Here is a 57,671-nt window from a genome sequence, read left to right on the forward strand (position 1 = left end):
ACTGAAAACATAGGTTAAAAAGGTGTCTGATAAGGGCACACTTAACCCTATTGTTATACGAGGAGATTTAAAATGGATATTCGCGTCGGCTACGAATTAATTTATGACTGTCCGCAGCCAACTCCCATGCTGCTGACATTAAACCTGCACTACACGCGCGCCGCTGACATAATTATTCCTGATCACATCATCACTAACCCTGCTGTTCCCATCACCGCCTACCGCGATGATTTTGGCAACTGGTGCAGCCGCATTGTGGCACCTCCTGGAACCTTCACGATTTCAACAGAAGCGCGAGTGAGGGATTCGGGACTACCCGATCCTGTATATCCAAACGCATATCAACATGCGGTAGAAAATTTACCGTCTGACACGCTCGTCTATTTACTGGGTAGCCGTTACTGCGAGACAGATCGGCTCTCCGATCTCGCGTGGAACTTATTTGGCAATACCCCGATGGGTTGGCCGCGGGTACAAGCCATTTGCGATTTTGTGCACAACCATATTAAATTCGGCTATCAACACGCGCGCGCAACCAAAACCGCACTCGAAGCTTATAATGAACGATTGGGTGTATGCCGCGACTACACACACCTTGCCATTACTTTTTGCCGCTGCATGAATATTCCCGCACGTTATTGCACTGGTTATTTAGGCGATATAGGCGTACCCATTTCACCTAACCCGATGGATTTTTCGGCTTGGTTTGAAGCCTATCTTGATGGGCAATGGCATACCTTTGACCCGCGCAATAATATTCCGCGCATCGGCCATCTTCTTATTGCGCGCGGACGCGATGCAACCGATGTCCCTCTCACCAATGTATTCGGCACCAACACGTTAAAACGTTTTACCGTGTGGACCGATGAAGTAAAAAATTAACTGCTATGAATGACAATCAAGCACTGTCGACACTGTTATTGCCAACCGAACCCGCTGCAGTTGAACTATTCAATCAACAAGGCAAAAGTAATCTGGTATTGGTATGTGATCACGCCTCTAATCGAGTACCTGTATGCCTGGATAAATTGGGTTTGAGTGATGACCAGCTCGCAGAGCATATTGGTTGGGATCCGGGCGCCGCTACAGTCGCACGCCTGCTCGCAAAAGCACTTGATGCGCCGTTATTATTGAGTGGTTACTCAAGATTGGTCATTGATTGCAATCGCCCAATCGAGAGCAATGAATTAATTCCCGAGCAGAGCGCAGGAATAGTCATTCCTGGAAACCAGAATTTATCCGCATATGAGCGCGCAGATCGCATCCAGAATCTATTTATTCCCTATCACGATGCCATAGATGCATTACTAGATGCGCGCCTGCTCAGCAACCCCAAGCATCCCACTCTCTTTTTGAGTATTCACAGTTTCACACCTTTCCTGTTTAATCAGCAGCGTCCATGGCATATTGGTGTCTCACATAAAAGTGATGCCCGCTTTGCCAAAGATTTATATCGCGCATTGGTCCAACAAGGCGATATTATAGTCGGCCTTAACGAGCCCTATCCGATTGAGGATGCATTCGACTACAGCATTCCAACACATGGAGAAGCACGAGGTCTGCCCTGTGCAATGATTGAAATTCGTCAGGACGGATTAACAACCGAGACAGGGATCGAACGCTGGGCGGCACGTATTGCACGCGCCTATCGCGCTATTGATTTAGCATATTGAGATTTATTCATGCAGAAAAATCCTACTGGAATCTTTATTCACTACCTGCACCAACTCAAAGTGATAGTAGAGAAAATTGCGCTTCACCAGCAACAAAATCCCACCCTACTGCATAGCAGTTTGCACAGCGATATGCTGCCACTGCTCGCGCAGATACGCACAGCAGCTAATTTTTCCCTACGCACCTGTTGTCCGCTAGCAAAGCGCGAGCGGATTAGCTTTGATAACCAACAGGAAAACTATGCAGGTTTACAACAACAGCTTGATGAAACAATTACATACTTGCAAGCGATACCTGCTGCTGAACTTCATCAGCCACCCGCACACATTCAGGATAAGGCAGGCTTTACTGAATTGGATTTAGCCGCAGATGAATATGTGAATTTTTATGCTTTACCCAATTTCTTCTTTCACCTTTGCATGGTTTATAGCATTGCCCGCCATGCCGGTGTGCCGCTCAGCAAAGGCGACTTTGACGGCTACCATCAGTATCCGACCGGTTTTTCGTTCGTTTAATTGTTCAACCGCAATCTATACCACTCACTTCATAAACCGGTAAAATCCCTTGCTTTATAAGAAAAGCAAAAATAAAACCACAATGGAAAAAACACAGCAATCAAGTACCCACAACAAGGAGATAAAAGTATCTATGCGATCTATAAAAACCAACCCCTGCATCATTATCAGCCTGATTACATTGTTATCCGCCTGCGTACCATCTACACCGCAAAAGAGTGTAAAACGGCTTGATCTTACCGATGGCAGCGCTGACTCTTTATATTTACAAGCAAACTATAACCACGCTGGTGGCCGAATTACCCAAGTAGAAATTGAACAGCGCGATGCACAGATGGATATTATTTTGTCAGGTGCAGAGGATGCATCAGGCAGGGGTGAGCATCGTTTACGTTATCTGGATCAACCCAACCCTGACAGTAACCAACTGGTCGGATCAGTGAACGTTGATTCACAACACCGCTTACAACAAGTTTCTGTTCGCTCTGTTTTTCATGTTGACGACCAAGGGCGATTCCAGTTTGATGTGTCCCCCGAGCTCAGCATGATGCGCATCGAAAGTAGCTATAGCACGGCAATGCGAGCCATTAATATTGATCTGGATAAATTTGGCGCAGGTATAGTGCTGAATATGAAGGTGCCCGTGTACAAAGTCATTAGCCTGAATCTATCGGAAAATTGGTTGCGCTACTCGGGCGACACCAATCAATCGACACTGTCCCTTTATTTGCGAGTGCAGCCAAGCAAAAACCTTCATGTCGATATCGGGCAGTATCGCAGCTATCTTGATTTTGGCACCGACAGTCAACTTTCATACGAACAACGTGTACCCGGCTCCCAACCTTGTGGCGAAAACTGCACTTACATTTACGACGATACGAAAAACTCGGACGTTGAAATTGAGACTGCAGGCTATCGTGTAGGTTTAGGCTGGTATTTCTAACTTTAAAAATAATCCAGTCTACATTCGGTTTGCCAACACCAGTATCTCTGCTGGAGCCAGATCGCGAATTTCCACACAGTGAATACCCGACGCCAATCGCCTAACAGGTTTGCTACTGCCTACCACATCAATCAAATGATTAGCATCGGCGGCTTGTGCAGTATTCACCACCACCGTCAATACGCTGCCCAGCGGATTTAACGCGCTATCTATTAAAATATCCGCACCGCGCCATTGTGTGCCGTGCGGGTTGAGCACAATTAAAAATTCTTCGTCATCGAGAATGCGCGACCAGGCAATGATTTCACCGTTACCATAAACCGCGAATGGATTACCGAGAAAAGTGATCGGACGCAAATATTGGCGGCCAACACGCAGCGCCGGAAATTGCGCGCGCGCCTGCGCCATCGCTTGAATGCGTATGTAGGCACTGCTAGCAGGATCAAAGCAGTGATGCCCCACCGTTCCGAAGGGACCAAACCCCGGTAAACTTTCATCGCAGGGATTCGCTGCCGAATCCAAACCGGAAAGTCCATCTTTGCGCGGATGCTCCGCACCAAATAATGTTTCGCGCAGGTAGCGGTCATTAGATCCGAATCCTTCCAGCCAAATTCGCTCGGCGAGCTCCGGACCACCCAAGCTCTGTTCGGTGCCGTAATAAATGCAGGGAATACCCAAGGTGAATAATTGTATGCCAACTGCTGCAGCCACTTGATTGGGCGACGCGGCCTCCGCCGAGAAACGAATTTTTTTGCCAAACACGTGATCGTGATCGTCCAAAATAGATACGTGCTTTTCGCCCACTACACGATGCGATCCCATCACTGCATTGCCCGGATTAAAACCGGCAAAATAATCAGAGGGATGCTGCAAACCTTTAGCAACCTGATTAAGCGTAATGCGCATGCCGCCAATATCCAACGCTGCATTTAAATTGCGACTAAGTACATTTAAATAACGATCTTGTTCAAAATCGCCGCCCGCAATTTCACCCACCAGAAAAAAATTACTTTTCCCCAAATTCGCGGCGAACTCTTTAATAGTGCCGCAAAAATTGCGCGCCTGTTCAAAGGAGACATGTTTGAGTGTATCTATACGGAAACCATCGCAATCGCACAGTGCAATCCAATATTTAAAACAACTGGCAAGCTCACTCATTAATTGCGGATGATCAAGATTAAAATCTTTGAGCGTAAAAAAATCTGTGCGCTTATGTTCGGCTTGTGGATCGTCAATACTACCTGCCCCTAAATTACCGGCACCGGCGCGTGTATATTTTTCGGGATCTTGCAGTTCGCTTGGCCACACACCCTGCTCATCGCTTGCGATCACGCCCACATCTTCACCTTGCTCACCGCGCCAGGCGCCAAACGCATGCCGGCCGCTAGTGTAATGAGGCTGGAATTTCCCACCGGGTAAATTCGCAGGATAAGTCCAATTGTCGCCCGAGTGATTGAAAATGATATCGAGAATAATGCGCATGCCTTTGCTGTGCGCGAGCGCAACTAAATCCACCAGTGTTTTGCGATCGCCAAAATGCGGATCTATATCCAGAAAATCCTGAATGCCGTAACCGTGAAATGAATTGAGATGGCCGCGCTGCTTAAACACCGGACTGAGCCAAATAGTGGTGATGCCCAGATTTTTTAAATAATCCAATTTGGAGGCAACACCACCAAGATTGCCACCCTGCCAGCGCTCGCCGCCGGATTGCGACCACAAATCCCAACGCCAATTTACCGGACGGGCTGCGGCAAGGTTGGTGCGGTCGAGCAATGGCCGCTGGGCTTCAAGGCCATCGCTAAAACGATCAACCAACAGGAAATACAGGGTTTCGTTGCGCCAATCCGCCGGGGAGGGAAAATAATTCATGCGGCGCGGCAGCTTTACTGTGCGGATAGCCGCAGGGCGCGGCGCATTGAGAATAGTTTGAGTGAATGACATAGCGGGAAATCTCCTTCGGCAGCGGCCGTATTCCGATGACTACTCTATGCTGGATTGGCTGTTCAAAAAACGAACCAGCCAGATTCGACTCTAACACCGGGTTTTGACCACCAGCTAGCAGAAGCGCGGGTCTTGCTATGCTGTTTTGGCTCAAACGCCCCCCTTTTGATAACCCAATAATCCATTTGCCAAAAAAATATTCCGCTACTATGGCGGAATATTCATCCTGCATCGTCATGGACTATGAGGAAATCACCTTGGTGGCTGAAGCCCATGACCTATAACAACAAATCGAATAACGATTCACTTACTACCAAACCAATGACGGACAACACAAAGCAGGACAATATCGCCAACCTGTTTGTGGCCCTGCGCAGCACGCTTGCACGTGCGGTATCGCGTTTGGTACCGCCCAAGGAAGTGGAAGACATAGTGCAGGAAACCTATGTGCGCGTTTGCCAGGTAGAGACGCCGGAGCAGATCCAGTTCCCGCGCTCGTTTATGTTGCGCACCGCGCAAAACCTGGCGCTGGATCACCTCAAACGCGCTGAAACGCGTTTAAGTGTTAGCTTGGATGATGATTTGGATCTGGAGCTGGTGGGATTTACCACCCGCGCCGATGAAACCTTTGATCGCGTTGCGGCCAATCAGGAATTTGGTTTTTTTTGCGAAGCGGTGCGGCAATTACCGCTGCAGTGTCGCAAGGCGTTTGTATTAAAGAAAGTCTACGGTTATTCGCAAAAAGAAATTGCCCTTAACCTTGATATCAGTGAGAACACTGTGGAAAAGCATATCGCCACCGGCATTAAACGCTGCGCGCAATTTATGGCTGAGTTAAAGCAAGGCACTGGCCCGCGCCAGACAACCTCATCGCTCGCCAAAAATATGGGCGCCCAAGAGCGGAGTAAATCATGAATAATATTATTGATTTCCCCAACCGCGAACAAATTTACGATCAGGCAAGCCTGTGGATCGCGCGCATGGATCGCGAACTATCTGCGCAAGAGCAGCAGGAATTAAGCCACTGGCTCAACGCGAGCGAACAGCATCGCGCGGTATTATTTGAGATGGCGGAATTGTGGGACAAGATGGACAGCCTCGCGCGCCTCGCCGATTTATTTCAAGCGCCGCAGCAAACATCAGTATCACCACACGCGCGCAAACCACGTTTTTACGGCGCGATTGCCGCATCGCTGGTGTTGGTTGCGCTGGTATTTGGCTGGAGCTTTTCCACACCGCAATCAGCCTCACTAATAGCGTGGCTGCACAGCGACCAAGCAGTTGTTGATGGTGTTTATGAAACTGCTGTGGGTGAACACTCCAATGTGAACTTACCGGATGGTTCACTGCTGGTGTTAAATACTAATAGCCGTGTGATCGTTAAATACAGCGAAGATCATCGCTTATTTTTATTGGAGCGCGGTGAATTAAATATTGAAGTGGCACACGATAAATCTCGCCCACTGAGCGTGGTCGCGGGCAATAAAGTCGTACAAGCAGTAGGCACTGCATTTAATGTGCGCATCCGCAATGACAACGAAGTTGCACTGTTAGTAACAGATGGAAAAGTATTGGTTGCCAAAAAAGAAGTGCAACAGACGATTGAAAAAATCGTCGCCGAGCGTTTGCCCGCCACCTCCATGGCGGTAGCAAAAGGTGAAAAAGTGGTGCTAGGCGCAAAGCAGGAAACTATCGCCAAAGCGGACGATAATGAAATCACTGCGCAGCTCAGCTGGCGGCAAGGCAATCTGGTATTTCGCGGCGAAACATTGGAAGACGCCTTGGTGGAAATTAATCGCTACACCTCAGTGCAATTTGAAGTGATTGATGAAAGCATTAAACAAGAGCGCATTGCCGGACTATTTAAGGCAGGTGATGTGGATGGTTTGCTCGCTGCATTGGAACAAAATTTTAATATTCACAACCAGCGTATTGGCAACAATAAAATTCGGTTAAGTGCCAAATAAGCGCAATAACGATTCGTATTCAGGGCACCGCTGACGCTTAATACATCATGGTGCGAATAACTACTCACTGCAAGATTTTTGCAGTGAGTGTTTGGCGGTTGAGCAATTTCCTGTTTTATCGCGAAAATTTTTTCCCTCGCCCACCTAAAAAGTCTGCCAGACTATATCCAAGTTTATTGCGCCCACGCTTGTTCCTTGGCGCACAAGTCTTTAAGCTCTAGCATCAAGTATTACCACTACGAAAAAAGAATCCGGCTATATTGTGCGGCGCGGGGTTCCAATAACAACTATAAAGCGACAACAAAATCACAATAATGTGTTCACAGTGCAAATGTCCTCATTGAGATGGCGGAAAAAAAATTGCCCATCGTCTATTAAGCACGCGAGCAAGATGCTCGCGGCTGAGGTAAACGAGCAGGCAATTTTTCGGTTACTGGTTTTTGCCCTCGCGGTAGGCACACCTATGCCTGCGTGGGCGGAAAACAATTCTCTCGCTAAAATTATCCAGTTCGACATTCCTCAGCAACGGGCAGATCTTTCGCTCACTGAGTTTGCCGAGCAGGCCGATATTACGCTGATATTTCCGTTTGATGATGCAGCGAAAATAATCACCAATAAATTGGCCGGTCGCTATTCCATCGAAGATGCTGTAAAGCTCTTGGTGGCAAACACCAAACTCAGTGTGAAGATTGACGAGAAGGGTCTGCTGACCATTACGACCAATCAGTCTCACGAGGAGTTGGATTCAATGCACAATAAAAATAAACTCAGCGCTATTATTGGCTTATTAACCTCCGTTGCCGGCACCCAGGCAATCGCCCAAGACACACCCCTTCCATCAGGTGCAACAGAACAAGTCGAAGAATTAATGGTGACCGGTATTCGCGGTAGCTTGCAGCGGTCAATGGATGTTAAACGCGCGTCAGGTGGTGTGGTCGATGCCATCTCCTCCGAAGACATCGGTAAGTTTCCCGATACCAACCTCGCCGAATCATTGCAGCGTATTACCGGTGTGTCTATCGACCGCTCAGGTGGTGAAGGCCAATTAATTACCGTGCGCGGTTTCGGCCCCGAATTTAACACCGTATTAATTAATGGCCGTCAAATGGCGACCGAAAATTTATCGCGCGCATTTAGTTTCGATACAGTTGCTTCTGAACTAGTGAGCGGTTTGGAAGTGTATAAAACCTCATCCGCAACTATGCAATCCGGCGGAGTTGGTTCAACTGTCAACGTAAAAACCGCGCGCCCATTTGCTATTGGTGATTTCAAAGTCGCTGGCAGTGTGAAAGCCGCCATGGAAGAAAACAGCGAAGAAACCACACCGCAAATTTCCGGCTTGATCAGCAATGTCTTTAATGATGGAAAATTCGGCGCACTGCTTGCGGTATCACATCAGGAGCGCGACACCCGTTTAAATCAAGCACAAATGGACGGATGGCTGGAAAATGTCGGCATCCCCACCTCTGAATTAAATGGCGGTGCGGGCGTGCCTGCAGGCACTACGATTTTTTCGCCACGTAATTACGATCACAAAGTCACCTTTGAAGAGCGCACCCGTACTAACGCGTCGCTTGTGCTGCAATTCGCCGCAACCGATGATTTAACCATTACCACCGACGCTATTTATTCCGATTTTGATGTAGAAACCAATGCGCTTTCATATGGCCACTGGTTCACTGCACCGAATATCACCGATGCAGTGACCGACGAAAACGGCACCGTCATTGATCTGCGTCAGGAAGTCGGCTTGGCAACGGACATGCACGCGAAAAAATTTGATCGCCTCACTTCTAATTCATTGTTCGGGGTTAATGCCGATTGGCAAGTGAATGACAAATTGAATTTGAATTTTGATGTCACCACCTCAAACGCCAAACGCGATGCCAATAATGGCGGCGGCGATCAACTTTCTTTGATTGGTTATGCCAACCGCGTGCGCTTCCAGGTGGACGACAATATCCTGCCTTATGCGAGTGAATTTGCCACTGCCGACGCAAGTATTTTCTCCGGTCAACAAGAATTGGATGGCACTGCTTATCGCGATCCAAGCGCACCCAATTATGTTGCACCGGCAGGTGTAGGTGATTTGCTTGATAAAGACAATAGCCGTGCACACGTAATGTTGCGTCGCGGTTGGGCGGTGGATGACGAAGTCAACCAATTCAAAATGGACGGCACTTGGGATGAAGGCGGCGATTCCGGTTTAGTAAAAATTAAATTCGGCACTATGTTCTCCAGTGAAGACAAAGCACTGGAGCGCTGGGATAACGAAGGTGTCGGCATTCACTGTACCTATTGTGGCTATCCTGATTCGCCCGTGATTCCTGCAGATATGCAATATATTTTTGATGCGGGCGATGATTTCCTCAGCGATGTCAGCGGCAGTGGCCGCATGCCAACGCAATGGCTCGCGCACGATGGCGAAGCGCAATTTGCTTATCTCGAAAGTACCAGCGGCAAAAATTTTGATGCAGTGAAGCGTGATAATTCCTTCGTCGTTGAAGAGGATACCTTATCGTTTTATTTAGAATCTGAATTCGCTGGCGATTTGAGCGGCATGCCTGTTTCTGCCATTGGTGGTGTGCGTGTTGAATCCACCGATGTCACTGTCACAGGCACTGAAGCTCCCGTCACTGGCTTGCGTATTTTGGATGAAACCGAAATGCTCGCGCAATTTGGTGCAGCACAATCGATTAACGTCGATAATAGTTACGATGCAATCCTACCCAACATGAGCATCAAACTGGATATAACCGATGACATGGTTGTGCGCATGGCGGCATCCAAAAGTTTAACGCGCCCCACTCTCACCAGCATGGCACCCGTGACAGTAATTACCACAACCCGCCAGGGTGGCAACCTCACCTCCACCAGTGGTAACGCTGCACTCAAACCCTTTGAATCCGACAACTTTGATTTAAGTTGGGAGTGGTATTACGGCGATGCCAGTTATGTATCTGCCGGTTATTTCAAAAAAGACGTAGCGAATTTTATTGTCAACACGATTGCCGATAAAACCTTCACATTACCCAGCGGCAGTTTGTTACTCGACCCATCAACCGGTAGCGACACCGGCGCCGCCGATGCCAACGATTCAGTGGCGGTATTTAAAAATACCCTGCCCAACAATGGCGAAGATGCCACGGTAGACGGTGTTGAACTCGGCGTGCAACACACCTTCGGCGAAAGTGGTTTTGGCATGATGTTTAACGCCACACTGGTGGATAGCGATGCAGAACTCGACCCGGCCGATGTTACACAAGTATTTGCGCTCACCGGTTTAAGTGATTCCATGAACCTGGTCGGCTTTTACGAACAAGGACCAATACAACTACGTTTAGCTTACAACCAACGCGGTGAATTTGTGCAATCGCTTACTCAGAGCAATGGCAACGGTCCTACCATCGTAGAAGATTACGAGCAATGGGATTTAAGTGCGAGTTACGATGTTACCGATGAAATTACCGTCTTCGTTGAAGGCATTAATCTCACCGAGGAATACACCCACAAACGCGGCCGTTACGACAACCACTTATTGTTAATTGAAGACAGTGGTCGCCGTTGGGCACTGGGTGTACGTGCGAGTTTTTAATCACGTTAGATGTCAGGTGAACAACTCATAGCCTATGTCCGCTATGATTTTTAGGCCGCTGTTTTTTACAGCGGCCCTTTTTATTTCACAACCTGTTTCATTTTTTTGTTTGTCATTAATGTCCCTACACGGGATTGCAATGTGAGTTACCGACGGGTGCGCTATGAATAATAAGATATCCAATATCGTGATAGTCGGTGGGGGCACTGCTGGCTGGCTTACTGCGGGGCGTATCGCAGCACACCATCGTGCGCAAGATGGCAAACATATTCGCGTCACTCTGATTGAATCCCCCAATATTCCCATTATCGGCGTAGGTGAAGGTACCTGGCCGACTATGCGCTCCACCCTGATGAAATTAGGCATTTCCGAAACCGATTTTATTCGCGAGTGCGATGCCTCATTTAAACAGGGCGCAAAATTTGCGCGTTGGGTAACAGGTACTGCCGATGATTTTTATTATCATCCCTTAATGTTGCCGCAAGGGTTTGGAAAAACCAATTTGGCAGCGCACTGGCAGGCGGCACGCACCAAAAAGCAATTACAAAAATCCTTTTCAGACGCAACCTGTTTTCAAGAAGCCGTGTGTGAACAGGGCTTGGCGCCCAAGCTAATCACCACACCGGAATTTAATTCCGTCGCCAACTATGCTTACCATTTAAACGCAGGAAAATTTTCCACCTTCTTGCAAAAACACTGCTGCACAAAACTCGGCGTGCAGCATGTGCTAGCCGATGTTATCAGCATCAATTCAGCCGACAATGGCGATATAGCCTCGGTCAACACAGCGCAGGCGGGCACTATCGAAGGCGATTTATTTATCGATTGCAGCGGCTTCCAATCGCTATTGCTTGGCCAACATTTGCAAGTGCCTTTTATCGATTGTAGCGATGTATTATTTATCGATACTGCACTCGCTGTGCAAGTTCCCTATGAAAGCGAGGATGCGCCTATTGCATCCCACACCATTTCTACCGCACAGGACGCCGGCTGGATTTGGGATATAGGTTTGATTCATCGCCGCGGTGTCGGCCACGTTTATTCCAGCCACCATATCAGCGAAGAACAGGCGACCGAGCGCTTGCAAGATTATGTGGGTGCCGCGTTTAAAAATTTAACGGTGCGCAAGATTCCTATCCACTCCGGTCATCGCCAGATTTTTTGGAAAAATAATTGTGTCGCGGTGGGATTATCGGCAGGATTTTTAGAGCCGCTGGAAGCATCCGCAATCGTATTAGTGGAATTGTCGGCGAGCATGATTGCCGAACAATTGCCGGCCTGCCGGGAGGTGATGGGCATTACCGCCAAGCGGTTTAACGATACCTTCCGCTATCGCTGGGAACGCATTATTGATTTTTTAAAATTGCATTACATTTTAAGCAAACGCACTGACAATAGTTTCTGGAGCGACAACCGCGACCCGGCAACGATTCCGCACAGTTTGCTAGAACTGATGCAACTCTGGCGCTATCATCCACCCGGCGACCACGACTTCACCAGCAACAACGAAGTTTTCCCTGCCGCCAGCTACCAGTATGTCCTCTACGGCATGGGTTTTGAAACTGACTATAGTTACAGCCAACATTTGCTTCAGGATGTGGCTGTAGCACAGGAACAGTTTAGTAAAAACCAAAAAAATATTGAACAGGTCGTCCGCAGTTTACCCAGCAACCGCGAACTGCTAACAAAAATCCATTTGCATGGTTTGCAAACTATTTAATAGATCCTATAGCGCGCGGGAGATCTTATGACCAATTTTGTTGCCCTCCACAATCAACACCATCAACAGCTGCGTATCGATACCCAACTGATCGAATCCCTCGGCGCCACCAATAATATGGTGCCGGTAGTGATCAGCGAATTTTTGCGTTTGGTAGTGCACTACCCGATTGTGTTTACCAAAAGTAGTGAGACGGGCAATTTTTTGTGCGTTGCCCTGCTGGGGTTCGAAAGCGGTGAAAATTTATTCTGGAACAACAATCAATGGCAGAGCATTTACACTCCGCTCAATATCATGCGCCAGCCATTTTTTATCGGGCATGAAAATAACCAGACGCTGATTTGTATCGACACTGATAGCCACACCTTAACAACCGGGCAAGGTGAAGCGATTTTTGATTCAACCGGAAAAGAGACTGACTATCTGCACAAAATAAAATCCCGCCTCGCCGAATTACTTGAGGGTGAAACCCATACGCAGGAATTTATTAAAACATTGCTCGCACTGAATTTAATTATGCCCATGGCCCTGCATATCAGTTTTGCCAACGCTCAGCAGCAAAGAGTACAAGGTTTGTATACGATTAACGAAGAGCGTTTGGCGCAATTGGATGCAACCCAACTGATCACCTTGCAACAGCAGGGTTATTTACAACCCATCTACACCATGGTCGCCTCGCTGGGGCAGATCTACGCGCTGATCCAAAAAAAGAATGAGCGCTTGGGTAATGCATGAGTTAACCAGCCAACAAAAAATTCGCGTAGAATTTATCGGGCAGGAACAAAATCCGCTGCTGATTATCGATAATTTTTTTGCAACGCCGGAACAGTTAGTGGAGCAAGCGTGTACTGAGCCCGGTTTTATCGCACAGGCGAGCGATTTTTATCCCGGCTTGCGCAAACACATTACGGGGGATTATCCAGCGCAGAGCTTGCGCGCCCTAACCCCCTTGATGCGCGAGACATTTGCCATAGCCGCAGAGCGCACGGCCGAACTGAGCCTATGTGCATTTTCCCTCACCACTACACCGCCAGAAAATTTGCGCCCGATCCAATCGGTGCCTCATATCGACACCCACGACCCACAACAGTTTGCGATGGTGCATTACCTGTGTGCCGAATCTTTTGGCGGCACTTCTTTTTATCGCCATCGCAGTACCGGGTTTGAAACCATCACTCAAGAAAAATTTACCAATTACTTTAAAATTCTCAAACAAGAAGTGATGGACGAACAACAAAGCCGATTCAATTACATCAACGGCGATACCCGTTTGTTTGAACGCATCTACCAAGTTCCGGTCGTTTTTAACCGCGCGATTATTTACCGCAGCAATCAACTACATTCTGGCGATATCAACCTGCAATCGGGGCTTAGTACTGATCCGCGTACAGGGCGCCTTACCGCAAACAGCTTTTTCTCTTTCACCTGAACACCAATCCAAGCAGAAGCTCCCCGATCAATTCCCTAACCAGAACCAGCTCGCATTTTTGGGAGCTGCACAGCTTTACCCGCACATGGGGGTTGTTAATAACATCACCATAGGCATATCATGTAACCGATTACAAATCAGCTCGCACCCACAGCAAATAACAACAGGCCTGCACTCCTCCAGCAGACCATCGGGCGGCAGAAGAGTAATTGTCCGGCAGCTATGTAGTCGCCTCCATCCAACGATAAAACTTATTTGCAGCAAAAAAGCCGCAGGGTCGCTTGCTGCCCAAAGGAAACCACTATGAAAAACCTGACGACACTCAAACACCATTTACTGAAAAAAACGGCGCTGGCTTTAGTCGCTTCCGCCATGATGGCTCCGGCCTTTGCAGGCTGGACAATCAACGGCACGCAAGTGCTGGACCCCAATGGCAACAAGTTTGTCTTTCGCGGTGTTAACCATGCACACACCTGGTTTTCCGACCGCCTCAGCCAATCGCTAAAAGATATAGCAGCAACCGGCGCTAACTCGGTGCGCGTGGTGCTGAGCAACGGCACCCAGTGGACACGCAATAACGGCGCTGATGTGACCAATGTGATCAACCAATGTAAGGCCAATAAACTGGTCTGTGTATTGGAAGTACACGACTCCACCGGTTATGGCGAAAGTGCGGCCGCGACCCATATCAGCCGTGCGACCGAGTATTGGTTGAGCTCGGACATCAAAGCGGCGATCACCGGCCAGGAAGATTACGTGATCGTTAATATCGCTAACGAACCCTTTGGTAACAGCACCTCGGCAGCGACCTACACCGCCGACCATATCACCGCCATACGCGCGCTGCGCAGCGGCGGCTTGACCCATATGTTGATGGTGGATGCGGCCAACTGGGGCCAGGATTGGTCAAACGCCATGCGCGATAACGCACCGAGCATACTGGCGGCAGATACACTGAAAAATACGATTTTCTCGGTGCATATGTACGAGGTGTATAGCAACGCGAGCATCGTGCAGAGCTATCTGAATAGTTTCCAAACCCGTGGATTGGCGGTGGTAGTCGGTGAATTCGGCGCCGAGCACAGTGGCAGCAATGTCGCAGAAGAGGCGATTTTGCAGTACGCGCAGGATATGGGAATTGGTTATCTGGGTTGGAGCTGGTCAGGCAATGGTAGCTGCTGTGTGCAGTTGGATATTGTTAACAACTGGAATGCCGGATCACTGAGCACCTGGGGCAACTACCTGATCAACAGCGCCAACGGCATTAAAGCCACCTCCAAATTGGCGACTAATTTCAGCGGTAACACCAGTAGCGTTGCCAGCAGTATTCGATCAAGTGTTGCGCCAAGCTCGTCGTCTGCACCTTCATCGATTGCACCCAGCTCATCCAGTCGCTCAAGCACGCCGTCATCAGTCGCCAACGGCGGAACCTGTAATTGGTATGGCAATCGCTACCCGATTTGTGTAACCACCGCGAGCGGTTGGGGCTGGGAGAATCAACAGAGTTGTGTTGGGCGCACCAGTTGCGCGGCGCTGCCTGCACCTTGGGGTATTGAAGGAGGTACAACATCCAGCACTGCACCAAGTTCTATTCCCGCATCGAGCAGCAGAAGCAGAAGCAGTGTTGCACCAAGCTCGGCGCCTGCATCAAGCAGAGCTTCCAGTAGCACCGCCGCTACCGGCGGTGTGAGCTGTACTTTTGTGGTGAGCAATTCCTGGGGCTCAGGTTATACCGGTGCAATCCGCGTGACCAATACTGGCACCAGTACCAAATCCGGTTGGACCGCGAGCTGGAATTATTCCGGCAGCAACCGCATCACCAGCTCATGGAATGCCACGATCAGTGGTAGCAATCCCTACACGGCAACCGGGGCGAGTTGGAACAGCACCATAGGCGCGGGCCAAACCGTTGAATTTGGTTTTCAGGCCAACACCAATGGCGGCGGCGTGGAAACACCGGCAGTGACCTGTCGTTAATTTTTTACGTCAAAACAATCTACTCGTTAAAAAAAACAAACCCCCACGGTTGCTCGCGGGGGTTTGTTTTTTCGCATCATACGTTGTACAACGCTAACAAATTATTCAACCAGACGTAGCGAGCCAAATACACTCGCATCCTGATAACCCTGGTTATTTTTATGACCCTGGGTATTCACTGAGCCCATCATGCTTTCACGCTGCGGACTGCCGTCGTTATCGATATAGCAGGCTGAAAAACCCATCAACTTGCCGCTGAATAACTTGAGGGGGGTATTAGCTTTCCAATCTGCATAATCTTCACCGTAGATACGAACCCGCAATTCCCAACTATGCTTGCTGCCATTGCTAACCAGACGACTGGTGACGTGATCGTTCAGCAGTTTCGGCCCCGATGTGGTGTAATCCACCACATCGCCATAGGTGCTGATGTGATAGGCCCACGCACCAGTGTTGTAACCGTGTTGGCCACCATTTTTGTTTTCGTCGATAAACAGCTCCACTGTGTCATCTTCCCAATAGCGATCCAGCGCATCGCGCACACCGTCATAGATACGATCGTCGGTCACATCAAACAACAAGTAGAGATAATCCTCGTCCCACAGGGCTTTATAACGGCCACTGTAGTCCTGTGCTGATGGATTAGATTGAGTACCCAGCCAGAACACATCGATCGGTGCCCAGGCAGTACGCTCCCACACAACATCGGCATTGCCATCAATGACTGGCGCCGTCGTTGCGCGCGGCGCATTGTAGTGATTGGGGATACTGCTCACACTGGAAGCACTGGAGATCGCCAGGCTGGACGGCGCAGAGCTTGAAGCAACCGAACTGGATCTGGCCGAACTTGATGGTGCCGGACAAGCAGCTGCCGAGGTTGCTCCCGCTGAACTACCTGGGCAAACAGTCGCAGAGCGCGCACTCGAAGAAACCAAGCTTGAAGATGCAAGGCTCGACGCACTGCCTAGCGTGACAATCTGGGTAGTGCGGTTGCCAAATAGACTCTGACCGGATGCTCCCAACTCGACCGTATAAGTGCCGGCCGCTGCATAGGTATGCTCTGCTAATACGCCCGCCACACGAGCGCTGCCATCACCAAAATCCCAGGACAAACCAGTGGTTCCTGTCGATTTTCGACCATCCACATAAATTTTGTTGCCTTCGAGTCGATAGGTAAATTGCGGCTGCGGGAACACATCAAACACCGTGCCGCAAAGGCCACCGGCCGTGATTTGGCGGGTATCCTTCAATTCACCATCGCTGACAGTGACCGTCACCAGTGCGGATTGGCTTGTCGTTTGATCAGGCAAACAATCGGTGAAACTGGTACGCGCATCGCCGATATAGGCGCCATTGCCAAAATCCCACTCATATGACAGCGGGACACCCTCGGGGTCGAATGACGCTGTGGCATATGCAACGATAGAACGATTCTCACGCGCCGCTGATATCATCGCAATGGGCGCCTGATTGCCCGCTACCGGTTGCACAGTGAACTTTTTCGAGACCCGGACTGTTGCTCCGCGCCTATCCCAAATCTCCAGGGTCACCGAGTATTCACCAGGGGTTTGATAGGTATTCCATACCGAGGGATAAAAAATGGTGGGTTTCTCTGGATCGCCAGTATAAATTTTATAGGAGATAGGTCCCTCAGCATCGGTGGACTTGCTGCCGTCAATAAAGACTGTCATACCATGGACAGTCACGTCCAGCACGGCTACCGGTGGAGTATTCGGCTCAACCGAGCTGGCGCTCGAACTGCTCGGAATAGTAGGCTTGCTTGAGGTGGTTGATGCGCTACTGGATGGAATCGAACTACTGCTAAGACTCAATCCGTAAGAGCTCCTAGAGCGACTCGACATGCTTGATGAACTGATCGACATGCGCGACGAACTGAACGCTGAAGTAATAACGCTGCGGCTAGTGCTGGAACTACTTGAACTGCCCGGTGCGTTCGAGCAAACAGTGCCAGTGACCACCGGGCGCTGCGCCGGGCTGTTGGCTACACCTTTATTGCCTTGCACACCAAATTCTACAGACTGGCCAGGGTTAATCTGGTTATTCCAGCCAACACCAGTTGCACTGTAAGGATTGCTACCACTGAAATTGGCGTTCCACCCACCGGTGCGGGTAGAACCGTCGCTATAGGCCCAATTAACCGACCAGCCATTTATAGCGGTATTGGTGTCGTTGGTAATACGAATGGCGGCCACGAAACCAGTATTCCAATCGCTTTGAACGAGATATTCACAACGCGCAGCAAAACTGCCAGGCGCCTGCAACGTTAAGCCGGCACCGAGCAGTAATGCAGATTGCCGTAATAATTTATTAAAGATATTCATTGTTCCCTCGACGATAAGTAAATTGAGCGCTTGCCCGGGATGGGGAAAAAGCGTCACATTGTCGAGGGTAATGCGCCATAAAAAAGTGCAGTGATCACTCTTTGCCAATTGGTGGCGCTTAATTCAAATAAATTTTGCGTAAACAATTTTGGTAGCAATGATTGCAGATGATCAACCATAAAAATTGCACAAACTTATCAACCACTAACAAAATGAATCATTGCAAGAAGAGGAAACACTAAAAATCGAATCAAATCATTTTGAGCAAAGCTTTTAAATCACTCACATGGCGACGGCTAATCACCGGACGTAATTCTGTATCCGCCAAGCGCACTTGATACTGCCCCTGCGCATTGCGCTCCAGCGCCTCAATATGTTTTACCGACACCAGTGAATTGCGATGCACGCGCACAAAGCGCGCACCAAACTCTTCCTCTAATTCTTTTAAAGTTTCATCAAGTAGGTGCTCACCTGCGCGATGATAAACCGTGACATATTTGTGATCGGCGAGAAAATAGCGAACATCGTCAAGTGGAATTAATTCAACCCCGCGTCGCGTTTTCGCAGTAATGTGAGTGCGCTGATTTTCCGATTTAGGCTTGTTGTCTTTTTGTGCGGCAACGCGTTGGATTTTGTTGAGCTTTTGCGCTTTCTCCAACACCTGTAACAACTGCTCGGCTTTTACCGGTTTGAGCAAATACCCCACGGCGTTGGTGCCAAACGCATCCAGCGCGTATTGATCAAACGCCGTGCAAAAAATTACCGCTGGGGCATCTTCCAATTCGGCAATATCCTGTGCAAGGCTCAAACCATCGCGGCCCGGCATACGAATATCCAGCAAGACGATATCCGGATCATGTTGGGTGATGGCGACCAACGCGTCCTCAGCATTGTCTGCCTCAGCAACAACAGAGAATCCTTCGATTTTTTCCACCATGCGCAGCAACCGCTGGCGTGCGAGGACTTCATCATCAACAATTAAAATATCCATCGTTATTGTCTCAGTCTTTTAGTTGTAGTCGCTATTAATGTTACGGAGATTACAGGGTTAACGGACAAAAAATGTAAGTGGTAAAGACACCATTTTCCGCACTACTGGATAAGCGCGCTGCCGTGCCGAAATGGGCAGTCAATCGGCGGCGAATATTGTCCAACGCCATGCGGTTGTGACGTGCCGATGCATCACTATGATGATTATTTCTTTTCACCAACAAATAGGGATTGGAGATAACGATGCTGAGCTGCTTATCATTTTGTGATACCTTGACGGTAATTTTCCCGCCTTTGGGCAGCGGTTCTATTCCGTGAAAAATTGCATTCTCCACCAGCGGTTGCATCATCAAACTGGGAATTTTTATCGCCGGGTTGCAACTGCTAACTTGCCAATCCAATTGCAAACGACGCCCCAAGCGCAGCTGTTCAATATCCAGATAATGTTTGCACAATTCCAATTCGCGACCCAATGGAATTAATGTAGGCTCGGCGAGGCTGGCGCGAAATAATTCAGAGAGATCTTCCACTACGCGCTCGGCGGTGTCCGGATCAGTTGCAATTAAACTGGCGATTGAATTCATACTGTTAAATAAAAAGTGCGGCCGAATACGCGATTGCAGCGCCTGGATACGCGCTTGCATTTCCGCTTGCTGTTGGTTGCGCAACTGCTGCTGCAAGTATAAATAGCGCAGCAAAATGCCCGATAAAATCGCCGCGATAACCATGTTGTTCAACAGGAGCCAGCCATCAAAATGGAATTCCTGATCGCCCACAAACGCCATACCGCTGGCACCGTAAATAATCCACTGCCCCGCAATACACAGCACCAGTGTTATCGCCAATACCAACGCATAACTGACAACACCAGCGCGCACATGATTCTGCCTACCCAACCAAAAACGCAGGCGGCACAGAGCCACTGCGCTGAACACCACGATCCATTGCACCTGTACGGAAATTAACGCGAGCTTGTCCCAATTAAAATGCTGCAATCCGGATGAAGCGCTAATGGTCAGCAGCACGGCCAATAATTCCGCAACCAGTACGAGCAGAAAGACCGATTGGCTGCTACACAAATCCGGCAAAAACGGAGTGGCCGGCTCGGCCGGTGCCGGGCGCGGTGCCTTTTTCCTGGTAGTGGGGGCCTTGCTATTAGAGGCCTGGGAGCTGCTCATGAGCGCCTTCTTTAATCAGTGTTTAAATAAGCCTTTGGGCTATATAATGCGCGGCCTGCGGATCAGGGCAGCTTGCGTATTGATGTGCCGATACCAATGGTAGCCTAATCGCGCCCGACATCTCTTTCATTATTTCCAGTTTGTGGACACATGCTCATGAGCCAAAACGATCAGCCCATCAAACCCTGGGGCGGCCGCTTCAGTGAAGCCACCGACGCCTTTGTTGAGCGCTTTACCGCCTCCATTGGTTTTGATTACCGCCTCTATCATCACGATATCAACGGCTCCATCGCCCACGCTACCATGCTCGCCAAAGTTGGCGTGCTGACTGATGCCGAGCGCGACCAGATCATCACCGGGTTGGAAGAGATACGTGCAGAAATCGTTGCTGGCAAATTTACCTGGTCCATCAGCCTTGAAGATGTGCACATGAACATCGAAGCGCTGCTCACCCAACGCATCGGTATAACCGGCAAAAAACTGCATACCGGACGCTCGCGCAACGATCAAGTAGCCACCGACATCCGCCTGTATTTGCGCGACGAAATCGATGCAATCGCAAAAGAGTTGACCCGCCTGCAACAAGGTTTGCTGCAAGTGGCTGAAGCCAATGCCGATACCATCATGCCCGGCTTTACTCATTTGCAAACTGCCCAGCCAGTGACTTTTGGTCATCATTTATTGGCCTGGTTTGAAATGTTGCAGCGCGATTATGGCCGCCTGATGGATTGCCGCAAGCGTGTAAACCAATCGCCCTTGGGCGCCGCTGCGCTCGCCGGCACAACTTACCCCATCGACCGCGCTTACACCGCGCAACTGTTGGGTTTTGATGCACCAACCGAAAACTCACTCGACTCAGTCAGCGACCGCGACTTCGCCATCGAATTTGCCGCCTTCGCCAGTATCCTGATGATGCACTTGTCGCGCGCGAGCGAAGAGCTGGTGCTCTGGACTTCATCGCAATTCAGCTTCATCGATTTACCGGATCGCTTCTGCACCGGCTCCTCGATCATGCCGCAAAAGAAAAACCCGGACGTGCCTGAGTTGGTGCGCGGCAAAACCGGCCGCGTGTATGGTCACCTCACGGCGCTTTTGACTCTGATGAAATCCCAACCTTTGGCCTATAACAAAGACAATCAGGAAGACAAAGAGCCAGTGTTTGATGCCATCGATACCGTAAAAGATTGCCTGCGCGCTTTCGCGGATATGATCCCGGCGATCCAACCGCGCAAAGAGAAAATGTACGAAGCAGCCAAACGCGGCTTCTCCACCGCTACCGATTTAGCGGATTACGTCGTGCGTCGCGGCGTACCCTTCCGCGATGCGCACGAGATTGTCGGCAAATCAGTGGCTTACGGTGTACAGACTGGCAAGGATTTGTCCGAGATGAGCTTGGCCGAGCTACAACAATTCTCAAATGTAATCGAGCAAGATGTGTTTGCAGTGTTGACCTTGGAAGGTTCAGTTGCCGCGCGCAACCACATCGGCGGAACCGCACCAGCGCAGGTTAAAGCTGCCGTTGGTCGCGCCAAAGCGAGCCTTGAAAGCCGGAAATAAAACCGGGCAGCGTATTAAAAAAGCCGCGTATTGCAATCAATACGCGGCTTTTTTAATTTTTATAATTCAATCAGTTACCGGACAAAACATAATTAAGGTCAAGCGCTTGATCTCAATTGTGCCCTACTCCTCTCTCGCCGACGCCAAACTCGTCATTTTATTCCCTCCAATTGCTGGTATTCGCACCAACATGGGCTAGCCTTTAAGTCTGGCAGCTTGTTTTTTGTCCAGATAAATACCAAGACGCGAATAAAAGGATATGGGTAAAAAATCATTGCATTCAGAAGAGTCTGAAGAGGCGCTGGCAGCTAAAATTTTGCTGCTGGAGGAGGAACTCGCGTCGCTAAAACAGTCGCTGCAAGCGCAACATGCCATTCGCCAATTGCGCGCTTCGGCCGCCGGAGACTATGGCAACGATGAGCAGGATGCACCTGCGCCAAGCCTTGGCACCAAGGGTAAAGCAACCGAAGGGCCGATTTTCGATGAAAGTTGGGTGATGGAAACACTCAAGTTTTTAGTCAAACAACAGCACTCATCCAGCCCCTTACAAGTATTGGCGCAAGTCGGTAAATTGTTGGACCTGCGCGAGATTGGCCTTTGGGGCTGGGACGCACACTCCGCCAGTGTGAGTTTATTGAGCCAATGGGCCGCGCAGGATCTGAGCGATACCACCCGCCAGCGCTTGCAACATCCGGATTGGCTCTACTTCCTGCTCAAACCGGAGTCCAGCTACTTTCGCCAACTGCGCGATGGCAATGCGCTCGCCCTCACCGCGACCGACCACGATTTGGCCGAAGCCACCCAGGGCTTGCGTGCACTGGATATTTACAACAGCCTGATTATCCCCCTGTGCGAGCAGGCCCAATTGCGCGGTTTTATGACCCTACACCGCGACAACCCGCGCACCTGGCATGCGCAAGATACCAAAGCGCTCACCAGCCTGCTCGCCTGGCTGTTCCGCTTTATGCACCAGCACGAACAATTGCGCGTAATGGTTGACCGCGACACCCGCTACCAATACGCAATGGAAGCAACCAATGACGGCCTTTGGGATTGGAATTTATTAACCAACAAAATTTATTTCAGCCGCAGCTATCTGCGCATGCTGGGTTACGATTACGAAGACTTACCCGGGAACCTCGATACCCTGCGCGATTATTTTGTTCACCCGGATGATGTGGACACCATGCTCGGCGAGTACCAATCCGCTATCGACAATCGACAAGAATCTTTGCAATTACAATTTCGCATGTTACATCGCGATGGCAATATTATTTGGGTGCATTCCAAAGCGAAATTTTTTGAACCCGATCATCAGGGCCACGCCAGCCGCTGCGTGGGAGTGAATACCGATATTTCCGATTTTATGACCTCGCGCGAAGAGCTGCTCAGTGCCAAAGCTCAAGCCGACCTCGCTAGCAAAACCAAAAGCGAATTCCTCGCACGCGTCAGCCATGAAATCCGCACACCGATGAATGCCATTATCGGCATCGGTTATTTGATGCAAGATACGCAGCTCGATGAACAGCAGCAGAGTTATCTTACCAGCATCAATTCAGCGGCCGACTCGCTCTTGCAAATCATTAACCAGCTGCTCGACTTCTCCAAAATTGAAGCGGGGCGGGTCATTCTGGAATATGCCCATTTTGATCTAGACCAATTATTTGAAAAAATTTCGCGGCTGTTTGAAATCAGTGCACTGCATCGCTCGGTTAATATTGTGTACGACATTAAACCCGAAGTGCCGCGCTTCCTGCGCGGTGACGCCTCGCGCCTGAGCCAAATCCTCGGTCACTTGATCAGCAATGCATTTCAATATTCCAATACCAACCAAGTCATAGTGCGAGTGGTGCGCAAAAGCCAAACCAGCAGACAAGTCGTGCTCGAATTCAGCGTTGAAGATGCCGGCTTGGGAATGACCGAAGAAAAGTTGACGCATATCAAAGAGCGCCTGGTCTTTAACAAAAATACACCGGAAACCGAAAAAAATACTTACGGTCTCGGTATCTGCAGCCACCTTGTACATTTAATGCAGGGCGACTTTAGCATCGAATCCAGCCTGAACAAAGGCTGCAAAGTCACCTTCAGTGCCGCGTTTGAACACAGTCATCTGGGTGAAAAAACATTGATCAACCATCCGCGCGATTTGAATAATATCCGCGCGCTAATTGTTGATGACAATACAATTGCACGCACGATTATCGCGAGTACTGCGCGCAGTATTCACTTGCAAGTCGATGAAATAGATAACCCCATCGCTGCCATAGAGCGTATTCGACAAGCCGATAATTTAGGCCAGCCCTATCATTTTATACTACTCGACTATCGCATGCCCAATATGAATGGTTTGCAGCTCACTGGCCTGATTAAATCTGACCGCAGCCTCAAACAAAAACCGCGTGTATTTTTAATTTCCGCTTACCATCGCGATGAAATTTCCAGCGCTGACCCCAATGCCATTTTAGTCGATGAGTTTTTAAGTAAACCGGTGAGCGAATCGCGCCTGTTCGATGCCATCAGCCAAGCGATTGGGCGCGAACAATTGCTGCAAGACATCAGCCCGAAAATTATTACTCCAACGGATATTGAAGAATTATTGGAAAATGCGCGCATCCTGATTGCTGAAGACAATATCGTCAATCAACAAGTCATTCGCGGCATTCTGAAAAAGAAAAAAATAACCACCGTTATTGCGACCAATGGCATTGAAGCCCTGAAATTATTGGAAGCTACCAGTGAACCCTTTGATGCCATATTAATGGATCTGGAAATGCCGGAAATGGATGGATTGGAAGCGACACGGCGCATTCGTGCGGGACAATTGCGCGCGAATAATTTGCAACAAAACATTCCCATTGTCGCTGTTACGGCGCAGGCGATGCGTGGTGATCGCGAGCGCTGTTTAGCGGCGGGCATGAACGGCTATATATCCAAACCGGTCAATCCGGAATTGCTCTACACCACCCTCGCCGATATTTTGCGCAAGAAAAAAGTCACTAACGGCAATTCGCACCACTAAGGCCTATGTATTCTCGTCCAATAGACATACACGATATCGATGAAGGCGTTGATCGCAAACAACTCAATCAACTCAAGCAGCGGTTCCTGGATTTAAACCAACTGCGCCACCAGCGCACATGTGCAGCGCTGCCTGAACGCCAGCAACAATTTTTGCAAGTGCTGCCGCTCTTATTTCACGTTAACCATCCCATGTTGCCGGGTTACATTTCCCACAGTACACCTGCTGGTGTCTATCACTATACACCCGGCAATGATGAATTGCGGTTAGCAAAAATTCTCGCGCGCAGTTTTCAATATAATCGCGACCTCACTGAAAAAAACATGGCGATAGACGCGCTGTTTATTATGGGCAGTGTCGGCACTATTGCGCAGAGCGATTCAAGTGACCTGGATGTTTGGGTATGCCATAGCCTTACTGAAGACGATGCATTTTTATCCGAGCTGGAGCGCAAATGCCAACTGATTAGCCAGTGGGCAGCAGTGCAGATCCATTTTGAAGTGCATTTTTTTTTAATGCGCAGCGGTGAATTTTCCAGTCGGCGCTCCCAATGTTTGAGTAGTGAAGCCAGCGGTTCAGCGCAGCATTATTTATTGCTCGATGAATTCTATCGCACCGCCCTGTGGCTGGCGGGCAAAATTCCACTCTGGTGGTTTATTCCCGCATCACAAGAACACCATTACAACAGCTATCGCGATAAACTATTAGGAAAGCGTTTTCTCAAGCGCGAAGATATTATCGACTTTGGTGGCTTGCCATCCATTCCTGCTAATGAATTTATTGGTGCTGGTATTTGGCAACTCTACAAGGCGATTGAATCACCCTACAAATCGGTATTGAAATTATTGTTGCTGGAAGTCTATGCCAACAGCGAGCTGGAAACAGAAATTGTTACTGCAACAGCTGAACCGCAATTGTCCAGTGATGACACATCACCGCAGATCAGTCTTTATCAAGATAGTATTAACGCAGCACTCAGCCATCAAGAAGCAAACAACCAAAATCCCGATAAAAAACCAGCTAGTCATTTGCTCAATGGCGAACCACTAGCGCTCAGTTTTAAACGCGCGATTTACGCACAAGACCCGGACGCCGACGCGCTCGATCCCTACGTGATGGTGTATCGCCGCATTGAGCAGTATTTGCAAAAACACAATCAGTTACAGCGTCTCGATTTAGTGCGGCGCTGTTTTTATTTCAAGGTAAATAAACCCTTGTCGCGCACCAGCCGCCAACCCAACAAATCCTGGCAGCGGAAATTACTGGAGGAACTGGTAAAGAGTTGGCACTGGTCAGCACATCAATTACATATGCTCGACAACCGCGCCTATTGGAAAGCACCCCATGTCATTACCGAGCGTGCCTTACTGGTCAATGAACTTAACCACAGCTACCGCTTGCTGAGTGAATTGAGCAAACACCAGCAGACTGATATCGCCATCAGTAGCGATGAGTTAATGATTCTCGGACGCAAATTGCACGCGGCATTTGAACGCAAAGCAGGAAAAATTGAATGGATCAATCCGGGCATTTCGCGCGATTTAAGTGAAGACAACCTGTGTTTTATTCGCGAACAGAATGACAGTGGCGACAGTTGGCAAGTGGTGCGTGGTAGTCAAAATGATTTGGCGCTGCGCAATGTCGATGTGGAACCGATAAAACGCTCGCGCAGCTTATTGGAGTTATTGCTCTGGTGTCACGCCAATGAAATTTTGGCAAGCCATACCCATGTTGATATTATTGGCAAACAATTTTCACTCAGCGCCAGCCAAAAACAACAACTGATCCTCGCTCTGCAGCAATGGTTACCCACGCCATTGACTATTGAACACCATCAATTTACTCGCCCTGCGGTGATTGAGCAGTTATTAGTTATCGTCAACACCGGTGTTGAACCCCAAGCTGATTTGCATAAAAAAGGTATGCAAATGCTCAGCAGCCAACGCGATGCGCTCGGCTATAGCGGCTTGCGCGAAAACTTAGTGATTAACGCCGATATCATCCACATCAACTCCTGGGGCGAGTTAATCTGCCGCCATTATGCCAGCGATGCACTAATCAATTGCCTGCAACACTATTTCCGTTTGTTTCCCCCCGGCAAACAATTCAGCTTGCCGGAACTGAGTGTGCGCTGCTTTAGTAGCGGTCAGGGCAACAATATTGCCCAGCGGTTAACGGAATTGTGGCGCGACTTGATCAGCTGTTATTACTCAGGCACACGCCCGCGCAGCACACGTTATATTTTGGAAATGGGCGATGAATATCTACTCTTGCAATTTGTACAGCAACAATTGCAAATCCAGCGCTTTAAAAATTACGAAAATTTATTAGCGCGGCTCGCGCAAGCGCAAACTGATTTCAGCCCCATAGTGATTGACCGCTACGGGTTGCGCGACAAACCTTTACGCATCATTTGCGAACAGGTAAAACAACGCAGCATTACAGTATTTTATCAACTGGAACGTACCCAAACGCGCATCACTATTGTGGATGAAAAAGGCTCAGTGTTTACCACACTGACCGAATACCACAACCAACAGACGCTGCTACGGCCGCTGATCAATTTTATTAATGCCGCTATGCAACGCCAATTACTGGATGGTGACCACACGGGCGCGCTGCCCGACACCAAGGATATTGCCATCTACGAACTAGTAGGCAATATCAAACAGCAGCAAGGCCATGCCGAGCGCCGGCAACTGCATAGCGACTTAAGTCAATTACATTTTATTAATATCAAAGCTATTGCTGAATTGGATGGCGACCAGCAGCTGCGTTTTACAATTTATTGCAATGAACAGGAATTTTCTGCGCTGGCTTATGGCGATGATTTATTTAAAGCGGTGGCCAGTTATATTGTTCGCCGGCGCCAACACAGCGAGCGCTATCCTTGCTACATTACTGACCTGGACTTATCCCTCTGCCACGACACCATTGCACAACAAACCGGAGTGCAACTTGGACATTACTTACAATTAAAATCCGAATTGGAAAATAAACTTAACGCTGCATTAAATGCGCTATAGAAATTCTGATTATTCCTGCAGTCAATAAATCCTCATCAACTATTAATTTTTGTTTAGACTCATCCGTTGTTTGCGCAACTCATGTACGTTTCATGCATAATCCAACCGCCATCCAGACTGGCCACAACGAAAATCCAAACACAACCGAGAGATATAACAATGAAAAAGATACTGACACTAATGGCAATAGCGATACTGGCACTAAGCCAATGGGTTAATGCCAACCCCAAAGCAACACTGACGGGGACCTGGGAGCTGGAATATGCGATTTACAAAAACCAAAAAAATGAAGTCGTCGGCGAAATAAAAGACAAAAGTACACTCTCCCGCAAAATATTATCCGAACAACACTTTGCGTTTATCACCTGGGACAAAAGTGGAAAATTTACCGTAGCCGCATCCGGCACTTATACTTTTAAAGGTGAAAACTATTCTGAGACGATTGATGTCACTTCTGAGGCCCGTCTTATGGGAAAAACCTATCACTTTAATGGCGTAATTAAAAAAGATCTGTGGATTCACAAAGGTATGGAAGACGGGATATTGATTGAAGAACATTGGCGCCGCGTGCATTAAGTAAACTGGTCACTTGCCGATTCAGTATCGGCAAGTGAGTATCTTTAGACAGCAACAACCTTTAATCACCTAAATAAAAATCGCTGCGCGCAACTTCTTTACCATTTACCTGAATTGCCAGCTGATGCGTGCCCGCATAATAGCGGCGAGTAGTAATTGGTTTAAACGAGTGGTTTTTAGTAATTGCTATAGATTCATTGGCAGCAAGCATAATATTTTTTAATTTAAAGACCTTGGGCGCCAGCTTGCCGTTGGCTTTCATAAAATAAACAACATAATCTATTACCAAATTCTGCGCTTTCTTCCCACCCGTAATAGTACAAGAAAATCCAATTGAATCCCCTACTGCGATACGCTTTTTACTCAGCGTTATATCGCTCACAGTCACACTCGGTTTAGCTGCATAACCCAACAGTGGAAATACGCGCACATCACCCGCCTTAACCAAACTGCGCAGCGCGTGTTTTACAATCCAATCTGTATGTTCATTCGAATCAGTCAACCAGCGGTCGCACAGGTTAATCATCCACGCAGGATTATCTTTACTAATATCGTTGAGGTTATTCGCCACTGAACGGCGCACGTATAAACTCTCGTCTGTTTTTAGTTTTTCCAAAAGTCCAACCAGTGGCTCTGGATTTTTAATAAATTGCGGCAAGCGTATTCCCCAGGGCAAACGCGGCCGGGAACCTTCTGACGCAAGACGGCGCACATGCTCAGAGGGATGTTCGCACCACTCCAACAATTTTGCATAGGTGATATCAGTATGCTGCTGGATAAAAGGGCGGATCGCAAATTCGGCACTGAACATCGGTGTTAACTTTTCCAGTGTTTGTAGCGCCTCTTTCGGGTGTTGTAAACCGTGTATAGCAACATAATCAATCAACGGCCAAGCCGCAAAACCAGCTTTATTATCCGCCGCACTTCCTCTATCCCATACGTCCGGTAAATCCTGTAAATACTCACTGAGTTTTTTAAACGGCAAATCGTAGTGACGATGCAACACCGCAATCAAGTGATGCACCCGCGCTTTTAATTCAAGCGCATCAAGACCGCACTCTGCATCTTTTTGAAATGCCTTGGCATTGAATCCTGGCACCACCAATGCAACAGATTTGGCGATGCGTTTAATTGCATGCCCCCCCAAACCATCTTTCATTAATGGACTTTTATCGGCATCGCTCACTGGTTATGTCTCCGACTCAAAATAACAAGTATAAAAAAAGCTGCTGCCAGGTTATGGCAGCAGCTTTTGTAAGCACATTTGCTCGTTAACTCAACGCCAACTGAATATTAAAACAAGTGCCATACTGCTCATCTGAGGTCACCGCCATTTGGCCACGGTGGTGGTCAGTGATGATGAAATAGGAATAGGATAGGCGCTGCTCTACCGGGCAGGTGGATTCATGATTGGTGATCGCGAAGAAAGGTTGGAAAATATCCAGCTGCTCGCTTGGGCTTAAACATTTTCCATTGTGTTCAATTTTAATCCAGAGCGAGTCGTAAAATTCACCAATCTCGATATTGATCCAAGGCTTGTTATTGTCGTCCCAGGTTTTGGCATTGAGTGCGTAAAACGAATTGCGCATCAGGCGCACAAATACTTGCTCCAGTTCAGCAGGGAAACAGGGAATTTGCGGCAGAGGGGATGCGTAATTACGGCGGATATTAATGTGCTTAAAAGCGAGGCTATCGGCATCGGTAAACAAATCCGTTGCCAGCGCAATGCTGCGGTCCATAATTGGCGGCACATCGGCGAGTTGTTTGCTGTCGCGATGACTGCCGGCAAGATCCAATAGATTTTGTGCAATCGCAGTCGCTTGATGTGCACTGAGGCGAACCGTCTCTACCTCCTGCAATAAAAATTCTTTAACTTCCCCCAAGTCTGCCGCTTCCAATTCTTGCCGTGCACGGGTGACGCGCGACAGAATTGTTTGCATCGGCAAGCTGATATCGTAGGCCATGGCCGATGCCAGCTCGCCCATCGCCGATACTTTATCGCGCTCGGCCACTTTATTTTCAGCATTAACTTGTTTGGTTACATCGGAAATCAAAATCACTAGCCCGGTGTCAGCATGATTGTCGAGCGGGTAGAGGGTGATATCAAAGCTGTACTGCCCGCGCTGGGCATGTTTGAGCGTGAGGGTTTCACCGGATTCCAATACGGATTTCACCTGCTCCTGCGTGAGCGTAATTGCCGCATAAGCTTCCCACAGATTTTTACCGACCACATCTTTTATCGGGCGACCGGTAATTTCCTCGGCCTTTTTGTTCCATTGGGTGATGTGTAATTGCTGGTTCAAACCGATCAACATCACCGGCATGGAGTTTACGATACTGGCAATATAGGCCTCGCGCTCCACCAATTGCTCGGTGGTGGCTTGCAGTACCGCGGTGCGGTTCGCCACACGGTCTTCCAGGGTTGCTTTTATGTCGGTTAGCGCGCGATTAGCGCGCATTGACCGCAAGTGCGCGCGAATTAAAAAAATCAGCGCTATTACCAGGGAAATAATCAACACACTGGCAGTGGTGTTAGCCACATACTGCCATTTGGTACTGCCATCTGCCTCGCGGAAAACCGCAAATATATCGGCGTAGGCACTCATACTCAGGCTGGCGAGTGCAATCAAGGCCAGAAGTTTCTTCATGGGGGGAATGTCTCGTAGAAGTGATGGGCGAATTTTACAAGATCCCCCGCGCCAATAGCTATGATTCAGTGGCTGACTGCTGCAAAGATAGGCTGGCATTGGGTTGGATTGGGTAGATAAGGGTATTAAAGGAACTGGGCAGCGTGAGAGGAGCAACCGGTAAAAGCCCAATCACTGGGCTTTTACCGAGGCAGACGTCGGTCTTGGCATCCTTATCCTGAGTAACAGTTTCACTCTGGCACGCGTTTATTAGGTCTTATTCGACAAGGCAAACGCCCCTGCGCCGGATTTGTTGAAACTATCGCTATTGCATTCATGCAGATCATTATTATTGTTGCGGTTTTTGCGCGGATATTTTAACCACCCGGTTGATCGCACTCGCACAATCAATTGCAAAAACCTAAACAGCTTCACCCCCAAATTGCATTAAGCGCAAAGCTATCCAGGCGCGCACGCCCTGAGCAAAAAACGGATGCGGCATTATTCGTCGTTATTGTTATGCATCAGAGATTAGCGGTTGCTATTGTCCGGTTTCGCTCAACGAAAAAGATGAACCCTGTTCACAGCTTGCAGGATTAGTTAGCGCACACAGCCGTAAAAAAATCGGCGGGAAGAAAAAACACAGACAAATTGTTCGGGATCTTTTACAGTTTTGCGCAGCAGACGATGCAGATCAACATGCAAATGATAACCCTGCAACAAAGACGCTAGTGACGAGTAGGCAATTTATGGAGCACGCAATAGAAAATGCAAACCCACTCGCAAAAATGCAAATGGGTTTTTCAAAGTGGGAATATTATTTAGCAGGCAATAGCGTGCATGCTGCACACCTGCGGGAGGGTAATCGTCGAGCGGGTTGAATAACGATAGCCCTTTGCGGTTTGCAACATAATATGTTTGTTGTACATCCAGACTTCATGAATCACGCCCGCATCCAAACGAAATAACGCTGTAGCCGTAAATTCCAACTCGCCAAAGGTGGCCGGTAAACCCATGAATTCTTCGTGATGTTTTCCGCTGATACGAAAACGCACCAGCACTTGCGCGTCGCCAGCAAGCAATTGTTCAATACTGAAAGTTTGCGCTGCAAACACATCGGCAATGTAATTAAAAAAGCCTTGGTACTCATCGCGATTACCGGGATTAAATTCGGGGAAGCCCCAACATTTAACTTGCTCAGCCACATAGGCATCCAGATGTTTAATCTGGGCACTGTGTGCCGCCTGCAAAAACTCTCTTACCAACTGCTCATTGTGATGATGTGAAAACGGTTGATGTGAAGACATATTCGACTCCTTCCCTTGTGGGGATTTTATAAAACTCAGTCTGCCAGGGGTGAAGCAGACTGTATTGTGAAACCTTACCGCAGGGTAAGGTCAAGCAATGGCAAATTATGTCAGTAGCCTTAAAAACAGTTGTCACAGTTTGTAACCGGGTCGCGATTAATATGGACTTTTGGTCGGACGAATAATAATTTCACTCACATCCACAGCTGCAGGCTGACTGATGGCGTAGCAAACTGCACGGGCGATGGCATCGGGCGTGAGTGCAATTTGGCGGAAGGCGCGCATGGCATCGCGCGCGGCCGGATCGGATATTGAATCCGCCAATTCCGATTCAACCACACCAGGGGAAATAATCGTAACGCGGATAGCACCATCCAATTGCTCCTGACGCAAACCTTCAGAGATGGCGCGCACGGCGTATTTAGTCGCGCAGTAAACCGCCGCCGTGGGATAAACCGCGTGACCACCAATGGATGAAATATTAATAAAATGACCAAAGGCCTGGCGTTTCATCAATGGCAGACCTGCGGCTATGCCATAGAGCACGCCTTTAATATTTACATCGATCATGCGCTCCCACTCATCAACTTTTAATTCTTCCATTACGGACAAGGGCATCACCCCGGCGTTATTGATAATCACATCCACGCGCCCAAATTTCTCGCGCGCAAAATCGACCAAGGCTTGCACTTGCGCCTGCTGACGTACGTCAACCGCTTGATATTCCGCCACCCCGCCCTGCGCGCGGATGTCAGCTGCAAGTATTTCCAAACGCTCGGCGCGGCGCGCGCCCAACACAACTTTCGCGCCCTGCTGGGCGAGTGAACGTGCAGTAGCCTCACCAATACCGCTGCTGGCACCGGTAATGACAACCACTTTATGCTCAAGAACAGATTGAATCGCTGACATGGTTATTTCCTCATAGTTATTTAGGTATCCGGCGCCTTGGGGCTGTCCGGCGTGAATTCACTATAGGGATGCGGATGCGTTAACCGATAGCCAGTTACTCGCCGATGATTGCCTGATTCTCCAAAGGAGAATGGCTTGGGTATTGCTGGTTATGTCAGAGGTGTAGACTCAACCCATCGGCAATAGAGGTGTAACAGGAGTGTAAACCGTGCAAATCTCGCGCATTAACCCCAACAATGTATCTGGATCACAAGCATTGGCTGCCCTGCCCTTTGATTTACAAGTGCAGGAATTAGTCCAGCGTATTGAACAATTCACCAAATACGAAGGCTTTACCGATACCGCAATCGATGCGGTACAACTGATCCGCGCCGATCATCCCACCACCGGCACGCTAACGGTTTATGAACCCTCGGTATGCATCATTGCGCAGGGGCAAAAGCAGGCGGTATTGGGTAATGAAATTCTTCGCTATGACCCCGCCAATTATTTAGTCGCCTCAGTGGATGTACCAGTAATGGGGCAAGTGTTGGAGGCGACGCCTGAAAAACCCTATTTGTGTTTTCGTCTGGCACTTGATACACAGCAGATTAGCTACTTGCTACTTGCAGGCGGTGATGAGATCCGAAAGACAGCATCGATCAAAGCGCCGCCCAGACGTGGATTATTTGTCAGCAAAGCCAATGCAACCTTGCTAGATGCGGTATTGCGCCTAATGCGCCTGCTGGAAACGCCAGCTGATATCCCGGTGCTGGCGCCTTTGCTGATGCGCGAAATTATTTACCGCTTGTTGCAGGGTGAACAGGGGGAGACGCTGGCCCAGATCGCGCTGGCTGGCAGCCACGCGCAACAGATCGGTAAAGTGATCAACACCCTTAAGCGCGACTACCACAAAAACCTGCGCATCGACGATCTGGCGCGTGAGGCCTGTATGAGCAGTTCATCCCTGCATGCGCATTTCAAAACCATCACCAACATGACGCCACTGCAATACCAGAAACAACTGCGTCTACAGGAGGCGCGGCGCTTACTGTTTGCCGAACAGTTGGACGCCGCCACCGTCAGCCACCGGGTCGGTTACGAAAGCCCGTCGCAATTCAACCGCGAATATCACCGCCTGTTTGGATTGCCACCGGTGCGCGACATCGCCCGCTTGCGCTCATCCAATGCGCTGTTTGGCCAAGCCTGAGTGAACCAATCCGCACTTTTGCATTACCCTGCTAACGCCGCTCCGGATTCTGCGATTAGATGATTCGAGCGGCACTGTATTTGCACAAAACTGATTTATAAAATTGTGCAAACTCTTGTAACCCATCAACTCCATCCAGCAATCAGCGACTACACTCAGAGCACCGCTTACAACAAGCGCATTACGATAACTGTGGCAATTCGCCGTTATACGATCATGGAGAACGTTGAATGACGTCAGATCCTTTTATGCAAGCCGCCATTGAAGAAGCGCAAAAAGGCCTTGCGGAAGGCGGTATTCCGATAGGTTCGGTGCTGGTGATCGACAACAGGATTGTCGGACGCGGGCACAATCAGCGGGTACAAAAAGGTAGTTGTTTATTGCATGCAGAGATGGATTGCCTGGAAAACGCCGGGCGCTTGAAAGCTGCCGACTATCGCCGCGCCACTCTCTATTCGACCCTATCCCCTTGCGATATGTGCAGCGGAACAGTGCTACTTTATGGCATCAAAAAAGTCGTTATTGGCGAAAACCGCACCTTCAAGGGGCCGGAGGACTATGTGCGCAGCCGCGGCGTGGAACTGGATTTACGCGACGATGCCCAATGCATACAACTGATGCAGGATTTTATTGCCCGGCAGCCGGTGCTGTGGAACGAGGATATAGGTGAATAATTTTTACATCGCACTTGCGGCATTATTTGGGGTAGTTGTCGTGATCGCTGCGGCGGTGCACATCAACCGGGTTAATCTGAAATTGCGCAATATGGTGCGCCTGATGCGTCGCGCCGATGTGTGGCAGCGCGGCCACAACCATGTGCTCGCACAAATCGCCGCTGACGATTCGCTTGAAGAAGTCCTTATGGGGATTATTGTCGGCGTCGAACATATACGCCCGGAAATGACCTGCAGCATATTGCTCGTTGATCGCAAAACTAATCGACTGCGGGTGGTAGCCGCACCGAATTTGCCTGCGTTTTACAACGATGCAGTAGACGGCCTGCCTGCCGACCAGGGCATTGGCTCCTGCGGCACTGCGGTAATCACAGGGGAACGTGTGATTGTCCGCGATATCCAGAAAGACCCCAGTTGGGTTGGGGTAAAAGAGCTGGCCGCTAAAGCAGGACTGGTCTCCTGCTGGTCGGAACCTATTATCAATCGCCACGGTCAGGTGCTGGGAACCTTTGCCATCTACCAGGGGCAAGCCGCCGAACCGACGCTGGAAGATATCAAACTGATTGAAGAGTCCGCCTATCTCGCGGAAATCGCCATAGAGCGCAAACTTTCGCTGGAGGCCCTGCGCGAAAGCGAAGAGCGCCATCGCCTGTTAGCGGATAATGCACAGGATGTTATCTGGACCATGGACCTCAACGGCCGATTCACCTATGTCAGCCCCTCAGTGGAAAAACTGCGTGGCTACACGGCCAGTGAAGCTATGCAACAAACGCTGGAAGAAACACTTACTCCCGAGTCGGTCGAAAAAGTAAAGGCAGCCGTGGGTAAAACTATCGCGGCGGTTAAAGCCAACCAGCCCTTCCCCGATTTTGTCGCGGAGTTGGATCATCGGTGCAAAGATGGTTCTACCGTGTGCGCCGAGATCAGGACGTCCGGCATTTACGATGCCGACGGAAATTTTATCGGTATTGTCGGCGTCAGCCGCGATATTACCGAGCGCAAAAAAAGTGAGGAAAAAATTCGCTACATGGCGCAGCACGATAGCCTGACTGGCTTACCCAATCGCGCACTCTTTGCTGACCGTTTGCAGCAGGCGCTAAGCTATTGCAAACGCCATCAGCGGGCACTCGCGGTTATGTTGCTCGACCTGGACAAATTCAAACCGGTAAATGACCACTATGGCCATGCGCTGGGCGATGAATTATTAAAACAGGTTGCACAGCGACTGCTCGCCTGCGTGCGCACTTCGGATACCGTTGCACGCATCGGCGGCGATGAATTTGTGATACTGCTGCATCAAATGGATGACCTCAACCAGGCAAGGGTTGTTAGCGAAAAAATCCAATTGGTACTGAGCGAGATTTTTTTAATTGAGGAATATCCGATTCAAATTGGCTGCAGTATTGGCACCGCATTTTATCCACAAGACGGCGCCGACCCGCTTGAGCTTACCAAGATTGCGGATCAGCGCATGTACCAGCACAAGCACAAAACGCCGGAAGCGGTTCGTTAATATTGTTTGTAAGGTAAAAATTTGCCCGACAAAACCACATTGACGCGATCACCTTTTGGGTCCGACTCACGCACTATATCCATACTAAAATCGATTGCACTCATAATCCCATCGCCAAATTCTTCATGGATTAATTCCTTAATCGTGGTGCCGTATACACTGACAATCTCGTACCAGCGATAAATCAGCGGGTCAGTGGGCACTGGACTGGGCAGCGAACCCTTGTAGGGCACAACTTGCAGCCACTTTTGCTCTTCGGTCGTTAATTCGAAAATATCCCCAATGATTTTGGCTTGCTCGGCATTCAAAGTCATCTGCCCTAAACAAGCAGCAGTGACCCACTCTTTACTCAAGCCCACTTTTTGGGCGACGTCGCACCATTTAATATCGTTTAACACTTTGTTGGTGATTATTTTTTCAGTGACATCATTGCGGTTCATAGAGTTTTCCTGTGCGCTAAGCGAGTGGTTAAAAAATAGAAACAACACATCTACGCAGAGCAATAACTACGCCAAACAACAACCCGAAAAATAAAAGAAAAAACCAAAAAAAGCGAAAATAAAAAAGGGCAAACCAAGAGGTTTGCCCATTAAGCCGACTCATGAAGCAGTCGAAGAAGAAGGGGGAAGTTTACACAAAAATTAACTGCGGCAGAGTGTGGTTTCCGTTAGGAAAATTACGCCTGCACTTGCACCAAACCATCATCAATCCGCACCGGGTAAACAGCGACGTTATACTCCGGTTTTTCCAGGCATTCGCCCGTGCGCAGATTGTAGTGCTCTTTATAGAGTGGCGATGCAACCACCACTTCATCGCCAATCGAACCAATAATGCCGCGCGACAACACATTGGCCTCACCGATCGGATCATAATTGGATACGGCAAAAATTTCGTTCAGGCGACGCGAACGGAAAATCGCCACTTGCTGATTATTCACTAGCGCACAAACACCAGTGTCAGGAATTAAATCGTCAAACTCACACACGCTGATCCAGGGTTTTTCGCTCATGATATTTCTCACTAAAATACTTTTGAATTCGTAGCCCGTATGGAGCCTAGCGCAATACGGGAAATTTCAATTTTTAAGCCAAACCCGTATTTCGTTAGACTCCATACGGGCTACACATTAATCAACCAACTCAACAAACTGGATATTGGTATTGTTGCGCTCCAATGCCGTCGCCGGGCGAATTTGTTCGCGTTCAACCACATAGGCAAGGTTGCTATCGGTGGCATCAGTGTTGATGAAATGCTTAAAGCGTTTTTGCAGCTCGTCATTCTCAACGGTGGTTTTCCACTCGCATTGGTATTGGCTAATGTTGTAGGCCATTTGCGCTTCCAGCTCTGCACAAATCGACAACTTATCGTCAATCACCACTTTCTTGAGATAATCCAAACCGCCTTCCATATTTTCCAACCATACCGAAGTACGTTGCAGACGATCACCGGTGCGGATGTAAAACATCATCACGCGGTCAATATATTTAATTAAGGTCACATCATCCAAACCGGTAGCAAACAAATCGGCGTGACGTGGGCGCATACCGCCGTTACCACACACATATAAACTCCAACCGGTTTCGGTTGCGATTACACCAAAATCTTTTGATTGTGCTTCGGCACATTCGCGCGTACAGCCAGACACACCGAATTTAATTTTGTGCGGAGCGCGCACGCCCTTGTAGCGGTTTTCCAGCGTGATCGCCATGCCCACTGAATCCAATACACCGTAGCGGCACCAAGTACTGCCAACGCAAGATTTCACCGTGCGCAATGATTTTCCGTAAGCGTGGCCAGTTTCAAAACCTGCTTCAACCAACACTTTCCAAATGGCGGGTAATTGATGCAATTGCGCGCCGAATAAATCGATACGTTGGCCGCCGGTAATTTTGGTGTAGAGTTTGTATTGTTTGGCAACCTGACCCAAGACGATTAATTTGTCCGGGGTAATTTCACCACCCGCAACGCGCGGCACAATTGAATAGGTGCCGTCTTTTTGCATGTTGCCAAGGAAAATATCGTTGGTGTCCTGCAAGCCAATGTGCTTTTTATCCAACACATATTCGTTCCAGAATGCAGCGAGAATCGATCCAACCGCAGGCTTACAAATATCGCAACCCAGACCATGGCCGTGACCATCCAACAACTCATCAAAGGTTTTGATTTGTTTGATGCGCACTATATCGGCCAATTCCTGACGCGAGTGCGGGAAGTGTTCGCAAATATGGTTGCTCACTTCTACGCCGAGTTTTTTCAGCTCGGAATCCATCACCTGTTTAGTGAGCGCTGTACAACCACCACAACCAGTCGAAGCTTTGGTGAGCGCTTTGATATCGCCCATAGTGCGCGCGCCGTTTTGTACTGAGCAGCAAATTGCACCTTTGCTAACGTCGTAGCAGGAGCAAATCATCGCCGCTTCCGGCAGCGCATCCACACCAATTGCCATACCACCGCCACCTTCCACATTTGGCAGGATCAGGCAGTTGGGATCTTCCGGTAAATCCATTCCGTTAACGCACATTTGTTGCAGCGTGCCGTAAGCCTCTACATCACCCACCAATACCGCGCCCAACAATTTTTTATTGTCGGCAGAAACAATCATACGCTTGTAAACTTCATCTACATCGTTGCTGTAGGTGTAGCTCAATGAACCAGGAGTAGTGCCGTGCGCATCGCCAATCGATGCCACATCAACACCCAGTAATTTTAATTTGGTGCTCATGTCAGCACCCATAAATTGATCGCTTCCACCAGTGATATGGGACACTGCGACTTTTGCCATTTGGTAGCCGGGCGCAACCAAACCGTAAATGCGATTATTCCAGAGTGCACATTCGCCAATAGCGTATACATTATCGATATTGGTTTGGCAGTTGTTATCTACCACTATACCGCCGCGCTCACCCAATTGAATGCCACATTTGCGCGCGAGTTCATCCTGCGGGCGAATACCGGCAGAGAATAAAATCATATCGGTTTCAAGATGGCTGCCATCGGCAAAATTCATGCGATAGCGAAGCTCGGTACCCGCAACAATTTCATTAGTGGCTTTTTGGGTATGCACTTTCACGCCGATTGCTTCAATTTTACGGCGCAATAATTTTCCACCGCCTTCGTCGAGCTGTACCGCCATCAAACGTGGAGCAAATTCTACGACGTGAGTTTCAAGGCCGGCCGCTTTAAGAGCAGCTGCAGCCTCCAAACCCAGCAGACCACCACCGACTACCACACCCACCTTGCTTTGCTTGGCAGAATTGGTAATGGCTTCCAAATCTTCGATGGTGCGATACACCAAACAGTGCTCGCCGTTATTACCAGGAATTGGCGGCACAAACGGGAAAGAACCTGTGGCAAGAATTAACTTGTCATAGCCTTCGCGACGACCAGAGGCAGTGATCACTTCTTTGTTGTCAAAATCCAGATCGATAACTTTATCTTTTAAAATAAATTCAACAGATTTTTCGTTGTAATAATCCGCATTAGTCAACGCGAGATCTTCGGCAGTGGAACCGGAAAAATATTTGGAGAGCTGCACGCGGTCATACGCGAGGCGAGGCTCTTCAGAAAAAGTGATGACTTTGTATTGATCCGCATCCGCGTGATTCACCAGGTTGTCGATAAATTTGTGGCCCACCATGCCGTTGCCAACTACTACAATGCGCTTCTTCATATCTGCCTCACGGTCGTGAAATTTTTGTATTAACTAATTTTGGAAAGTGACGATCAATCAAGCCAACAGGTATTGCTTTTCCGATACATGCAATTGCACCTGCGCTTGCAATTTTTCTTTCATGCGCACCACTTCGCCGACAATAATTAGCGCGGGTGATTGCACTTGCTCGCGGATAACTGCAGCGGGGAATTCGCTAAGGGTAGAGACAATGTCGCGCTGGTCTCTGCGGCAGCCGTTTTCGATAATCGCAACCGGTGTATCTGCCGCCAATCCGCCCGCCAATAATTTTGCAGCGATTTCATCGGCGCGGGTCAGGCCCATATAAAACACCAGGGTATGGTTCAGTTGCGCCAGCGCCGACCAATTCACATCCAAACTTTTTTCGGCGTGGCCGGTCACAAAAGTGCAGCCCTGCGATAAACCGCGATGGGTCAATGGGATATCGGCGTAGGTACTGCAACCTGAGGCGGAGGTAATACCAGGGATCACTTCTGCCTCAATTCCGGCAGTCCGCAATTCCAACAGCTCTTCACCGCCGCGGCCAAATATAAAGGGGTCGCCGCCTTTAATACGGCACACAGTCAAACCCAACTGCGCTTGTTTAACCAATAATTGGTTGAGATCTTCCTGCGCGATACTGTGCTGGTTTTTCGCTTTACCAACGTAGTGCGCAGGAACATTTTTAGGGAAGAGTGCGCGAATATCGTCGCTGACCAAATAATCGTAAAAAATAATATCGGCAGTGTTAATCGCACGTAGGGCTTTGACGGTTAACAGCTCTGCATCACCAGGACCTGCACCTACCAACCAGACTTTGCCAACACGGGATTTTTTTGCGCGCTCATTGGCATCACTGCGCTGCTTGAGCAGGGCAGAAGGAAGGGTTTCTACGCTGGCTTTGAAAAAACTGGTCATGGCATCACCTGCAATTTGGTTACAGGGAGGTGATTGCAAGCGCGATGCCATATCGCATTTTTTTAATTGAAAAAATATTTTTCTTTATATTTCATAAACTTAAAAACACAAACCACAGCATCGCTCGCAGCAGCCAATTTCCTCTTCACCAGCACAATAGAGATTTATGAATTTTAATGGTGCAAGAGCGCACCAACTGGCAGCAAAATTGATTTTTCTTATTCCACTTATATGCACCATATAAAAACAAAGTGATGGTGCACTGCGCACCACATAAATGCATTTATTGTTATTTTTTCAGTTTTTAATGCGCCCCGCCCTGCCAATCGATAATGACTGGCCGTCAGAAACACCCGGCGAGTCGTCGATATCGGTGTAAAATTATCTAATTCACCATTTTGGATCAGTACTTTTGACCAATTTAACCCGTACCAAGTTAAATGCTGGCCGCAAGCTTGCTACGGATATAGGCGAATGAAAGCCGAAACGCCTTGAGCCTCAGGCTGAGCACCGCTAGAGTGGCTCTCCCAATCAGGAATCCTTCTTTATATATGTTGATCGATAGCTTTGGCCGAACCATCAACTACGTACGCCTCTCAGTGACTGACCGCTGTGACCTGCGCTGCGTCTATTGTATGGCGGAAGATATGACGTTCCTGCCGCGCGCCGAGGTATTGAGCATTGAAGAACTGGCCACACTGGGCGAGACGTTTGTAAGCCTGGGCGTAACCAAGCTGCGCATTACCGGTGGCGAACCACTGATCCGGCGCGGGATTATTGACCTGTTACAGCGGCTTGGGCAATTACCCGGATTAAAGGAACTCTGCCTCACCACCAATGGCACACACCTGCCCCAATATGCCCAAGCGATTAAAGATGCAGGTGTAGACCGCATCAATATCAGCCTTGACAGCCTCAACCCCGAACGCTTCCGCCAACTCACCCGCTTTGGCGATATCCATCAGGTTTTTGCCGGGATTAAAGCCGCACAAGCCGCCGGTTTTAAACGCATCAAACTCAATTGCGTCGCGCTCAAACATTACAACGCAGATGAAGTACCGGCACTGGTGCAATTTGCATTGGATGAAGGCCTGGATATCAGTTTTATTGAAGAGATGCCGCTCGGACGCATTGATGAACACGGCCGCGCCGCCGAGTTTGTCAGCAGCGACGAATTACGCAGCGCCATCAGCGAACAACATTTATTGCAGCCAGTGTTTGCCAAAGGTGAAGTTAACGCTGGCCCCGCGCGTTACTGGCAGGCAAGTGGTTACGACTCGCGCATCGGTTTTATCTCGCCCCATTCGAATAATTTCTGCAGCAGCTGCAATCGCGTACGTGTCACGGCAACTGGAAGATTATTATTGTGCCTGGGACAAGAGAACAGCGTGGATTTGCGCGAGGCATTGCGCACCAGCGAAAATCCGCAGCAAGAAGTGCGCACGCGTATTATCAACGCCATGCACCACAAACCGGAAAAACATACTTTTGATTTAGATAATGAACCGCAAATTGTGCGGTTTATGAATATGACTGGAGGCTAAAGTGTCATCCCAAAAAGAATTCGAACCCTTGAATATTTGCGTGCTCACTGTATCCGACACACGCAATCTGGATACTGATACCTCCGGCCAAAAGTTGCAGGATTTATTAATTGCTGCAGGCCACAAATTACATGACCGCAATTTGGTGATTGATGATATTTACCAAATCCGCGCCGTGCTTTCCAACTGGATTATTGATGCACAAGCACAAGTCGTATTAATTACCGGCGGCACCGGTTTTGCGGGGCGCGACTCCACTGTCGAAGCAGTCTCTCCTTTATTTGACAAAACCGTTGTCGGTTTTGGTGAATTATTTCGTCAGGTGTCTTATGACGAAATCGGCACCTCCACCATTCAATCGCGCGCAACGGCCGGATTTTCCAATCGCACCTTAATTTTTTGTTTGCCTGGTTCAACAGGTGCCTGCACCACTGCGTGGGAAAAAATTATCAAAGAGCAACTGGATAGCCGCCACCGGCCGTGTAATTTTGTTGGTCAATTAAAAATTAAAACGGCTCCCTGATATTTAAAAGGTCAGTATCATTTTTACACCCGCCACCAGCAGTACCAATGCCAACAAGCGCTGAATGACCGGATTAGCCAAGCGCTTGCTGCCATACTCAGCACCGATAAATCCACCAACCAACACCACCAGCGCCCAAAGCGGTAACCCCGGATGAAATTGAACGTTGGTGGACATCACACCAAAAATTCCAGCCGTCGAATTCACCAAAATAAATGCGGCTGCTACACCGGAAATTACCTTCACTGGTGCCCATCGAAAAAATAATAATAATGGACTTAAAAAAATTCCGCCGCCAACACCAGTCAAACCCGACAACAACCCCAACACCGCCCCCATTACACACAAAACAGCAACAGGTACAGCTTGCACGTCATAACTGGATGCCCCCTGCGCCGTGCTGAATGAACGCCACGCGGCATACACCAAGACAACACCCACCAGCGGTTTGTACCAATGCACTGGTAAAGTGATTGCGCCACCAATGTAGGCCATTGGAATTGCCGTAATCGCCAAAGGGATGAACAATTGCCATGAAAAAGAACCAGCGCGATAAAATTTAAATACCGCCACGGATGAAACCAAAATATTCAGGGCCAGCGCCGTAGGTTTCATAACCGCGGGGGCTACGCCCAATAAACTCATCGCCGCTATATAACCCGATGCACCACCGTGCCCAACGGAGGAATAGAGCAATGCTGCAAGCAACAACAACAACGCAATTAGCAGGGTTTCAATATCCACCGACATATTCAGCCACTCATTTAAAACGGTTGGTAACCTCAATTGGTTTGCATGGTCTATTACTTCAAAAACCCAAGTCAATGCATTTCTTAATCAAAAACCCTACAAGGTTGCACTAAATGAATGCGAATTAATAATTTTCTGCCTTTTTTTGGTGTTTACTTCTTCATAACAGCACTAGTGCGCGTGCGTTTTTACTATTTCTGTCATATCAAGCCACGAGATTTAGTCAGTTCTGTAAAAAAGTGCTTATAAAAATATCGCTGGCAAGCTAATTGCAATTATCTGGAGCCATGCCTTACCCGGGTGTTTTTGATGTACTTGTGAGCACGCCTCCATGAAAAATTCGTTATTGTTACACACAGCGGTGCCATCACTTCTGGCCGCCATGGATGCGTTAACGCTCGAACCGGATTTTCAAATTTTCTTTAAAAAAGCTGCCGCCGCAGTGCGCACTCTATTGGGCGCCGACGGCACGGCGTTAATTTTGCTCGATGAAGAAACACAGACCTTTGAATATAAATTGTTCGAAGGTGAACAGCAGCATTTGCTCAATGCGTTTAAAGGGTTTCGCTTTTCGTCCACCACCGGAATTTCCGGCCGTGTACTCACCAGTAAAACCAGCATTTTTACGCGCAATTATCCCAATGCTCCAGATGCCATGGAGCAGCTGGTCGATGCTGGATTGCAATCCAACCTGGTGATCCCGCTCATCTCGTCCGATAAAGTATTGGGTGTTCTCGCCTCTTCCTGGTTTGCACACACCGAATCGGTTGCCGATATTTCACCGCAACTGCTCACACTCGCGGAACGTATTGCCAGCCAAATTGCGGTTGCTTGCCATCGTGAAAAGTTGGAAGTGCAATTGCGTTCGCTGGCAGTTATTGATCCACTCACCAAATTATTAAACCGGCGCGGAGTTTTAAATTGTGTCGACGACAGCCTGGAAAAATTGCACCGCTACAATCGCCCGTTTGCCTTATTTTTTATCGACGTTGACGGGCTTAAATCCGCCAATGATCACTGGGGTCACGAAACTGGCGATATTTTATTGCGCGATGTAGCGCAGCGTTTATCCGATGTAGTGCGCAAAGGCGATCAAATTGGCCGCCTGGGTGGCGATGAATTTTTAATTATCGCCGAGTGCGATGAATCTCATATAGATACTCTCGCGAAACGTTTTTTGCAGGCACTGCGTGTACCCTATGGCAAGGGTCGCAAACGCGGTCGCTTAAGTGGCAGCATCGGCGTGGTACTGGCACCGCAAGATGGTGTCGATGAAATTAATTTGCTGCGCAAAGCAGATGCCGCTATGTATATCGCCAAAAGCCAGGGCGGCGATAGATTCCAACGCGCCTCGGTAAAAGCTGAAGAACCACAAAATCGATTAATTTCCGTGGTTGATGTGGAAGGTGCATTGGAGCGCAACGAATTGCAATTGTGGTATCAACCCATTTGCCAATTGCAGGATTTAAGCGTGGTGGGTTTTGAAGCCCTGTTGCGCTGGTGCAAACCCGATGGAGAAGTAATTAGCGCCGGGCCTTTAATCCAGGCATTTGAATCCGGGCGCGGCGATTTGGAATTTCGTTTGGGCAATTGGGTATTGCGCGAAGCAGCGCGGCAAATGCGGTTGTGGAATAAAAATTCATTAACGCCCGATATCCATATCAATATTTCACCGCGCCATTTTTTGCATCCGTCTTTTTTAGTGGAATTGCAAATTCTATGCGAGCAACAACAGGGCTTTGGTGAATCTTTAATTATTGAAATTACTGAAACGGCGATGCTGGAAGATTTGGAACGCGCCAAACGGATTATGCTGCGTTGCCGCGACTTGGGTGCACGCATGGCGGTAGATGATTTTGGAACCGGTTATGCATCGCTCACCTATATCAAACGCTTGCCGCTCGATATTATTAAAATTGACCGTTCATTTGTCGCCGATTTACCGGGCAATAGAGTGGATTGGGATATTACTAAGGGAATCGTATCTATCGCTCACGCTTTGGGCTTAGCGGTAGTCGCAGAGGGCGCGGAAGAGTTTGAACAGATCGGTAGTTTGCGCGAGTTAGGTTGCGATCAGGTACAGGGATATTTTATCCACCGCCCCATGCCATTTAACGACGCCAATGATTGGCTGCAACATAAACCTTTGCGTATTCCCACAAGGGGAATGCTGACACACACAGCAACAAAAAATAGTTCCGCTGAAAAAATTAAGGCCGCAGCCAATGATGAATTAGCACAACAGTGTGCTAAACCTAACTTGGCGACAGCCCTTTATCTGCAACAGGAATTTAATGATCCACGCTTTAGCATTACACCAAGGGGTAAAAGTCGCAGCGCTTGATTAGCTGCTAGTAATGCACGGGTAAACGCTTCAGCATAGCTTGGCGCGCACTGATTAATTCTTTATAAGTTTGGATCATGGTGAAATTCACCTGCGCGCCATTTAATTTCAATTCGGCCAGTTGGCGCTCATAATCGGAGATTTCGCGCAGCAGTTTGTCGCGCATTAAATCAGCACGGCTAGTATTAAAATCGGCCTTTAAATTTTTGCTTTGTCTTCTCATGAATAACGCTCCCTAAGAACTGAATAACAAAAGTAGTGTGGAGGGTGTTGCAGAGGACTATTTGATTCGAGAAAGTTTTGTGTAGGTCTGTATAGATTTTCATTCCCTGCCAATGAAGACTAGCCCAGATGCATAACTATTAACCACCTTGAACTTAGAATATTTTCTTCTCGAACCACTAGCACTTTGGTTATAAAACCGGCGGGATTGTCGCTGCACCTCTCAGGTGCAACCGCTCAAATTCAACAAGATTAATTGACCAACTCATCGGCCACCAACAATTTTTCCCAAAAGAAGTTTTTATCGCCTAGCGCATAAAAATGTGGATTGAGCAAATCTTCAGACGCGTTGTATATCAGCGCTGGCAATGAGGGGTTCGCGCAGACGACTTGCCCACCTGCAGCCTCTAATACAGCCTGTGCCGCGGCGGTATCCCACTCCGAGGTAGGTGCCAAACGCGGATAAAAATCCGCGAGTCCTTCGGCAATCACACAAAACTTAAGTGAACTACCGGCATTAGTGGTCTCTATCGCACCCGGCCAATTGTGAGTAATTGTCTCCATTAAATCGACAGTGGCCTGGGTGTTGTGGCGATGGCTGAGTAATACAGTAAAGGGTTGCTTCCCGGAAAATCGTTCCAGTAGCGGACGCACGGTGATAGGTTTGCGATGGCCACCCTCCATATACTTGAACGCACCTATGCTACTGGCATCGCGCGCATCCAGCACTCCGAGGTAAGTGACGTCAGTGACTGGCACATGAACCACACCCAGAAGTGCTCGGCCACGCTGGATCAGCGCAATATTGACGGTGAACTGGCCATTGCCGGCGATAAATTCCTTGGTGCCATCGAGGGGATCGACCAACCAATAGTGTTCCCATAAATTGCGGTCGGCAAACTCGGGGATTTCCCCCTCTTCCGAGATAACCGGCAGCGGCAACAACTTCGGCAACTCAGCGCTAATCAACCGGTGTGCCGCTAAATCGGCCGCTGTCAGAGGCGATTCATCGGTCTTTTGTTCGATGTTGTAGCTGTCTTTGTTGTTGTAGATAGCCATTATTGCCGCCCCCGCGCGGCGGCTGAGATCGACTAGCTGTTCGATCAACTCGGCGCTGATAGGATGATTAGTCATACTTGACCTCCGGTGTTAAGGATAAATCCAACACTGGCTCGGGTGCCTGGTAATTACCCGCCAACCATTCGCGAACCATAAACAGGGCCGCGATACTGCGGCCTTCGCAGACATCGGCGCGGGCAATCAGCTGCAGCAAATCCGATAAAGGATAGGGCACGACTTCAATAGGCTCGGGTTCATCGCCCTCCAGACGTTCGGGGTAGAGCTCCCAGGCGATGACTACATTAATACCGTGCTCCATATAGGCGGGCGAGAGATTGATGCGTTTGAGGAATTGCAGTTTGCGGGCACCGTAACCCACCTCTTCTTTCAGTTCACGGTTAGCCGCCGCCAGCAGGGTTTCGCCCTGGTCGATCGCACCTTTGGGTAGCGCGAGGTGGTAATCCTCAATGCCGGCCGCATATTCGCGCACCAAAAGCACCGTATTTTCATCGAGCAAGGGTACAATAAGCACCGCCCCCGGCCCTCCGGAACAGAGCTTCTCGTAGGTGCGCTCTTCACCGTTGCTAAAACGCAGGTGAATTTCATCGGCACGGAATAATCGGCTGCGCGCTACTGTCGCGCGCTTCAAAATACTGGGCTTGGTCGGCATAGGTCGAGTACAGTTTGCAGAATGTGGTGAGACAATTTTATGATCAATTGGGACTTAATAGATACTGTCATGCTGGATATGGATGGTACCTTGTTGGATCTGCATTTCGATAATTATTTTTGGTTGGATCACCTGCCCCAGCGCTACGCGCAAATCCACAATGTCGATCTGGCCACCGCCAATGCAAAATTAAAAGCCGATATTCATCAACACGAAGGCACCTTGCAGTGGTACTGCCTGGAATTTTGGTCCAAGGCACTGGATGTCGATATCGTCAGCTTAAAAGACGAAGTCAAACACAAAATCCAGATCCGCCCCCATGTTGGCGAATTTTTGCGGCGGTTGCGCGCGCGTGGCAAAAAAGTATTGCTGGTGACTAATGCGCACCCGCAAAGCCTATCGCTCAAAATGCAAGTGACCCAAATCGATCAATGGCTGGATGTAATTATTTCATCGCACGAATTTAATGAGCCAAAAGAATCGCAAAAATTCTGGCAGGAATTACAAGCGCGTGAACAATTTGATCCCGCGCGCACCTTATTTATTGATGACACGGTACGCATTTTAGATTCTGCCAAAACCTTTGGCATTAAACATTTGCTGGGCATTCATCAGCCCGATAGCAAAATTGAGCGGCGTATGGAGCAGTACCCAGCCATCCATCACTTTGATGAAATTATGCCAGCGGTAAATTAATGTATGAGTAAGCAGAAAACCGAACAAGACGATGACGACGATAAAATCCGCATTGACAAATGGCTGTGGGCCGCGCGCTTTTTTAAAACCCGCAGCCTCTCCAAACAGGCGATCGACGGCGGCAAGATTCATTGCGATGGCCAGCGCATCAAACCCAGCAAAGAAGTCACTGTGGGTTTGGTGTTAACTATCCGCCAGGATCTGGATGAAAAAATCGTTGTGGTAAAAGCGTTATCTGCCCAGCGCCGCGGCGCACCGGAAGCAGCATTGTTGTACGAAGAAACCGAAGAAAGTAAAACCCTGCGCGAAAAACGCACCGCCGAACGTAAAGCCGGGCTGGGCAGCTACATCATCAGCCACCAGCGCCCCAGCAAAAAAGACCGCCGCCATATTCACCGCTTCCAGCGCATTAATTTACTGGGCGACGACAATTAATTGTTAGTGAGATAACTGCTTTTTAATGAGACAGATATATGCCAAGCAATGATCTACTGCACCGTTTTTTATTTGATGACTGCGATATTCGCGGCGAGATAGTCACCTTGGGTGACAGCTATCGCGAAGTGTTAAGCCACAACCCGCAGGTTCCCGCTATTCGTCGTTTACTCGGTGAATTTTTGGCAGCAGTGGGATTGTTATCCAGCACCTTAAAGTTTGATGGAAAAATTATTCTGCAAGCGCGCGGTGACGGCCCAGTCAGCACCATTATGGCTGAGTGCAATCATCATAATGATTTGCGTGGCATAGTGCGCATTAATCCCAATATAGAACTTAGCGATGAATTAGCCAGTCATGGTAGCCTGCAAAAGCTATTAGGCAACGGCATTTTGGTTATCACTATTGAGCCGCAGCGCAGTGAGAATTTCGGCGGCACACTTGAACGCCATCAAGGCATAGTACCTATGGATGCGGAAAATCTTGCGGGTTGTTTGGAACACTATTTTTACCAATCAGAACAGCTTTCCACCCGTTTGTGGTTTGCGGCAAACAACGATATTGCGACCGGATTTTTAATTCAGGCGCTGCCGCAACAATTAATTACTAACGAGGAAGACAACCAGGATAAATGGGAAACCATTATCACCCTGGCCGACACCATTAAGGCAGAGGAATTGTTGGAGCTGGAGCATTCAACAGTGCTCTATCGTCTATTCAATGAGCAACCGCTGCGACTATACGAACCAAAAGCGTTACGCTTTGCCTGCAGCTGCTCGCGCGAGCGCAGCGCTAACGCGCTCCTGGCGATTGGCAACGAAGAGGTTGAATCTTTATTAATCGAGAAAGGTAGCATTGATATCGATTGCCAATTCTGCAACCAGCATTACCATTTTGCAGCGGATGAAGTACGAAAATTATTAGGGGGCAATATACTTCATTGATTTTATTCGTGTGTCTGTAGGTTGGAAAAACGCCCGATCTGCCTCCAGGTCGGGCGTTTTATTTTAATGCGGCAAACCTCAAACAAAAACATCCAATACCAACACACCCATCAATCCCATCACCCCAATAATTGTTTCCATCAGCGACCAGGATTTAAAGGTATCTTTTAAACTCAAATTAAAATATTCCTTATACATCCAAAACCCTGAATCATTTACGTGGGAGCACATTAAACTACCAGCACCAATGGCCAACACCATCAGGTTTGGGTCAGCACCTGTCAGCGGAATAATCGGCGCAACAATACCGGCTGCAGTTAGGCCCGCAACAGTAGCAGAACCCAGAGCAATGCGGATAACGGTTGCAATCAACCAAGCCAATACCAACGGATTGAGTGCAATATTTTCCAATGAGTGCGCTAGCTGCTCGCTCACTCCGCTAACAACCATCACTTGTTTTAAGGCACCGGCACCGGCGACAATCAATAAAATAACAGCGATATCTTTAATTGCATCGCTGTAAACACTCATCACTTTGCCAATGCTCATGCCGCGCTTTAGCCCCAAAGTCACTGTCGCTATAGCAAGCGCGATCATCAGCACTATCATCGAATTACTTAGAAGTTTTATCAGCGGTGTTTCTGCAAGCGCAGTGGGCAAGGTATAAACAGCAATACTGCTCAGTGCAATTAACAACACCGGCAGCAATGCAGTAATAAAACTATTGGCAACGCCGGGTAATTCACCCTCTGGCAAATCAGTCGGTTTAAAGGTAGCAAGTGGTGTGCTTTGAATGGATTTCAAACGGGAGGAAAAAAGTGGCCCCGCGACAATCATGGTGGGAATGGCGACCATGATTCCATAAAACAATGTGGTGCCCATACTCGCGCCGAACTGTGGAATCAATGCGACAGGTGATGGATGGGGTGGTAGAAAGCCGTGAGTCACAGAGAGCGCGGCGAGCAGCGGAATACCTAAATACACTGCGGGCAATTTGGTTTGGTACATTACTGAAAATACCAGCGGTACTAACAAGACGAATCCGACATTGTAAAACAAGGGTATACCGACGATAAAACCGGTGAGCATCAGTGCCCAGGTAATATATTTTGGCCCGCACCAATTCATTAAACTGCGACTGATTTGTTGCGCGGCGCCCGACTCCGCAACAAGTTTTCCGAACATAGCACCGAGGCATAAAATAATGGCCAGCGACCCCAACATTGCACCAATCCCCGCCTCAATAGTGGCGGGGATTTTATCGAGCGGAATGCCGAGCATTATCGCGGCGGATATGGCCGAAACCAGAAATGCTAGAAAAGGATTGAGTTTTAATCCGGTGATCAACACTACCAAGATCAGGATTGCTATGACGACTGCAGCTATGGCCATGGTTTTTCCTATTATTTATTTGTTATTTTTTGGAATTACTTATCTGGGAAGACCGGGGCGCACTCCGACACACTCTTTGAGACACGCCGTAAATACGTCCCTGTAGGCTCATCTTCGACATCCATGTCTCAGACGGTGTCAAAGACTGCGCCGGACTACAACCCTATGTGTTTTTAACTACATTAATACTATTAAGGTGAGAAAATTGACGAGCTAATTTACCTAATTTTTCAAACTGAAAATCATCAAAGGCGTCTTGCACGAAACTTCCTGCCCTTTAATTTTCCATCCGACAACTGTTTTAATGCTGCGCGCGCGATGCTGTGATCCACTGCCACATAAGCAGAAAAATCAAACATATCGATTTTACCGATTTTTTCAAAGGGTAAACCTGCGTCTTTGGTTAAGGCACCGATAATATCACCAGGGCGTAATTTATCTTTTTTGCCACCATCAATATGCAAGGTCACCATGGTGGGGACAGGGAGAGATTTTTTATCGGCTTGCGGCAGAGGCTCCAGAGCAATCGACTGCTTCATATAATCTTCGAGGCGATTGATTTTATGCACTTCTTTCTGCACGACCAAATTTAATGCCAAGCCAGATTCACCGGCACGACCGGTGCGGCCAATGCGATGCACATGCACTTCGCTGTCGCGTGCCAAATCCACGTTAATTACTGCATCCAATCCTTTGATATCAATGCCGCGTGCAGCAACATCGGTGGCAATCAATACCGAACAGCTTCTATTGGAAAAACGCACTAATACCTGATCGCGCTCTTTTTGTTCCAAGTCACCATGCAATGCCAACGCATTCACACCCTGGTCACGCAAATAATCCAACAATTCATCGCAAGCGATTTTGGTATTGCAAAAAGCGATGGAGGCTTCCGGTTGAAAATGCGCCAGCACGGTTAATACGGCGGGATAGATTTCATCGTCAGCACGCAATTCATAAAAGTGCTGTTCGATATTGGTTTCGGAGTGGATAGATTCCACACTAACCATTTGCGGATCGCGCTGGCAGCGCGTGCTGATTTTTTTTATATCGTCAGGATAGGTAGCAGAAAATAATAACGTTTGGCGATCTGTGTTACAGGCTTCTAATACCTTATCGATATCTTCTGAAAAACCCATCTCTAACATACGATCAGCTTCGTCCAGAACTAACTGATTGACGCTATCGAGTTTTAATGTGCCTTTAGCGATGTGATCGACAATACGCCCCGGCGTTCCGACAACAATGTGCGCTCCACGTTCAAGCGAGCCAATTTGCGGCCCAATTGAAACACCACCACAAAGCGTCAACACTTTTACGTTATGGGTCAAGCGTGCAAGGCGACGAATTTCTTTTGCGACTTGATCAGCAAGCTCACGCGTTGGGCAAAGCACTAACGCCTGTACACCAAAAAAACGCACATTTAATTTTTCCAGCAGCGCAATACCGAAAGCGGCAGTTTTTCCGCTGCCGGTTTTTGCCTGGGCAATAATATCTTGTCCTTGCAAAACCAGGGGTAAACTTTGTGCCTGAATGGGTGTCATCTCGTTATACCCGAGTGATTCAAGGTTGGCGAGCATATCGGCGCTGAGCGGTAAAGATGAAAATGCAGTGGTAGTCACAGGAATCTCTATGGGATAAATAATTACGTGGATAATGGCGGCAGAATACCAGTAAAATCCCATCAAGTCGCCCACCGATAAGGGCTAAGCGCACTATTGGATTAGATCATTTTTTATGAATTTACATTACTTATGGAAGCTCGCCGTTACATCGATCCTGCTCACCGGTATTTGCAATATCAGCAATGCGCAGGATGACACCGATAAAAAATGGGAACTTGGATTAGGCATAGGAGCTGTCACCGGTCCTGATTATCGTGGGTCTGATGAGTACCGCAGTTTTATCAGCCCGATCCCCTATGTTGTCTATCGCGGAAAAATAATTCGCTCGGATCGAGAGGGTATTCGCGGAAATTTTTTACGCACCGATCAATACGAATTTACTTTTAGCGCCAGTGCGGCCATTACTCCCGATACCGACAAAAATGAACTGCGTGAAGATATGCCGGAATTAGGCTCCACTCTGGAGCTTGGGCCATCGTTTAATATCAATTTAACAGGCGCTGATTTTTCACACGGCTGGCATTTACAAATCCCTTGGCGAGCGGTGTTTGCCATAGAAGCAGATGAATCAGGTTATATCGGCTCCGCCTTTCAACCGCAATTTGTTTATCGCACCCGGCTTAGTGATTGGACATTTACTTATCGCGCAGGCGTGATGTTTGCGAGCGATGACTATCACGATTATTACTACAATGTAAAACAAGAGTATGTGACTGAAGCGCGCCCTTATTTTGATGCCGATGGAGGCTATAGCGGTTGGAATAATCAAATGGCATTGAGCCGCAGCTTTAATCACAGCGGGATTAAAACCCGGCTTGCATTATTTATTCGCTACGACAATATCAGCGGAACCGATTTTAATAAAAGCTCGCTGGTGTCGACCGATCACTCTTATCGCGGCGGCTTTGCGTTTATTTGGGTAATTAAATGATGACACTCGCCGTGTTTTGTAAGCGGTGTAATTTTTTATACGCGCCGCAACAGGCCAAGGGTTTTTATCAACGGCATAGCCTCAAATAAACCCGAAGCCTGAGCCAACTTCCAAATTTCAAACGGCGGACGACCGCCATCGGCGGGATTGGGAAATACATCGTGAATCGCGAGCCACCCACCACGCACTACGTGCGGCGCCCAAGCGTGGTAATCGGTTAACGCAGCCTCCATACTATGGCCACCATCAATAAACACCATACTTAAAGGTGTAGCCCAATAACGCGCAGCTAGTTGTGATGGAGCAACAATGGGCACCACCGTATTTTCAAGCTGCGCACGCGCAAGCGTATGGCGAAATTCGCGGAAGCTATCCATCTTGCCAAATTGCGCATCATAGAGTGAAGGGTCGTGATATTCCTCACCCAATTGATGCTCTTCCGAACCGCGGTGATGATCAATTGCAAACAAAACACTATTGGCTTTTTTGCAGGCGCTGCCGAGATAAACAGTAGATTTACCGCAATAACTGCCAATTTCCAAACAGGGGCCAAGTGCGGCTACTGCGAGCGCCTGCTCGTATAAAGCAGCACCCTCTTCACCATCCAAAAAACCTTTTACTGAATTTATATCAATTGGCAGCATTGTTATTCTCGCTCATAATCACTGCACGTATTCTAACAGACATGCACTCGCAACAAACATCTTCAGCTAATTAACAAGCGAATTCGCCTTATGCGCCGCAGCAGCACACCCTACCGGGTCAAACGACTCTATAAAATTATCAACCAATGGTATGTGAAGCGTTTTATTGCACCGCAATTTGATACTTTGGGTAGCGTTCCTGAAATTGCACACCCGCGCAGCCTGGTCATTTTTGGCCGCAATATTCATTTGGGAAAATATGCGCAAATTATTTGCGCGAGCGATAACTGCGTGCGCTTTACCAGCTGGCCAAGTAAACAAGCCGATGCGGAAATTATTATTGGCGATTACTGTTTGATTTCACCGGGCGTGCGCATCTCAGCTGCAAAATCGATTCGTATTGGCGATAACTGTATGTTAGCGGCCAATGTCACTATTAGCGATAGTGATTGGCACGGCATTTACAACCGCATCCGTCCATTTCGCTGCACCAAATCTGTGGTGATTGAAAATAATGTGTGGCTGGGAGAGCGAGTTATCGTCAACAAAGGCGTAACCATTGGCGAGAACTCGGTGGTGGGGGCAGGATCAGTGGTGACCAAAAACATTCCTGCAAATTCAGTAGCGGCAGGTAATCCAGCGCGCATTATTAAAACGATTAATCCCAAGCGCAGAATGCTCAAACGAGAATTATTGTTTAAGAATGCGGAGCATTATTTTTATAGTCAGGATCAGCTGGATAAATTTATGCTGGGCAATAACGGTTGGCTGAATTGGTTACGAAGCATACTTTCACCCAACCGCAATGACTAAGCCAATAAAGTGCTGGCAAACACTGTGCGCCGCTTACTCAAAACGGCAATCTTTCAACACCAACTTACTCGGACTGCCTTGCCAATAATGGGAAACTGTGCCGGTTAATTTGGCGAATTCACCTTCCTGTAATTTTGCTGCTCTGGCGCGAGCCTCTGGCGCCATACGACAAACAATCGGCGGCCAGAAAGTAGATTCATCGGCGTCGAGCGTTTGAAGGATGCCGTTCCTGTCAATGGTAACTTTATACCAGAGTTCAATGGTGCCTTCGTTTTCAAGCGGTGAGCCTATAGTCCCATCCAAAAGATAACGTTTACCCTTGTAATGCGCGGTGATCATTTCTGCGGTTTTACGTTTTGACAATCGGTAAATATCTTTTGCTAACCAGCGAGGCTGAATCTCAACTATGGGTTCTGGTACGATCGCCGCTCTCGCAGCGGCCGCTATAGCATCTCCTTCAGCTCCGGTTTTAATTCTGGCCACCATGCCACACATACCGGCTCGAATATCTTCCGGTTTTGCCACGGTGCGCCGATTCAGTTTTGTGCGAATGCTGACTTCCGCAGCCGTACCCTTGTTAACCGCTGTGAGATAGATCAAAAAAGGATGGCGCCCATTTTTCTGTTCGATGGTGAGGGTACCTTGGGACCCAGTTGATTCCTCACCCAAAACATTAAAACCATCTGCTAACGCAATCGCGCGTAACTGTCCCAGCGCACTAGCCGAACCAAGATCGTTAATGGTAGTGGACGTTGAGAACTCGGCACCGTTGCGAGGATCACCTTCGGCAACGAAGTTTTTTTCACAGGTATTCGCATTTATCTGCGCGGCAGTTGCCAACAATATTATTGATGTTATAAACGGGATAACTTTCATTGAGATTTCCTTTATCAATTAAACCCTGGTACACACAGGCATGACTATTAACTCTAAACAGAGCTGGATTACCAATCTGTAAAAAAGTGTAGCTCGCCTTAATCGACTCCAATAGCTGTTTATCCTTTTAGCCTGTGGAGGTGGGCGACTAACCCAAGGCAACACGCAACAAAGCGGCAACAGAAATACCATCGGTAATCTCACCGCGCTTTACCATTTCAATGGCATCAATAAGCGGCAACTTTTTAACTTCAATATCTTCAGTGACCTCAAGCTGTTGTTGCCCGGGAAATAAATCCCGCGCAACAAACACTACACAAAATTCATCAGTGACTGAATTGGATAAATGCATGGTCATTAACTGCTGCCAATTATGGGCCTGCAAGCCTACCTCTTCTTCCAATTCACGCTGCGCGGCGTTTAATGGGCTTTCACCTTGAGGGCAGCCGCCTTCCGGAATTTCCCAGGTGAATTGGTTGAGTGTATAGCGGCTTTGTTTTACCAACCATGTATTGCCCTCATCATCAATTGGCACTACGCCGATTGCGATATTTTTAAAATGCACCACCCCGTAGATACCATCGGTACCTTTAGGGGTTATGACTTCTTCGTGGGAGACTTTTAACCAGGGATTTTCGTAAACAATCGATGAGGTTTTTGTTTTCCATCCGCCGACTTTTTCTCTGGGAAATTTTTCTGTCATGTGCAATCCGGAGTTGAAAATCAGTGGACGCGATGCGGGTCGAGTTCGACCTGGGTAATGCGTGAGCCAAGCATAATCACACGACCAAAATAGCGATCGGCACCTGACACCGTGAACTCAAAATAAAATGCGCGCCAGAGCGATAACTTTCCCAGTTCATTGCGTTTGAACCACAGGCGCCGCAGATAGACGTTTTCATCCAGCAACTGCACTTGCATTTCTTCGCAGCGCTTTTGCGCTG

48 protein-coding genes (1 of these 48 only partly in view) are annotated in these 57,671 nt (G+C 48.5%); 26 read left to right on the plus strand and 22 right to left on the minus strand.

The genetic code is table 11. The features are described from left to right. Positions 1–72 precede the first annotated feature (72 nt). From J2X05_RS01980 to J2X05_RS01995, 4 genes are all read left to right on the plus strand, one after another. Entirely contained in the window at positions 73–882 is an 810-nt protein-coding gene (locus J2X05_RS01980) for a transglutaminase-like domain-containing protein (protein WP_310067979.1), read from the plus strand. 5 nt (positions 883–887) lie between these two features. Further along, entirely contained in the window at positions 888–1,673 is a 786-nt protein-coding gene (locus tag J2X05_RS01985; protein WP_310067981.1) for an N-formylglutamate amidohydrolase, read from the plus strand. 9 nt (positions 1,674–1,682) lie between these two features. Further along, a complete protein-coding gene (locus J2X05_RS01990) occupies positions 1,683–2,189 on the plus strand; it encodes a DUF1993 domain-containing protein (RefSeq protein WP_310067984.1) in 507 nt (168 codons plus the stop codon). A gap of 133 nt (positions 2,190–2,322) precedes the next feature. After that, positions 2,323–3,132 (plus strand): hypothetical protein, encoded by an 810-nt coding sequence (locus J2X05_RS01995; RefSeq protein ID WP_310067987.1) that lies wholly within the window; start codon positions 2,323–2,325, stop codon positions 3,130–3,132. Between the two features lie 18 nt (positions 3,133–3,150). On the opposite strand, the gene J2X05_RS02000 is transcribed toward J2X05_RS01995, so the two are convergent. Further along, positions 3,151–5,076 (minus strand): alpha-amylase family glycosyl hydrolase, encoded by a 1,926-nt coding sequence (locus J2X05_RS02000; protein ID WP_310067989.1) that lies wholly within the window; start codon positions 5,074–5,076, stop codon positions 3,151–3,153. Between the two features lie 273 nt (positions 5,077–5,349). Here J2X05_RS02000 and J2X05_RS02005 point away from each other — a divergent pair, with 273 nt between their 5' ends. The 7 genes from J2X05_RS02005 (at position 5,350) to J2X05_RS02035 (ending at position 15,764) form a co-directional block, all read left to right on the plus strand. Continuing rightward, a complete protein-coding gene (locus J2X05_RS02005) occupies positions 5,350–5,991 on the plus strand; it encodes an RNA polymerase sigma factor (RefSeq protein ID WP_310067992.1) in 642 nt (213 codons plus the stop codon). Next, positions 5,988–7,043: a FecR family protein gene (locus tag J2X05_RS02010; protein WP_310067994.1), complete on the plus strand. Its 1,056-nt coding sequence runs from the start codon at positions 5,988–5,990 to the stop codon at positions 7,041–7,043. Before J2X05_RS02005 ends, J2X05_RS02010 begins: the two co-directional genes overlap by 4 nt. Before the next feature lie 391 nt (positions 7,044–7,434). Next, positions 7,435–10,638 (plus strand): TonB-dependent receptor, encoded by a 3,204-nt coding sequence (locus tag J2X05_RS02015; RefSeq protein WP_310067996.1) that lies wholly within the window; start codon positions 7,435–7,437, stop codon positions 10,636–10,638. Positions 10,639–10,801: 163 nt separating this feature from the next. Continuing rightward, on the plus strand, positions 10,802–12,358 hold the full coding sequence (locus J2X05_RS02020) for a tryptophan halogenase family protein (RefSeq protein WP_310067997.1): 1,557 nt from the start codon (positions 10,802–10,804) through the stop codon (positions 12,356–12,358). A gap of 27 nt (positions 12,359–12,385) precedes the next feature. After that, positions 12,386–13,093: a SapC family protein gene (locus J2X05_RS02025; protein WP_310067999.1), complete on the plus strand. Its 708-nt coding sequence runs from the start codon at positions 12,386–12,388 to the stop codon at positions 13,091–13,093. Beyond that, the gene (locus J2X05_RS02030) at positions 13,071–13,787 is read left to right on the plus strand and encodes a DUF6445 family protein (RefSeq protein ID WP_310068001.1); all 717 of its coding nucleotides are present in this window, start codon (positions 13,071–13,073) and stop codon (positions 13,785–13,787) included. The genes J2X05_RS02025 and J2X05_RS02030 overlap by 23 nt, the downstream gene beginning before the upstream one ends. A 303-nt stretch (positions 13,788–14,090) precedes the next feature. Beyond that, positions 14,091–15,764, plus strand: coding sequence for a cellulase family glycosylhydrolase (locus J2X05_RS02035; protein ID WP_310068003.1), 1,674 nt, complete (start codon positions 14,091–14,093; stop codon positions 15,762–15,764). A gap of 101 nt (positions 15,765–15,865) precedes the next feature. Here the strand turns inward: J2X05_RS02035 and J2X05_RS02040 are convergent, their stop codons facing one another. From J2X05_RS02040 to J2X05_RS02050, 3 genes are all read right to left on the minus strand, one after another. After that, complete coding sequence (locus tag J2X05_RS02040; protein WP_310068005.1) at positions 15,866–18,214, minus strand: sugar-binding protein; 2,349 nt, start codon at positions 18,212–18,214, stop codon at positions 15,866–15,868. A gap of 142 nt (positions 18,215–18,356) precedes the next feature. Then, on the minus strand, positions 18,357–19,097 hold the full coding sequence (locus J2X05_RS02045; protein ID WP_310068007.1) for a LytR/AlgR family response regulator transcription factor: 741 nt from the start codon (positions 19,095–19,097) through the stop codon (positions 18,357–18,359). A 49-nt stretch (positions 19,098–19,146) separates the two neighbouring features. After that, positions 19,147–20,274, minus strand: coding sequence for a sensor histidine kinase (locus J2X05_RS02050; RefSeq protein WP_310068010.1), 1,128 nt, complete (start codon positions 20,272–20,274; stop codon positions 19,147–19,149). Positions 20,275–20,430: 156 nt separating this feature from the next. On the opposite strand from J2X05_RS02050, the gene argH reads away from it, so the two are divergent. The 4 genes from argH to J2X05_RS02070 all read left to right on the plus strand — a co-directional run bounded on the left by argH (position 20,431) and on the right by J2X05_RS02070 (position 28,452). Then, positions 20,431–21,831: an argininosuccinate lyase gene (gene argH / locus J2X05_RS02055; protein WP_349681261.1), complete on the plus strand. Its 1,401-nt coding sequence runs from the start codon at positions 20,431–20,433 to the stop codon at positions 21,829–21,831. Between the two features lie 259 nt (positions 21,832–22,090). Continuing rightward, positions 22,091–24,850 carry a PAS domain-containing hybrid sensor histidine kinase/response regulator gene (locus tag J2X05_RS02060; protein ID WP_310068014.1) on the plus strand — a complete coding sequence of 920 codons (2,760 nt, stop codon included), beginning with the start codon at positions 22,091–22,093 and terminating at the stop codon, positions 24,848–24,850. Positions 24,851–24,855: 5 nt separating this feature from the next. Beyond that, positions 24,856–27,876, plus strand: coding sequence for a class I adenylate cyclase domain-containing protein (locus tag J2X05_RS02065; RefSeq protein ID WP_310068016.1), 3,021 nt, complete (start codon positions 24,856–24,858; stop codon positions 27,874–27,876). 159 nt (positions 27,877–28,035) lie between these two features. After that, the gene (locus tag J2X05_RS02070) at positions 28,036–28,452 is read left to right on the plus strand and encodes a hypothetical protein (protein ID WP_310068017.1); all 417 of its coding nucleotides are present in this window, start codon (positions 28,036–28,038) and stop codon (positions 28,450–28,452) included. Between the two features lie 61 nt (positions 28,453–28,513). On the opposite strand, the gene J2X05_RS02075 is transcribed toward J2X05_RS02070, so the two are convergent. The 4 genes from J2X05_RS02075 to J2X05_RS02090 form a co-directional block, all read right to left on the minus strand. Further along, positions 28,514–29,638, minus strand: coding sequence for a DNA alkylation repair protein (locus J2X05_RS02075; protein ID WP_310068019.1), 1,125 nt, complete (start codon positions 29,636–29,638; stop codon positions 28,514–28,516). Positions 29,639–29,723: 85 nt separating this feature from the next. Beyond that, complete coding sequence (locus tag J2X05_RS02080; protein WP_310068022.1) at positions 29,724–31,100, minus strand: PAS domain S-box protein; 1,377 nt, start codon at positions 31,098–31,100, stop codon at positions 29,724–29,726. 800 nt (positions 31,101–31,900) lie between these two features. Then, the gene (locus tag J2X05_RS02085; RefSeq protein ID WP_310068024.1) at positions 31,901–32,386 is read right to left on the minus strand and encodes an ester cyclase; all 486 of its coding nucleotides are present in this window, start codon (positions 32,384–32,386) and stop codon (positions 31,901–31,903) included. Positions 32,387–32,542: 156 nt separating this feature from the next. After that, positions 32,543–33,295 (minus strand): SDR family oxidoreductase, encoded by a 753-nt coding sequence (locus tag J2X05_RS02090; RefSeq protein WP_310068026.1) that lies wholly within the window; start codon positions 33,293–33,295, stop codon positions 32,543–32,545. A gap of 208 nt (positions 33,296–33,503) precedes the next feature. On the opposite strand from J2X05_RS02090, the gene J2X05_RS02095 reads away from it, so the two are divergent. The 3 genes from J2X05_RS02095 (at position 33,504) to J2X05_RS02105 (ending at position 36,671) form a co-directional block, all read left to right on the plus strand. After that, positions 33,504–34,484 (plus strand): AraC family transcriptional regulator, encoded by a 981-nt coding sequence (locus tag J2X05_RS02095; RefSeq protein WP_310068028.1) that lies wholly within the window; start codon positions 33,504–33,506, stop codon positions 34,482–34,484. Between the two features lie 230 nt (positions 34,485–34,714). Beyond that, the gene (locus J2X05_RS02100) at positions 34,715–35,158 is read left to right on the plus strand and encodes a nucleoside deaminase (RefSeq protein WP_310068030.1); all 444 of its coding nucleotides are present in this window, start codon (positions 34,715–34,717) and stop codon (positions 35,156–35,158) included. Beyond that, positions 35,151–36,671, plus strand: a complete 1,521-nt coding sequence (locus J2X05_RS02105; RefSeq protein WP_310068032.1) for a diguanylate cyclase domain-containing protein — start codon at positions 35,151–35,153, stop codon at positions 36,669–36,671. The genes J2X05_RS02100 and J2X05_RS02105 overlap by 8 nt, the downstream gene beginning before the upstream one ends. On the opposite strand, the gene cynS is transcribed toward J2X05_RS02105, so the two are convergent. From cynS to cobA, 4 genes are all read right to left on the minus strand, one after another. After that, a complete protein-coding gene (gene cynS / locus J2X05_RS02110; RefSeq protein ID WP_310068033.1) occupies positions 36,668–37,111 on the minus strand; it encodes a cyanase in 444 nt (147 codons plus the stop codon). The two genes, J2X05_RS02105 and cynS, sit on opposite strands and share 4 nt — an antisense overlap. A 236-nt stretch (positions 37,112–37,347) precedes the next feature. Further along, on the minus strand, positions 37,348–37,680 hold the full coding sequence (nirD, locus tag J2X05_RS02115) for a nitrite reductase small subunit NirD (RefSeq protein WP_310068036.1): 333 nt from the start codon (positions 37,678–37,680) through the stop codon (positions 37,348–37,350). 117 nt (positions 37,681–37,797) lie between these two features. Continuing rightward, positions 37,798–40,341 carry a nitrite reductase large subunit NirB gene (gene nirB / locus J2X05_RS02120; RefSeq protein ID WP_310068038.1) on the minus strand — a complete coding sequence of 848 codons (2,544 nt, stop codon included), beginning with the start codon at positions 40,339–40,341 and terminating at the stop codon, positions 37,798–37,800. 57 nt (positions 40,342–40,398) lie between these two features. After that, the gene (gene cobA / locus J2X05_RS02125; protein WP_310068040.1) at positions 40,399–41,259 is read right to left on the minus strand and encodes a uroporphyrinogen-III C-methyltransferase; all 861 of its coding nucleotides are present in this window, start codon (positions 41,257–41,259) and stop codon (positions 40,399–40,401) included. A 551-nt stretch (positions 41,260–41,810) separates the two neighbouring features. On the opposite strand from cobA, the gene moaA reads away from it, so the two are divergent. After that, positions 41,811–42,803 (plus strand): GTP 3',8-cyclase MoaA, encoded by a 993-nt coding sequence (moaA, locus tag J2X05_RS02130; RefSeq protein ID WP_310068043.1) that lies wholly within the window; start codon positions 41,811–41,813, stop codon positions 42,801–42,803. 1 nt (position 42,804) lies between these two features. After that, a complete protein-coding gene (moaB, locus tag J2X05_RS02135) occupies positions 42,805–43,326 on the plus strand; it encodes a molybdenum cofactor biosynthesis protein B (RefSeq protein WP_310068045.1) in 522 nt (173 codons plus the stop codon). A 3-nt stretch (positions 43,327–43,329) separates the two neighbouring features. On the opposite strand, the gene J2X05_RS02140 is transcribed toward moaB, so the two are convergent. Further along, complete coding sequence (locus J2X05_RS02140) at positions 43,330–44,076, minus strand: sulfite exporter TauE/SafE family protein (RefSeq protein ID WP_310068047.1); 747 nt, start codon at positions 44,074–44,076, stop codon at positions 43,330–43,332. A 331-nt stretch (positions 44,077–44,407) separates the two neighbouring features. Here J2X05_RS02140 and J2X05_RS02145 point away from each other — a divergent pair, with 331 nt between their 5' ends. After that, complete coding sequence (locus tag J2X05_RS02145) at positions 44,408–46,420, plus strand: putative bifunctional diguanylate cyclase/phosphodiesterase (RefSeq protein ID WP_310068049.1); 2,013 nt, start codon at positions 44,408–44,410, stop codon at positions 46,418–46,420. Between the two features lie 7 nt (positions 46,421–46,427). Here the strand turns inward: J2X05_RS02145 and J2X05_RS02150 are convergent, their stop codons facing one another. The 3 genes from J2X05_RS02150 to nudE all read right to left on the minus strand — a co-directional run bounded on the left by J2X05_RS02150 (position 46,428) and on the right by nudE (position 48,371). Then, a complete protein-coding gene (locus J2X05_RS02150; protein ID WP_310068053.1) occupies positions 46,428–46,643 on the minus strand; it encodes a hypothetical protein in 216 nt (71 codons plus the stop codon). A 251-nt stretch (positions 46,644–46,894) separates the two neighbouring features. Then, complete coding sequence (cysQ, locus tag J2X05_RS02155; RefSeq protein ID WP_310068057.1) at positions 46,895–47,776, minus strand: 3'(2'),5'-bisphosphate nucleotidase CysQ; 882 nt, start codon at positions 47,774–47,776, stop codon at positions 46,895–46,897. After that, the gene (nudE, locus tag J2X05_RS02160) at positions 47,769–48,371 is read right to left on the minus strand and encodes an ADP compounds hydrolase NudE (protein ID WP_310068059.1); all 603 of its coding nucleotides are present in this window, start codon (positions 48,369–48,371) and stop codon (positions 47,769–47,771) included. Before nudE ends, cysQ begins: the two co-directional genes overlap by 8 nt. Before the next feature lie 39 nt (positions 48,372–48,410). Between nudE and yrfG the strand changes: the two genes are divergently transcribed. From yrfG to hslO, 3 genes are read left to right on the plus strand one after another with little or no spacing between them, the layout of a single operon-like run. Continuing rightward, on the plus strand, positions 48,411–49,067 hold the full coding sequence (gene yrfG / locus J2X05_RS02165) for a GMP/IMP nucleotidase (RefSeq protein ID WP_310068062.1): 657 nt from the start codon (positions 48,411–48,413) through the stop codon (positions 49,065–49,067). 3 nt (positions 49,068–49,070) lie between these two features. Continuing rightward, positions 49,071–49,502, plus strand: coding sequence for an Hsp15 family ribosome-associated heat shock protein (locus J2X05_RS02170; RefSeq protein ID WP_310068064.1), 432 nt, complete (start codon positions 49,071–49,073; stop codon positions 49,500–49,502). Between the two features lie 38 nt (positions 49,503–49,540). Then, complete coding sequence (hslO, locus tag J2X05_RS02175; protein ID WP_310068066.1) at positions 49,541–50,446, plus strand: Hsp33 family molecular chaperone HslO; 906 nt, start codon at positions 49,541–49,543, stop codon at positions 50,444–50,446. A 78-nt stretch (positions 50,447–50,524) separates the two neighbouring features. On the opposite strand, the gene J2X05_RS02180 is transcribed toward hslO, so the two are convergent. Both J2X05_RS02180 and dbpA read right to left on the minus strand, forming a co-directional pair. Further along, positions 50,525–51,838, minus strand: coding sequence for a gluconate:H+ symporter (locus J2X05_RS02180; RefSeq protein WP_310068068.1), 1,314 nt, complete (start codon positions 51,836–51,838; stop codon positions 50,525–50,527). Between the two features lie 245 nt (positions 51,839–52,083). Then, positions 52,084–53,460, minus strand: coding sequence for an ATP-dependent RNA helicase DbpA (gene dbpA, locus J2X05_RS02185; RefSeq protein WP_310069431.1), 1,377 nt, complete (start codon positions 53,458–53,460; stop codon positions 52,084–52,086). A 115-nt stretch (positions 53,461–53,575) separates the two neighbouring features. Here dbpA and J2X05_RS02190 point away from each other — a divergent pair, with 115 nt between their 5' ends. Next, positions 53,576–54,394 carry a MipA/OmpV family protein gene (locus J2X05_RS02190; RefSeq protein WP_310068070.1) on the plus strand — a complete coding sequence of 273 codons (819 nt, stop codon included), beginning with the start codon at positions 53,576–53,578 and terminating at the stop codon, positions 54,392–54,394. Between the two features lie 35 nt (positions 54,395–54,429). On the opposite strand, the gene J2X05_RS02195 is transcribed toward J2X05_RS02190, so the two are convergent. Then, a complete protein-coding gene (locus J2X05_RS02195; protein ID WP_310068071.1) occupies positions 54,430–55,038 on the minus strand; it encodes a class I SAM-dependent methyltransferase in 609 nt (202 codons plus the stop codon). A gap of 90 nt (positions 55,039–55,128) precedes the next feature. On the opposite strand from J2X05_RS02195, the gene J2X05_RS02200 reads away from it, so the two are divergent. Then, a complete protein-coding gene (locus J2X05_RS02200; protein WP_310068073.1) occupies positions 55,129–55,851 on the plus strand; it encodes an acyltransferase in 723 nt (240 codons plus the stop codon). A gap of 33 nt (positions 55,852–55,884) precedes the next feature. Here the strand turns inward: J2X05_RS02200 and J2X05_RS02205 are convergent, their stop codons facing one another. The 3 genes from J2X05_RS02205 to J2X05_RS02215 all read right to left on the minus strand — a co-directional run. Continuing rightward, complete coding sequence (locus J2X05_RS02205; protein ID WP_310068076.1) at positions 55,885–56,727, minus strand: hypothetical protein; 843 nt, start codon at positions 56,725–56,727, stop codon at positions 55,885–55,887. Positions 56,728–56,875: 148 nt separating this feature from the next. Further along, the gene (locus tag J2X05_RS02210) at positions 56,876–57,430 is read right to left on the minus strand and encodes an NUDIX domain-containing protein (protein WP_310068078.1); all 555 of its coding nucleotides are present in this window, start codon (positions 57,428–57,430) and stop codon (positions 56,876–56,878) included. Positions 57,431–57,450: 20 nt separating this feature from the next. Next, positions 57,451–57,671, minus strand: partial view of a DUF3301 domain-containing protein gene (locus tag J2X05_RS02215; protein ID WP_310068080.1) — the 3' portion only. 97 nt of this gene lie beyond the right edge of the window; 221 of the gene's 318 nt are visible here — the last part of the coding sequence; the start codon falls outside the window, past its right edge; its stop codon occupies positions 57,451–57,453.

The sequence above is a fragment of the Cellvibrio fibrivorans genome (genome assembly GCF_031457055.1).
GTDB lineage: Bacteria > Pseudomonadota > Gammaproteobacteria > Pseudomonadales > Cellvibrionaceae > Cellvibrio > Cellvibrio fibrivorans.

Excerpts from the sequence above, each read along its gene's own strand:
- J2X05_RS02045 (WP_310068007.1), bottom strand. The coding sequence starts at position 19,097 with ATGGATATTTTAATTGTTGATGATGAAGTCCTCGCACGCCAGCGGTTG.
- J2X05_RS02065 (WP_310068016.1), top strand. The coding sequence starts at position 24,856 with ATGTATTCTCGTCCAATAGACATACACGATATCGATGAAGGCGTTGAT.
- J2X05_RS02070 (WP_310068017.1), top strand. The coding sequence starts at position 28,036 with ATGAAAAAGATACTGACACTAATGGCAATAGCGATACTGGCACTAAGC.
- J2X05_RS02190 (WP_310068070.1), top strand. The coding sequence starts at position 53,576 with ATGAATTTACATTACTTATGGAAGCTCGCCGTTACATCGATCCTGCTC.
- J2X05_RS02050 (WP_310068010.1), bottom strand. The coding sequence starts at position 20,274 with ATGAGCAGCTCCCAGGCCTCTAATAGCAAGGCCCCCACTACCAGGAAA.
- cobA (WP_310068040.1), bottom strand. The coding sequence starts at position 41,259 with ATGACCAGTTTTTTCAAAGCCAGCGTAGAAACCCTTCCTTCTGCCCTG.
- J2X05_RS02020 (WP_310067997.1), top strand. The coding sequence starts at position 10,802 with ATGAATAATAAGATATCCAATATCGTGATAGTCGGTGGGGGCACTGCT.
- J2X05_RS02180 (WP_310068068.1), bottom strand. The coding sequence starts at position 51,838 with ATGGCCATAGCTGCAGTCGTCATAGCAATCCTGATCTTGGTAGTGTTG.
- nirD (WP_310068036.1), bottom strand. The coding sequence starts at position 37,680 with ATGAGCGAAAAACCCTGGATCAGCGTGTGTGAGTTTGACGATTTAATT.
- J2X05_RS02150 (WP_310068053.1), bottom strand. The coding sequence starts at position 46,643 with ATGAGAAGACAAAGCAAAAATTTAAAGGCCGATTTTAATACTAGCCGT.
- argH (WP_349681261.1), top strand. The coding sequence starts at position 20,431 with ATGAGCCAAAACGATCAGCCCATCAAACCCTGGGGCGGCCGCTTCAGT.
- J2X05_RS01990 (WP_310067984.1), top strand. The coding sequence starts at position 1,683 with ATGCAGAAAAATCCTACTGGAATCTTTATTCACTACCTGCACCAACTC.
- J2X05_RS01995 (WP_310067987.1), top strand. The coding sequence starts at position 2,323 with ATGCGATCTATAAAAACCAACCCCTGCATCATTATCAGCCTGATTACA.
- J2X05_RS02025 (WP_310067999.1), top strand. The coding sequence starts at position 12,386 with ATGACCAATTTTGTTGCCCTCCACAATCAACACCATCAACAGCTGCGT.
- J2X05_RS02015 (WP_310067996.1), top strand. The coding sequence starts at position 7,435 with ATGCTCGCGGCTGAGGTAAACGAGCAGGCAATTTTTCGGTTACTGGTT.
- cysQ (WP_310068057.1), bottom strand. The coding sequence starts at position 47,776 with ATGACTAATCATCCTATCAGCGCCGAGTTGATCGAACAGCTAGTCGAT.
- moaA (WP_310068043.1), top strand. The coding sequence starts at position 41,811 with ATGTTGATCGATAGCTTTGGCCGAACCATCAACTACGTACGCCTCTCA.
- J2X05_RS02000 (WP_310067989.1), bottom strand. The coding sequence starts at position 5,076 with ATGTCATTCACTCAAACTATTCTCAATGCGCCGCGCCCTGCGGCTATC.
- J2X05_RS02200 (WP_310068073.1), top strand. The coding sequence starts at position 55,129 with ATGCGCCGCAGCAGCACACCCTACCGGGTCAAACGACTCTATAAAATT.
- J2X05_RS02080 (WP_310068022.1), bottom strand. The coding sequence starts at position 31,100 with ATGAAGAAACTTCTGGCCTTGATTGCACTCGCCAGCCTGAGTATGAGT.
- J2X05_RS02145 (WP_310068049.1), top strand. The coding sequence starts at position 44,408 with ATGAAAAATTCGTTATTGTTACACACAGCGGTGCCATCACTTCTGGCC.
- J2X05_RS02010 (WP_310067994.1), top strand. The coding sequence starts at position 5,988 with ATGAATAATATTATTGATTTCCCCAACCGCGAACAAATTTACGATCAG.
- J2X05_RS02085 (WP_310068024.1), bottom strand. The coding sequence starts at position 32,386 with ATGTCTTCACATCAACCGTTTTCACATCATCACAATGAGCAGTTGGTA.
- nirB (WP_310068038.1), bottom strand. The coding sequence starts at position 40,341 with ATGAAGAAGCGCATTGTAGTAGTTGGCAACGGCATGGTGGGCCACAAA.
- cynS (WP_310068033.1), bottom strand. The coding sequence starts at position 37,111 with ATGAACCGCAATGATGTCACTGAAAAAATAATCACCAACAAAGTGTTA.
- J2X05_RS02090 (WP_310068026.1), bottom strand. The coding sequence starts at position 33,295 with ATGTCAGCGATTCAATCTGTTCTTGAGCATAAAGTGGTTGTCATTACC.
- J2X05_RS01980 (WP_310067979.1), top strand. The coding sequence starts at position 73 with ATGGATATTCGCGTCGGCTACGAATTAATTTATGACTGTCCGCAGCCA.
- J2X05_RS02170 (WP_310068064.1), top strand. The coding sequence starts at position 49,071 with ATGAGTAAGCAGAAAACCGAACAAGACGATGACGACGATAAAATCCGC.
- J2X05_RS02205 (WP_310068076.1), bottom strand. The coding sequence starts at position 56,727 with ATGAAAGTTATCCCGTTTATAACATCAATAATATTGTTGGCAACTGCC.
- hslO (WP_310068066.1), top strand. The coding sequence starts at position 49,541 with ATGCCAAGCAATGATCTACTGCACCGTTTTTTATTTGATGACTGCGAT.
- yrfG (WP_310068062.1), top strand. The coding sequence starts at position 48,411 with ATGATCAATTGGGACTTAATAGATACTGTCATGCTGGATATGGATGGT.
- J2X05_RS02210 (WP_310068078.1), bottom strand. The coding sequence starts at position 57,430 with ATGACAGAAAAATTTCCCAGAGAAAAAGTCGGCGGATGGAAAACAAAA.
- J2X05_RS02060 (WP_310068014.1), top strand. The coding sequence starts at position 22,091 with ATGGGTAAAAAATCATTGCATTCAGAAGAGTCTGAAGAGGCGCTGGCA.
- J2X05_RS02030 (WP_310068001.1), top strand. The coding sequence starts at position 13,071 with ATGAGCGCTTGGGTAATGCATGAGTTAACCAGCCAACAAAAAATTCGC.
- J2X05_RS02195 (WP_310068071.1), bottom strand. The coding sequence starts at position 55,038 with ATGCTGCCAATTGATATAAATTCAGTAAAAGGTTTTTTGGATGGTGAA.
- J2X05_RS02100 (WP_310068030.1), top strand. The coding sequence starts at position 34,715 with ATGACGTCAGATCCTTTTATGCAAGCCGCCATTGAAGAAGCGCAAAAA.
- nudE (WP_310068059.1), bottom strand. The coding sequence starts at position 48,371 with ATGCCGACCAAGCCCAGTATTTTGAAGCGCGCGACAGTAGCGCGCAGC.
- J2X05_RS02035 (WP_310068003.1), top strand. The coding sequence starts at position 14,091 with ATGAAAAACCTGACGACACTCAAACACCATTTACTGAAAAAAACGGCG.
- J2X05_RS02005 (WP_310067992.1), top strand. The coding sequence starts at position 5,350 with ATGACCTATAACAACAAATCGAATAACGATTCACTTACTACCAAACCA.
- J2X05_RS01985 (WP_310067981.1), top strand. The coding sequence starts at position 888 with ATGAATGACAATCAAGCACTGTCGACACTGTTATTGCCAACCGAACCC.
- J2X05_RS02140 (WP_310068047.1), bottom strand. The coding sequence starts at position 44,076 with ATGTCGGTGGATATTGAAACCCTGCTAATTGCGTTGTTGTTGTTGCTT.